Genomic DNA, 57,671 nt, shown 5'->3' on the forward strand with positions numbered 1-57,671 from the left:
TCAGCTTCAGGCGTTTTTATTGCCCGAGCACATCAACGCCGAACTCTGCCAGTGACTTGGTCAGTTCAATCAGAGGGAGCCCGATTAATGTATTGGGATCGTCTCCCTCAAGCTTATCGAACAGGCATATCCCCAGTCCTTCACTCTTAAAGCTGCCTGCACAATTGAGCGGCTGTTCTTTTGCCACATATTGCTCAATCTGAGCGTCTGTTAACTGACGAAAATGGACTTTAAACGGTACAATTTTAGTAACGGCCCGCTGTGTTTCAAGCTGATAGACGCATAATCCGGTGAGAAACGTGATGACCTGACCGCTGAATTGTTTTAGCTGTGCATGGGCATTTTCCACCGTATGAGGCTTGCCGAGTATCTTGCCGTCAAATAAAGCGACCTGATCTGAGCCAATCACCAATCCACTGCTATAATGTTGATGCGCAACACGCGCTTTGCTTTCACTTAACCTGGCAACCAGCTCATCAGGCGCTTCATCAGGCAAACCTGATTCATCAATGTCGGGAGAAAAGTTGTCAAATGGCAGGCACAATTTTGCTAAAATTTGCTGCCTAAATGGCGAGCTGGAGGCTAATATAAGTGGTGATTTCATAAGTACTGTCACTGCGTTGTAGAAAATTCTCCATAGGATAATCACAACGTGGTTAAAAACAATATGAAAGTTTAATTTTGCTTTGACTAAAGCACTAACTATCTATATGATGCAGCCCCTATGCAAAAGGTGAAAATTCCCATCACCATTGATCCTTGCAAAGCGGCACAGCGCCGGGCCAGTTATGACGGTGTTATTGCGCTTGAAGAACTTTCTCGTTTGCAGCAAGTTGTGCAAGATCAAGTAGGTGAAATAGCGGTAACTATTCGTTGCGAAACAGACCAGCAAGGTTTGGTTGTAGTACGTGGAAGCGTGCAAGCCAAAGTCACCGTGTTGTGTCAGCGTTGTAACGATGAATTAGGGTTGGATTTGGAACAAGACTTTGCGTATTCGCCAGTCGGATTAGGTGCAGAGTCGGAAGAACTCCCTGAGTGCTATGATGTTGTGGAGTTGGATGAAGAAGGTGAAATTAATCTGCGGCAAATTGTCGAAGATGAGTTGATACTGGCGATCCCCATCGTTCCTAAGCATACAGAAGCATCCTGTTCATTTTCTGATAAGCCAGTTAGCTTTGGTGATATAGAAGAACAAGAGAGCAAACCAAATCCATTTGAAATTTTAAAACAACTTAAGAAAGATTCTTAGGAGATAGGCTAATGGCGGTACAAAAAAGTAAAGTGTCACGTTCACGTCGTGGCATGCGTCGTTCACACGATGCTATTAACGGTCCTACACTAACTGTAGATCAAGTTTCTGGTGAGACTCACCGTCGTCACCACGTAACTGCTGACGGTTACTACAAAGGCGAAAAAGTAATTTCTAAGTAAGAGATTACTTATGCACGCTGATCTAACCATAGCGTTAGATATGATGGGGGGCGATTACGGCCCCCGTTCATCAATTCCTGCCGCAATCGCTGCAGTTGAAAAACATCCTCGCTTAATCCTACTCTTATGTGGCAATCGTTCCGTTTTGGAAGATGCGCTCGAAAAAGCCAATGCACTGTCTCATCCACGTCTTATTGTTAAGCACTGTGATGAAGTTGTGACCAATACCTGCGATCCTGCTCAGGCATTACGTAACAAGCGAAATTCTTCTATGCGCGTAGCATTGGATCTGGTCAAAGCCGGTCAGGCACAAGCTTGCGTGAGTTCGGGTAATACGGGCGCGTTGTTATCGATGGCGCATTATGTATTAAAAATGCTCCCAGGCATAAAACGCCCTGCATTGATCACTTCCGTACCCACTGAAAAAAAACAGCCCGTTTATCTACTGGATCTTGGCGCCAATGTGCAATGTGATCCGGAAACTCTGTTGCAGTTTGCCATTATGGGGTCGATTGTTGCAGGTGCTGCACTTAAACTCGACAAGCCCAAAGTCCACTTGCTTAACATCGGCCTGGAAGACATTAAAGGTCACGATGGTATCAAACAAGCAGCCAAGCTTATGCAAGATTGCAAAGTGATCAATTATCAGGGGTATTGCGAGGGCAGTGATATATTTTCAGGTAAATCAGACGTCATTGTATGTGAGGGGTTTGTTGGCAATGTTGCATTGAAAACTTGTGAAGGAATTGCCAAACTTATCATGTTTAAGTTCACAAAAGCGTTGAAAAAACACCTTTTTTACCGGTGTCTGGCGTTTTTACTCAGGCCCGTCATAAAAAAACTGTATAAACGTGTGAACCCCGACCAGTATAACGGCGCAAGTCTGGTAGGATTGCGCGGTATTGTAGTGAAAAGTCACGGAAATGCGTCGAAGAAGGCATTTATGGCTGCGATTGAAGAAGCGGCCAGAGAGATCGATAGACGTATTCCAGATAAAATCCGGGCGACCTTTGAAGAAATGGCGCCGGTTGAAGAGACGTCTGCCAGATCCTAGTTTCATCCAAATAGTGTGGCTAAGGAAAAGGCAGAATATAGAAATCAAAAGAGCACACTATGTCACAAAAGATTGCTTTACTATTCCCAGGCCAGGGCTCTCAGAGCGTAGGCATGCTGTCGGAATTATTAGAAACTTCTCAAGTTGTTCAGGATACGTTTGCAGAAGCTTCTGCAGCGTTAGGGTATGACCTGGCCAAGTTAGTATTAGACGGTCCTGAAAGCGAATTAAATGAAACACACCGCACTCAGCCTGCATTGCTCACCGCGAGTGTGGCAATTTTCCGTCAATGGCAGAGCGAGCAGGTCGATGCTGAATTGGTACTGGCTGGCCATAGCCTGGGCGAATACTCTGCCCTGGTATGTGCTGGTGTGTTAGATCTGTCTACAGCCGTTAAATTGGTTGAAAAACGCGGTCTGTATATGCAGCAAGCAGTACCGGCTGGTACGGGCTCAATGGCTGCAATTATCGGTCTGGATGACGATACAATTGCGAAGATCTGTGAGGAACAATCTGAGCAGCAAGTTGTGGCGCCAGTCAATTTCAACTCGCCGGGTCAGGTAGTCATTGCTGGTCACAAAGAAGCAGTAGAGCGTGCATCAGAAGCTTGTAAAGAGGCAGGTGCGAAGCGTGCGTTGCCGCTGGCTGTGAGCGTGCCTTCTCACTGTGCGTTAATGAAACCAGCTGCCGAGCAACTTGCAGCAGATCTTGCCGGGATCGAGTTTGCAACACCAAACTTTCCAGTGATCAATAATGTCGACGTTGTGGCGCAAGAAAGTGGCGAAGCGATTAAAGATGCGCTTATTCGCCAGTTATACAGCCCGGTCCGTTGGACAGAGACGGTTCAGCAATTAGCAAAAGAAGGGATCACTCAGGCTTATGAGTTTGGACCGGGTAAAGTACTGACCGGCCTGGCCAAGCGAATTGATAAATCTGTTGCATGTAGCGCGGTAAACGACGTTGCTTCTCTTACATCTGCAAAGTAAATAACGGAAATTAAGATGACAAACCTATTTGATTTAACAGGTAAAGTAGTACTTGTTACAGGCGCGAGCCGTGGTATTGGTAAAGCTATTGCAAATGCTATGGTTGTACAAGGTGCAAAGGTAGCGGGTACCGCGACAAGTGAATCAGGTGCAGAAAAAATTTCTGACTATCTGGGCGAAAATGGTAAAGGGTACAAGCTTAATGTAACCGACGCTGAGTCTATCGACGCAACCCTGCAGGCAATCAAGCAAGATCTGGGTGATGTGGATGTATTGGTTAACAATGCCGGTATTACCCGTGACAATCTGTTGATGCGAATGAAGGATCAGGAGTGGGACGATATCCTTGATACTAATCTGAGCTCAATTTTCCGTTTGTCTAAGGCGGTTTTGCGTCCTATGATGAAGAAAAAATCAGGCCGTATCATTAATATCGGCTCAGTAGTAGGTACAATGGGTAACGCTGGCCAAGCGAACTATGCAGCCGCTAAAGCTGGCGTGATTGGTTTTTCAAAGTCTATGGCGCGCGAAGTCGCATCACGTGGTATCACTGTGAATGTTATCGCACCTGGTTTTATCCAAACAGACATGACTGATGAGCTAACTGACGAGCAAAAGGCGGCAACGCTCGCGAACGTGCCGGCAGGACGTCTTGGTAAGCCTGAAGAGATCGCAGCAGCGGCGGTTTACCTTGCATCAGATGCCGGTGCCTATGTTTCAGGCGAAACTTTGCACGTAAATGGCGCCATGTACATGGTGTAACAATTGTGCGCGAGGTTGAAGTTTTTGTGATCTTGCGGCAATCTTACTTGAAATTGCTATTAAAATAGGCGATAAAAGTACAAAATATTTAGTAACAGGTTTGACCAGAAAAAAAAGTCATGGTCAATCCTTGAATCACAGTATGATGCGCCGTAAACTACGCCGCAATCTGAAATTAACGCGATAGCGTTTAAATAAAGGAAAGAAGAATGAGCGACATCCAAGAACGCGTAAAAAAAATCATCGTTGAGCAACTAGGTGTTAAAGAAGAAGAAGTAAAATCAGAAGCGTCTTTCGTAGACGATCTGGGTGCTGATTCTCTTGACACTGTTGAGCTGGTAATGGCTCTGGAAGAAGAGTTCGATACTGAAATCCCTGACGAAGAAGCTGAGAAAATCACTACTGTTCAGGCAGCGATCGACTACGTTACTGCTCACGCTGAGTAATTAACGACTTTAAATTAGGGCAGCGTTCGCTGCCCTGATTCTTTATCCCCCCATCATTTCGAAAATCCCTTTTGGAGGAAACCGTGGCTAAACGTCGAGTCGTAGTAACTGGCTTAGGTATGTTGACGCCGCTAGGTAATGACGTAGAGTCAACCTGGCAGGGCTTGTTAGAAGGCCGAAGTGGTATTCGTAATATCACACACTTTGACACTACTCAGTTCGGTACCAAATTTGCGGGTCTGGTCAATGATTTTGACGAGACTCAATACATGTCAAAGAAAGATGCCAAGAAAATGGACTTGTTCATTCAGTACGGTATCGCGGCGGGCGTACAGGCGCTTAAAGATTCCGGGTTGGAAATCACAGAAGAAAATGCCAAACGTGTTGGTGTCGCTGTGGGTTCTGGGATCGGGGGCCTGACACTGATTGAAGAAAACCACGTGAAGCTGCTCAACAGTGGTCCACGCAAGCTGTCTCCGTTTTATGTGCCCTCGACCATCATCAATATGATCTCGGGTCACTTGTCTATCATGCACGGTCTGCGAGGCCCGAATATCTCTATCGTTACTGCATGTACGACAGGCCTGCACAACATTGGCCATGCAGCACGTATGATTGCCTACGGCGATGCGGATGCTATGGTTGCAGGTGGTGCAGAGAAAGCGTCAACTCCAATCGGAATGGGTGGTTTTAGCGCGGCTCGTGCCTTGTCTACGCGCAATGATGATCCACAAGCGGCGTCGCGCCCTTGGGATAAAGATCGTGACGGCTTCGTACTGGCAGACGGCGCAGGTGTGATCGTACTGGAAGAGTACGAACATGCAAAAGCACGTGGTGCGAAAATTTATGCTGAGCTGGTCGGTTTTGGCATGAGTGGCGATGCATACCACATGACTTCACCGCCTGAAGATGGTGCAGGTGCTGCACTGGCGATGGAAAACGCTCTACAGGACGCAGGTGTAAATGCTGAGCAGGTCGGTTACATTAATGCTCATGGTACGTCTACATCGGCGGGTGACAAAGCAGAAACTTCTGCTGTGAAATCCATCTTCGGTGATGCAGCAAAAGATGTGATGGTCAGCTCATCCAAGTCAATGATGGGTCACTTGCTAGGGGCTGCGGGTTCTGTAGAGTCGATCATTAGTATCTTGTCTCTACAACATCAAAAGGTAACGCCGACTATCAACCTGGATAACCCGGACGAAGGGTGCGATCTGGATTACGTGCCGCATACCGCACGTGATGCAAAGTTAGATTATGCGCTGTGTAACTCATTTGGGTTTGGCGGCACAAATGGCTCTTTGCTGTTTAAAAAAGTCTAATCTCAGAAACATCATGAAAACCCGGCATTGCCGGGTTTTTTTATGTCCAAATGACACCGTCAGAACAGTAGTGATACCAATTTACTTAATTAAGTGTTTTATTTTGAGGCGAGAAAATAGGGTCGATAACACCGCTCTCGCGTCCTGCTATTGCTGAGGCACCTACATCCATGTAGGCGAGGCAAAAATTTTGCTGTTAAGTTATTCTAAATGAGAAATTTTTAATGCCGTTAGCGTCATATTTGCTCCTTCAAATTGAACAGGTATTAAGTGTAATTGGTATTATGATACAGTTGGTGCATTCAATTTGGTGTGGTAAAGACGAATGCAGCAGGTAAGTAGTCGGGATCGTGGCCTGAATTATGGCGATGGCTTTTTTACAACGGTCAAGATTTCAGCAGGTCAGCTGGAGCGCTGGGAAGGCCATTTAAAGCGCCTGGCGCAGTGCGCAAGTGCTTTGTATTTCCCTGAGTTAGACTTAAGGGCACTGACAGAGCAGTGCGAGAACGCGTCGAGGGATGTGGATGAAGGCGTGCTCAAAGTGCTGATCACCCGAGGAGAGGGCGGCAGAGGCTATAGCTTGCCCGACCAGGTTCAGGTTACAACGCTGGTGTCGCTATCGGCATTTCCGGATCATTATGCGCGCTGGCGCGAAGACGGGATTACGTTGGCAATATCTGATGTGCGTCTTGGTCACCAACCTATGTTAGCTGGGCTGAAAACACTGAACCGTCTGGAGCAGGTGCTGATCAAGCAAAATGCCGCCAACAAAGCTACGGATGATGTACTTGTGATGGACTTACAGGGCCTGGTCATAGAGAGCTCTGCAGCCAATATTCTGATCTGTAAAGATAGGCACTGGTACACGCCCGACTTGTCTCAATGTGGGATCCAGGGCGTTTACCTCTCAAGCTTACAACTGCATAATCCGATAACGGCGGTATCTTTGAATCTGGAGTCTGTGTATGCGGCTGATGCTGTGTATGTTTGTAACAGCCTGATGGGCCTCGTGCCTGTGCGTCAGATTGATAACCACCATTTCAGCCTGAATAAGGCACATGCTTTGGCTGAGGAGCTTGTTGCTACATTATGATCAAAAAACTGATTTTACTTGTGCTGTCGGGATTGTTCATTGGCATACTGGCAGGTGCGCATTTCATTTCAGAGTTTAATGAGGCACCACTTCGTAGCGATACCCGCTATTTTGAAGTTAAACGGGGAGACAGTTTTGTGGCAATCTGTCGGCGCTGGCAGCACCAGGGTTGGGTTGAAAATTGTTTACCCTATCAGATTTACGGTAAGTTATTCCCAGAGCGGGTAAAAGTTAAAGCCGGTGTCTACGAGTTGCAAGGGGTAAGTGTACTTGAGGCGTTGTCAAAGCTGAACACCGGGGTACAGGCCGACTTCATGTTTACTATAATCGAAGGGCAAACCTTTAAACAGGTGTTGGCAAACCTCAAAGAAGCACCATTTATCCATTTTGACCTGAGCGAAAAGGATATGGCGAAGCATATCAAGGTCGATGCAAGTGGCTTGTCCGAGGAGCAGAATTTTCACCCAGAAGGCTGGCTGTATCCCGAAACTTACCACTATCATGCGCACAGTCGAGCGTCATCCCTGATTAAACGTGCCAGCGAGCGTATGCATCAGCAACTGGCAGCTGCATGGCAGCAACGTGCAGCCGACTTACCCATCAGCTCAGCCTACGAGGCATTGATCCTGGCATCCATCATCGAAAAGGAAACGGGTAAAGCACAAGAGCGCCCGGTTATCGCCTCTGTATTTGTAAACCGCTTGAACCGCAAGATGCGATTGCAAACGGATCCGACGGTTATTTATGGTCTGGGTGAGCGTTTTGACGGGGATATCAAGCGTCGCGATTTGCGTGAACATACGCCCTACAATACCTATAGAATAAAGGGGTTACCACCTACACCTATTGCTATGCCGTCATTTGATGCTATACAGGCTGCAACTCAGCCAGCGCGAACAGACTATCTGTATTTTGTATCCAAAGGCGACGGCAGCCATTATTTCTCAAAATCCTTACGAGAGCACAACCAAGCGGTAAAACGTTATATCTTGAATAAACAAAGCGGTTGAGTAAGCAAAAATAACAGCGATTCTCAAAGAGTGGTCGCAAGCGGCTGTATATTGTAGACAAATATGATATACCAGCACCATAACACTACACAGAATAAAAAACTGGAGCTCTGTAATGAATAAGTTGAACGCGCTCACACTCGCAGTGGCGATTGCTCTGTCGGGCTGTGTTCAGGAAAGCCGAGTCAATCAGGCCAGCTCAGCAGCGACTGCTGCTGCGCCATTGTCACGCGCTGATATTGACAAGCAAGTTGACGCCTATACACAAACCTTTATTAATCATCAGCCTGCACAGGCAACCTCATTAAAGCTATCCGCAGATCAATATGGCAGTTATGCCGACAGGCTACCTGATTACTCAGCATCGGGTATGCAGGCGTTGCAAATTGATATGAATAATGCGGCAGAAAAACTAAAACGCCTGCAAGCGCACAAGATGAGTGAAGATGATCGTTTACACCTGCGTGTGAACGAAGTGCTGGCGCGTTATTATGCCGGTGATGCCCAATTTAGCGGTGGCTATATTGATACCTGGGGTGGGCATTTACCTTACATTGTTAATCAGCTTTCCGGGCCTTTGGTGGATATTCCAAATCTGCTTAAAGATCAGCACAATGTTGAGAATATGCAGGATGCGCAAAACTATCTGAGTCGGTTAGAGGCGTTTGCAACACTGACCGATCAGGTCCGCGGTAAGCTGGCGGATGATGCTGAAAAAGGCATCATCCTGCCCAAGGTCCTGTTCCCGAATACCTTTGGTTATCTGAATAACTTTACCGCGCATTCGAGCGCTAAACACCCATTGGTTACCTCATTTGAAACCAAATTATCAAACGTTGTATCTATCTCTGAAGCACAGCGCACCGAGCTCGTTAATGCAGCTGCAGCATTGGTTGATCAAAAGATCTATCCCGCATATCAGCGTGTGATTGTCGATCTTAAAGTGTTACAGGCAAAAGCTCCTGAAAAAGTCGGCATCTGGGCTCAGCCGGGTGGTGAAGCCTTTTACCAGCATGAAATTACCTATCTGGCCGATTCGGATCTCAGTGCACAGCAGATCCACGATATCGGGCTTGCTGAAGTCAAACGGATCACTGCACGAATGGACGAGATACTGCGCGAAAATGGTTACACCACGGGCTCAGTGGGCGATCGCATGAAGCAGCTAAACGATGAATCACGCTTTTTATACGAAGACAGTGACGCGGGCCGCGAAGCATTGCTGACCTTTTTGCGTGGAGAAATTGAGACCATCAATAAAAAAGCACCAGAGTACTTTTCAACTCTACCACCCCAAAAAGTAGAAGTGCGCCGCATTCCCAAGGAGGTAGAAGCGGGTGCACCGGGAGGCTATTATAGCGGACCTTCCCTGGATGGCAGTCGTCCCGGGGTATTTGCCATCAATCTCAAAGACATGAAGGCCGTACCAAGCTTTGGTATGAAAACACTGACTTATCACGAAGCAGTACCTGGGCATCACTTCCAGATTGCGCTGAACATGCTGCAGACAGACATAGGCCTGATGCGTCAGAATGCCTCGTTCAACGGTTATATTGAAGGCTGGGCGCTATATTCTGAGCTGGTTGCATACGAAATGGGCATGTACGAGAACGACCCGTTTGGTGATTTGGGTCGCTTACAGGCGGAAGCCTATCGTGCTGCTCGCCTGGTGGTCGACACTGGGCTTCACTATAAACAGTGGACGCGTCAGCAGGCGATTGAATACTTCGCTGAAGCGACGGGATCTGCTATGAGCGATGTGACTGCAGCTATTGACCGTTATATCGCCTGGCCAGGACAAGCGCTGGGCTATAAGCTGGGTATGATTAAACTCGTTGAGTTGCGTGATAAAGCGCGTAAGGCTTTAGGTGAGAAGTTTGATATCAAAGCGTTCCATGATGTGATCTTACTTAAAGGCGCAAGACCTTTGGCCATTGTAGAAGATGATGTCGATCGCTGGGTCGCCTCACAAAGTTAAATGTTAGAGGTGGTTATTTGCCACCTGATAGTTTGGTGAAGAAGGGAGTTTTCACCTTATTAATCTATTCATAAATTTACAGTCTTTTGGTTTTCTTTGTTTACCTAATTATTAACTTTACTTACTATGATTTCGAGTTAATTAAAAGGAGACTTAAAATGAAACTTAACTTAAAGAAAAAGCCAGTAAAGAACCTGTCTTACAACAACATAAATTTACAGAAAGATTTAACGCGAAATATTGGTGGTGGTGCAGCCGAGACTGGCAATAAAGCAAAATGCCACACAGCTGATTGGTATGAGCACTAATATATTCATCACAGTAAATCCGCATCAGTACTATTTCGTTTGAAGTAGTACTGAATTATGTAAGAGCTTTAAATCTATACATCCAGTTCATATATTTCCTCAAAGAAAAGTCAACAATCCCCTTATTTTTATTCTGAGTTCCTTTATTTAATCTTCAGCTTGGAAAGTTAGTCTAATTTTTCTACAGGCTATGCAGTACAAATACGGATGATATGCCGACGACGCTATCTTGATCACGCGAGAAGAAGCACCTACTCAAATCAACTCCCTGCCAGTTTGAATAAAAAATATTGTATACAATATAAATTCATTGTAAGGTGAATAGGTCTACGACAGACACTTTATCAATGGGAACTCAACAGGAATTAGAAATGCGTAACAATAAAAATAATACGCAGGTGATCCGCCAGACGCTGGCTGCGAGCGCAATCGCACTGGCATTAGGTGGCGCGGCGCCTGCATTTGCTGCAGATGGCAACAGTTTGATCAGAGGTAATATCGTCAGTGGCCAGGGCAATGACCTGAGCGGTGTGGAACTCATCTTCACACACAAAGCAAAAGGACTGACATTTAGCGTCAGAACCAATGCACAGGGTGAATACATTCTGCGTAATTTACCGGTCGGTCAATATCGGGTATCGATTAGCAAGGACGGGTTTGAAACTGTGCTCGAAGAGCAGGTTCAGGTGAGTATAGGTCAGTCAGTGTTACTGGATGCCCAACTTAATAGGATAGGTACATCAGATATCGAGCGCATTGCGGTATCGGGTACTGCCATTCGCCGTGTTGACATGGCATCTTCCACAGCGGGCGTTACATACACAGACGAAGAAATCAAAGCTATGCCTGTAAATACCGGCTTTGAAAGTATTGCGCTTTTGGCGCCCGGAACTGCTGAACCTGGTGGCTCAGAGTTCAAAGGGGCATCCAGCTTCGGAGGTTCATCCTCGGCAGAGAATGGTTACTACTTCAACGGGTTGAATGTCACCAGTATTCGTACCGGCCTGGGTTCTATTCGCCTTCCCTGGGAAGCAATTTCGCAGACTCAAATTAAAACCGGCGGGGTCAGTCCTGAATTTGGTGGTGCACTTGGCGGTATTGTTAATGCCGTTTCTAAGTCCGGCGACAATGATTTTAAATTGGGGGTTGAAATGCGTTATGACCCCAATAGCTTAAGAGACCAACACGACTCCATATATCAGAGTAATGGAATTGTGGGATATGACACCAACACAAAACAATCAGGCGAAACGTTTAAAGAGCTTCAGGTGTGGGCAAGTGGTGCACTGATTGAAGACTCCTTATTCTTTTATGGGTTGCTCGCACCGCGCAGGGAAAATCATACCTGGGCAAGGCAAACCGTCTATAACGATCGAGATCGTGAAGAAGATCGATGGTTTGCCAAACTGGACTGGTTCATCAATGAAAACCATTCCGTAGGTTTTTCTGCCATGAATAACAAGCGTACCTGGGAAAGACAATCCTATACCTATGACGGGGAAAGTAATGTGATTGGAGATCCTCGAGGCGTAGCCGCCCCAGGTGAGGACGGTGGTAAAGTCTACAGCCTGAATTACAATGGCTACCTCAGCGACTTCTTTTCTGTATCCGCTGTGCTAGGTCGGGTGTCGGAAAATGTCGAAAACGTTGTGGCTTCAACAGATCCGGGTGTTTGGGATGAGCGCGATGGTTTTGTGACTGTTTCATCACACACCGCCAGTGGTATCACAGAGGAAGAGTTTATCCGTGACCAGTTTAAGCTTGACTTTACCTGGGACCTGGAGGTGCACTCGATATCTTTTGGCCTGGACTATGCCAAGATCACGGTCGATTACTACGAAGGCCAGAATGGCATTGGCGAAGCACAAGGCTGGTGGACGGTTATGACAGCGTCTGAGGGCGATCTCTCTGGTGCACCTCAGGGCAGCGATTATATCGAGCATCGGGTACGTACCCGAGAAGTTGACTCAGATTCAACAGCTTTAGCGTTTTATATCAATGACAGCTGGCAGGCCACGGATAACTTAGTGCTGAATTTAGGGCTTAGATACAGTGAATTTGAAAACACCGTAACGGATGGTCGCCCCTATGTGGACATGAAAAATCAAATCGCGCCAAGATTACAGGCCATTTATGATCTGCACGGTGACGGCAGCGCTAAAATTTTTGCCACCTATGGCCGTTACTTTCAACCGGTATCGGCAAATATGAACGTGACGCTCGGTTCTGCTTCAGTTGAGTGGTATGACTATTATGCACTGGATCAGGTAGATGCCAATGGTTTACCTGTTCTCGAAGCTGATGGTTCGCCTAGCCGGGGGGCTAAGTTTCGTGACCGCTACTGGACTCAACGGGGGATCACAGAGCCGGGTCTTATCGCATCTTCCGATCTGAAGCCAATGTATTCTGATGAGTTTACGTTAGGCTATCAGCAGGAGGTATTCGACGATATGGCGCTGGGGATCCGCGCAATCTACCGGGATTTAGGGCGCAGCGTTGAAGATACTAATGTTGCACCGGTACTGGCTAAAAAACTGGCTGAGTTGGGGATCACGGATAACGTCGGACAAAGCTCCTACTATGTACTGAACAATCCTGGTGAAGCCATTGCCCTGAGCTATGACTTTGACGGTGACGGGCAGGTCGATGACATCACGCTCAGTGCTGAGGAACTTGCATTGCAGCAGGCTAAACGCAGATACCTGGCACTGGAGTTTACCTTGGAGGGGAACCTGACTGATCGCTTTAGGATCAATTCTTCTTACACTTGGTCACACAGCTATGGCAACACTGAGGGATTGGTAAAAACCGACAACAATCAGGCCGATCCAGGCTGGACGACGTCTTACGACTATGCCGATCTGATGGATCACGGTTACGGTGACTTACCCAATGATCACCGTCATGCCTTCAAGTTCTCAGGTGCTTACGAACTGACCGATGAGTTAACCTTAGGGTTAGTTGCCCGTGCTATTTCGGGTCGCCCTACAAACTATTTGTCATTACACCCGAGTGATGTTGATAGCTGTAAAAAGGGCAGTCCCTGGGATAAGTGCGTGAGTCGCGGTTATGGTCATGTCAGTCACTACGATGAAAACGGTAATCCGGCACCGCGAGGCAGTATCGATAACCTCCCATGGTTGACAAATCTGGATATGTCATTGACCTACAACACTGAGGTCTCAGGTCATGATCTGATGCTTAAAGCCACTGTCTACAACCTGCTTAATAATGATGCCGCTTTAGATATCACCGAAACCAGAACTCGCAGCAGCTCTGTAGAAGGGCAGGAACTCGAGCTTAACCCAGATTATGGGTTGGTGACACGCCGACAGGAGGAACGTTACGTTTCTTTGGTTGCGCGCTTTACTTTTTAATCGAATTTTTTCCCTGGTCAGTCGGGCTTTAAGCCCGGCTTTTCGTTATGGAGGTAAGATGAAATCTGACCTGACTCAGTGGCATATACCGCCACATTGGCAACAAGTTCAGGCATTGGATATGCACACGGCAGGTGAGCCACTTCGTATCATACTGACTGGCTGGCCTGAGCCAGAAGGCAAAAGCATGGTTGAGAAACGCTTATACTGCCAGGCCCACTTTGAAGAACTGCGCAGGGCATTGATGTTTGAGCCGCGCGGACATGCGGATATGTATGGCGCGTTACTAACTGAGCCCGAAAGGGATGATAGTGCATTTGGTGTGTTATTTATGCATAACGAGGGTTACTCGACAATGTGTGGTCATGCGGTGATTGCGCTAACTGAGTTGGCCAGATCGTTAGGGCCAGGAGTCGTCGAAGAGCAGTCCCTCAACATGGATACCCCAGCAGGGCAAATCAGTGCATTTTATTCCTCTGAGAGTCAGCGAGTGGGCTTTTATAACGTGCCATCATTTGTATGTCAGCTTAATGTGCCTGTGACGTTGTCACCACAATGCACTGTTCATTGCGATATTGCATTTGGTGGTGCCTATTACGCCTATGTAAATGCTGACCAACTAGATTTAGCACTCATTGAGCAAAACTATGAAGAAATCATAACTCTGGGTAGAAAAATAAAACGAACTCTGAGCGGAATCGTTGAGCTTACACATCCAGAAGACCCTTCTCTGGGTTTTCTATATGGTGTGGTGTTCTACTCCAATTCACAAGTCTGTGGTGTAGACAGTCATAGCCGTCATGTTTGTATATTTGCCGATGGCTCGCTGGATCGCAGCCCCACAGGTACTGGTGTGAGTGGCAGGGCGGCGTTGCTGGCTGTAAAGGGCAAACTGGATCCGGGCGAAGTTATTCATATTGAGGGGCTTCTGGGTTGTGGTTTTGACACCAGTATTGGTGAAACTTTTCAGTACTACGGACATCAGGCGGTTCGTCCAAAAGTGATGGGCGAGGCGTATCTGACCGGGAAACATATATTTTGTCTGGATCCCAGTGATCCGCTAAAACATGGATTTATTCTAAGATGAGTCAGTATTTGCAACGACAAACCAGATTGCGTAGTCAGCTTGTGACATCTGACTACGAAGGCATGCTGGTCTTTGGTTATGAGAACATTCGTTATTTGTGTGGATTCAGCGGTCATGCCGCCACATTATTAATCAGTCACGAACAGTGTTTACTGATCACTGATTATCGTTACTTTGAGCGCGCCAGCAAAGAAGCTGAGCAGACCGAAGTCGTGCTCAGGCACCGAGATAATGAGAGCCTGGGTCAGTGCTTGAGTCGTTTATCCGGTCAGTTAAAAGTCATCGCGTTTGACGCTGCCCATATTGATGTCGGTCAGTGGCAGCAGATCAGTGGCGAGCTCTCAGGCCGAGTTTTAATGCCAACGCTTGGACTGGTTGAGCAACTACGACAGGTTAAAACAACATATGAGATTACTCGTATTCGTCAGGCTGCACAGATAGCTGACCAGGCACTGGCAGATACGTTACCTTTAATAAAAGAGGGGGTCAGTGAGCGTGATTTAGCATTGGAACTAGATTACCGGATGCAAAAACTGGGGTCAGAAGGTGTCTCGTTTGACACGATACTCCTGTTTGGCGCGCGCAGTGCCTTACCGCACGGTAATCCTTCAACACAGAAACTTCGCCTTGGGGACCTTATCCTGATTGATTTTGGGGCGGTTGTCGACGGCTATCGCTCGGATATGACGCGCACCTATGTCTATGGCACCCCAAGCACCAAACAACGGGCAATGTTTGATACGGTACAATCAGCCCAGCGAGCAGCACTGGTACGGGCATGCTCTGGAGCAGATTGCCAGGAGTTGAATGAGGCTGCCCACTCAGTGCTGCTTAACAGTGAGTTTGCCCAGTATGCGGGTGAAGGGCTGGGCCATGGCCTGGGGCTTTTTTTACATGAGCAGCCTTTCATCAAACCGGGTGTCAATTATCAACTGGAACCGGGCAATGTGATCACCATTGAACCTGGCATTTACATTCCGGGCTATGGCGGGGTCAGGCTGGAAGAAGACATTGCTATCATTGAATCTGGCTATGAGCTGCTTACTCATTCTCCGCAACACTTCGAACTATAAAGGAAAGGATATGAAAATCATTGACCGAGAACAGGTGCAGAAGGCACTCTCATTTCCTATTCTGATCGCTGCGCTACAACGCGGGTTTGCCAGTGAACATGCCATGCCAAAACGCAGTGTTTTTGAACTGGACCCACGTGCCGATAATCATGATGCATTCGCTGTGCTACCTGCGTGGAATGACTCCGTCATTGGTGTCAAGGCTTTTACCTATTTCCCTGACAATGAAGCCCAAGGTAAAGCCAGCCTCTACTCAAAGATCATGTTATTTGATCGGGAGCATGGTGTACCGCTGGCACTGGTGGATGGTACTCAGGTGACACTATGGCGCACTGCTGCAGTTTCTGCATTGGCAGCATCCTACCTTGCCAGAGAAGATGCAAAACACTTGATTATGTTTGGTGCAGGTAAGCTTGCTCCTTATATGGTTCGCGCACACCTGGCGGTCAGAGACTATGATAAGGTCACGCTGATCGCCAGAAATCCAGACAAAGCAGCCAGCCTTCAGGCTTCTTTAGTGACTATGTTTCCTGAAGTTAGGTTCGAGCTGGGTCAAAGCCGTGCAGAGGTGATTGGCGCGGCAGACGTTATCTGTACTGCGACAGGGAGCCATAAGCCACTATTTGACGGACGTTGGTTGAAGGCTGGAACCCATATCGACTTGATTGGCAATCACCACAAAAATGCCAGGGAAATAGATACCGCGACCTTGCTAGCCAGCCGCGTGTTCGTTGACAGCAAAGCTAACGTCTTGAATGAAGCTGGAGAACTGCTTATCCCGATGGAACAAGGGGTATTTAAGGCTGAGCAGATTGAGGCGGAGTTGGCTGATATGGCTCGAGAAAATCGCTACTTGCGTAGCCATAACAGTGAAATTACTTTGTTTAAATCTGTGGGCACAGCACTGAGTGATCTAGTTGCTGCCAAACTGGTGATGGATCATCACTGATATGTGGCGCTTTTCAAGGAAAGAGAAACCGCATTATCGTCAGTGCCCGATTATTGATTTAGTCATTGTTAGCGATAAACGTCTGATAAATCCGCTAGTGTGTCATCAGGCGCATATGCTGGTGACCTATCAATATGCAGATCAGAGATTGAGTGATACGATTTTATTCGACCATGCATTGTATGAACGTTTCAAATCCGGGCAGTCATGTCAGATATTAGCGGCAAGCAACGGCGTGATGCAGAGATAACATTTTTCAACATTCTCTCACTGAATGCCACTGTGATACTCAATATACTCTGTCTTAATAATTACATATTAGTCAGGGTAAACATCATGAAAAACTGGATAGCATTCTCTTTGGTCGCCATCTTTGCAAGTGGCTGTGCACACCACAATAACGTACGTCCCTCTGCGGATGGCAAGCACTATGTAAACTTGACCGCAGAGACCAGAGAGGCAGCAGGCAAGGAAGCACTGGAGCAGGCCAATCATTATTGCGATGAGCAAGATCGTGGGCACGCCTACATTCAAAATGAAAACATTACCTATATGGGGTCGATGCCAGAGCAGGAGTACTTGCAAAAACGCAATATAGCGACGGCAGTCGAAGCGGCGGGCACCGCAATGTGGATCTTCGGTGAGAATGCGGTTGACGATGTGGGCGCTGCCATGAGTATTGGTGGTGGTATAGCCGAAGATTCTATGGGCGAGCCGTATCAAATCACTTTGGCATTTAGCTGTAAATAACCATGAAAGTGGCTCAAAGAGGGTGTCTGATGTGGAGGAAGCACCCAATCATTCAGCACTCTTTGAGCTGTTGGCAACTTCCCAATAATATTAAGGTGATTGTTTTTTAGAGTGATTTGGTTACACTGTTAACAAGTAGGCAGTTACGGGACCAGACACCTGCATGAACCATCGTGTTGCTCAGATATCATTCCTTTTTGTCACATTAATGTGCCCTCAGGCTTTGGCCTTTGGCGCCTATGACGCAGCCGTACCTATCAATATTGCCGTGGTCGGAAAGACCAAAAACGATAGTTTTTACCAGCAATCGCACAAAGGGTGTGTCTACTTTGCACGCGACTACCCTAATGTTAATTGTCTTTACGATGGAGCTGACGACTATCAGGATGTCAGAACACAGGTTCTGATAGTTAAAGAGCTAATCAAAAAAGACATCGACGGTTTGCTTATTTCAACCACAGATTCAGGGTATCTTGTCGAGGGGGCACTCAGGCTGGCTGCCGAGAAAGGTATCCCGGTCATTACCTTTGATTCAGATTTACTTAAAGAACATCAGGCGTATCGCTTGGCGTACGTCGGGACCAATAATTTTGACTTTGGGAAGGCGCTGGGAGAAGAGGCAAAACGTTTTAAAACAGAGTCTAAACAATACATCTGTCTGCAGTCGGGGCATCAGACAACTCCTAATCTGAATCAACGCATCGCGGGTGTGCGATTTGCATTGTCTGGTCAAAGCAAAAATAGAATGTCTGGTGAAAATGGCTGGATTGAGCATTACCGTTGTCCGCTTTTTACTATGGGAAGACGAGCTGATGCATTGGATCAGTTGATCACAATGATGAAATATCCCAATTCGCCCATATTTCTTGCCGTTGCCGGGTTTGCACAGTTTAACCCAGACTACATAACCCGCATGGCGCAGTTTAAAACGCTGATTACTAAGCAGGAGCGGGTGATAATCTCCGCTGATACAGAAAATACGCAACTCAAAGCACTGCAACGAGGCTTATCTGTGACAAACATTGGGCAGAAACCTTTTGAAATGGGACGTCTGGGGACTGAGTTACTGTACCAGTTTATTACTCAGAGTAAGAAGCCTGCACAAACACACTACTACCTAGACTATCATTATTGCAATAAGGGTAATATTGCAACTTGCACAGTCAATCATTGATATTTGCTCTTGTGATACTAAAATAATCGAATAAACATCATCTTAAAAGCTCGGTAGGCCGATGAAGAAGTCCCTGTTATTGTTGCTATTATGGTGCAACAACGTGTTTGCTGGGCCCTTGCACTTTGTATCAATTAACTATCTGATTGAGCAGGAAGTAGGGCGCTTGGTCTTGCCAGAGATTTACCGCCAACTTAATGTAACTATTGTGGTAACACCTTACCCAGGCAAGCGTGCACAACAGCTGGTGCGTAGCGGAAAGCGGCATGGGGAAATCATGCGAATTTACAGCTATGGCGATGAAAATCCGAATACTATTCGTGTTCCAACCCCTTATTACACGCTAGAGACCATGGCTTTTGTTCGCAGCGATAGTCATGTTGATATCCAGAATGAACAAGACTTGAGCAATTATAGAATTGCAAAAGTGCGCGGTGTAAAACACACCAATAACATCACCAAAGGGATGTCCGAAGTAGAGGACACGGATACCACCATACAGGCATTGAATCTGGTCTCTAAAGGACTGGCCGACATTGCTCTGACCAATCGTATCGACGGCCTGGTTATGCTGGCTAAGGCTGGAATTGAAAACGTCGTACCACATCAGCGTAGCTTTCGAGTGTTGAAGCTGTACCACTATATCCATAAGGATCAGCGGCATTGGGTGAAGAAAATCGACGACGTGTTACGTCGCATGACGCAAAGCGGTGAACTGACTGAACTGATAAAAAAAGCCGAAAATCAGGTAATTTCACAACACTGTCGGCAAAGTTCAGTGGCAACTGAACTATGCCGACTGCATCTGTCTCAGGAAGAGGACTGAGCTGTACGATTAGCACGCCACTGGCGTATTTTGTTACCAAGACTCAATTTTAAGCACCAATATACAATGACCAGCAAGATAAAGGGCTCAGGTATTGCTAACAAACCCGAGTCTATAAGTGCCTGTGGTACGACTTTTACTGCGCCTTGTGACAAGAATGAACCAACCGCTATAAATAGAGCAAAACACATTCTCCACAAATGGCGGATCAGGCGGGGTGTCGAGGTCAGGCCTCCTGAGTAAGCCAGACGCACGTCACCGATAAAAGACAAGCTGGCGAGTATTACAAAAAAGTAGTAATCATAAGCACTTATGCCGTGTTTCATTTCAGCGGGGCTGGTGCCCGCCTGATTGCTAAAATATAGACAGGCGAAAATGATCAACAGTGAACATACTGGGAATGCATAATCGAATCTTCCTCGCGTATTCGGTGCTGATTTCACTGCCTGCCACGCAGTCATTACCAGATAAGTCGTGTAGATGCCTGCAATAGCTGTGATGATCATGGGTTGTAATATCGCGATTAAGGTACCGCTGAGGGCCATTATGAGCATCGTATAGACAAACCCGGTGCCTGCCCTGGTGTGTAAAGACTTTCCTTTTGTAACTGCTATAGCAATAACGCCTGCAACTATGGCAACGGTTCCTGTGATTATATGTATCAGCATAGTCAATGTGATCTGTTCCATCTTGTTATTCCTCTTTATTGCGATGTGCTTGTGATGCACTTTATACTGGCAGTCAAAGGCTGTCGTCCAATACTAAAGGTTAGGACAGTATGAAAAACTATAAGTATAAAAATCATGAGGTTGTTTTGTTTTGGTTAGTGCTGAATTGACGTTTGTCTATACCTTTTTACTCGGTGCACTGGGGCTTGCATTGACAATACTCGCTGGCAGAGAGTGGCGTTGGCATTGTTACCGGGCACTGGCACTGTTTCTTTTATCTCTGTGTGTGATCTTATCTGGTCCACTTATCTTCGCTCAGTTTCCCGCAGCCCGTTATGCTTATATTGCAGCGATTGTTCCGGCCTGGTTGTTACTTTTTCCTTGTTTTTACCTCTATACGCGAGGGTTAACATCACAGGTCCCCTGGCGCTTTACCCGCCATAGCGTATGGCATTTTGTTCCGGCCTGTATCTCCTGTGTGTTGTCAGTCAGTCTGTTGCAGCTTTCAGAGAGCGCTTTATTTAATATCTTTTTCGCCGAAGGAAATGTGGAGTTAGCAGCTGACGCACGCCTTACGGTTTGGTTGATCATAACCGTTATGCTGTTCTGGCCTTTGCAAAGCCTGGTTTATGTGATTAAAACCTGGCGTCATTTGCTAGCTTACCGGCGTCAGTTGCATGCGGTATTTGCCAGTACCAAAGAGCGTGAACTGGGCTGGTTAGGTATTGTGTTAACCCTGATGGTATTTACCTGGGGCTGGCTGGCGCTCACCCTTGTTCAGGATTTGAGTGCACAACCTACGTTTTTGCGAGAGGGGGGAGTCGCGACATTGACTACTGTGACAACCTGGCTTTTGCTCTACTGGTCTCTAAGACAAAAGCCTGGATTCGACAAAGTATACCCTCTTACTGAGCAGTCAGATAAGTCACACGCGCTAAGTGACGAGGTGACAGAGCAACCAGCTTCAGCCAAATACCAGCATTCGGCGTTGAGCGATGAGCAGGCAAATCGCATTGCCAGGAAAATATACACTGCAGTGGTCACAGAGAAGCTTTACCTGGAGCCGGACCTGACCCTCTACAAACTGGCAGAATATTTAAAAGTATCAGCAAATTATGTGTCTCAAACTTTAAATCAGACATTGGGACAGTCATTTTTTGACTATGTTAATAAAGCTCGGATTGACGCTGCAGCGGAGCTACTGCGCGCGAACGATAAAACCGTGCTGGATATAGCGATGGCAGTGGGCTTTAACGCGCGATCTTCTTTTTATAAGGCATTTAAAACCCACACAGGCATGACGCCAGGGGAATATAAAAAGCATACACGTGCGAATACGTGATGTAACAAAAGTGTTATTTTATTGTTTTCGTGGAAGGGAGCTGCTAGCTTAAGAGGTGAGTGATAAATAAGGAAATAACATGAAACTGAAAATTAAGAAGTTGAAAAATCTGACTAACACAAAAAAGCTTGCCGATGCGCAAACACCTTTTATCGCAGGTGGTATGCCACCAGATATTACCAACTATGAACTATGTAATACGCTGACAGACAGGTGGAGTTGTACGCGTGCAGCCTGCCAGGTGTAATAGTTGGAGAAAAGGTCAGCTCAATCGCATTAACGTCATTTGTTGCGATTGAGCGCTACTGAGGCATTTTTCTCTGTAAACTCAGAAGTTGTAATTACTGATACAAATACCTGCTCAATAAAACTCTACCAGTGGTACTCTGATATTGCTGGTTTGCACCGATTTACCTGCTAAAAATGTTTTTATCACTTCCGTCACCTGTGGCGAGCGCATAAACAGATTATGTCCTGCATTTTCGATGATGACTTGCGTCACATCGCTCAAATTCTTGACGGCGTCCAGCTGACTGTGTGGGTAAGTGCGGCCATCCAATGAGCCCGACAGCACTAACGTAGGCACGTCGGATACAGGGGCTTTGCGAAATGCATCGCCTAGGTCCAATTCGGCAATGACCCCGTGCAATTGAGGCATAGGAAAGTTTAAATAGGCACCAAGCAACGCTGTTGTGCTTTGCTGATTAACCTGAGCCAGCCTTTGCTGTGTGATGCCGGAGGCTATGTCCATGGCGAATGGCATGAGTCTGAAGCTAATCTGAGTATCGCTAAAATAACCTCTGTTTGCGATGTGCTGAAGCGGTTCAGTAATCCCTATATCCAAATCCCGATAAAGTGCCAGCAAGCGCTTCATGCCTCGGTGCGGGTCGGCTATCATTGACGATGCCAGGCGCTGCATATGCCAGCGTTGAAACAGGAAATCTATTTTCTTTCCATTATTATCAATAGTTTGTATTTTTATTGGGGATGTTTCTAGGCGTTCATGTACGCGACGGATCAGTTCGGCAATATCGGGGTACAGCGCCTTTGCTTTAGGCTGAGTGTTAATGGCCTGCTGAACTCGGGTAAAGTAGGCGTCTGTCTGAGCGGGTAGTTTGACTGTCTGGTTCAGGCCCTCGACACTGGCCAGTACGAGTTTATCCAGCTTACCGGGCATCAGTTTGGTCGCAGCGAGCGCCAGGTGAGTGCCATAACTGATCCCCCAGAGGGTCAGCTTTTCGGCCTTGAGGTGACGTCTGAGGTCATCCAGGTCTGCTGCACTTTGTTTTGTTGTATATCCTTTGATATCAATTCCTTGTGCCTGCCAGGATGCGGCACACTTGAGTGCGGCATCCTGGTATAGACGCGCAATTTCCTGATCAGTTTGTGGCGTATCTGCGTCGGTGTAAAAGCCTGACTGACAGGAGGGAAGTTGATCGGATTTACCTGTGCCACGCTGGTCCAGTGCTATCACATCACCAAATTCGCGCAGGGCCATAAACAAAGGAAAACGAAAATTGGCATATTCGGCTGTTTTGATACCAGATCCTCCCGGGCCACCGGCCAGATAAACAATGGGGCTGCCGGGTTGTTTAGTGGTGGCTGGAAATCGTACATAATGAACACGAATAGTGCGGCTGTTTGCCAGTTTACGATTCTCTGGCACAGTAACAAAACCTGAAAAGGCAGCAACTTGTTGGTTATCCTGAGTCTTAAATGTGATTGCCTGTTCATTCTCATAAACTGATTGGGGTTGCTCCTGACTGAATGTACCAAAAGGCATGATAAAGGTGAGGAGCAGCAGTACGCGCAGCATAGAGTTGCCAAAATCGTAATAGCGGATGTTTTTCATAATGATGATCTAGTTGGTTGGAAGTGCACCCAGTTAAGCTTGTTCGAGACCAAATATCATGCGATATTCTATCGAATGCACTGATTTTAATAGTAATATCGACAAACGGTTGAATTCAGCCGACCAAAGGTCGACATAGGAGAAGGTGTGCGATTTCGTGACAGTAGATTATTGCGAACAGTGCTCTGTACACTGCTGTTGTTGTCTGGCAATGTGTTAGCACTAGATTGGACACACATAAATTATCATCAAGTGTGGGTGTGCCCTGGCGGTGGGCCGATACCAACTTTTGAAGAGCCAGCTTGTAAGACGCAGTCATTTTTCAGTGGCGATCCACAGGGGCAAGCTATCTGGTTAAAGGCACCATTACATTTATCTGAGCATTGGCAAGAGCGTGCAGGGCCATACGCATTTTATCTGTTCGCGAAAGCTTCCAGTGAGGTTTATCTGAATGGCAGGTTGCTTGGCACGAATGGCCGTGTTGCTCTCGATGGTAAGCAAGAGCTTGCCGGGCGCATGGACACTCGGTTTTATGTCCCTCCCGATGTCATCAAAGAAGGTGAAAACTGGGTGGTCATGCATCTGTCCTCTCATCAGAGCCTTTTGCGCTTATCTTCACCGTTACATCTTGCAGCTCTGGGTCAGTACCAGAACAGCACAGAGTACTTTGGCATAGAGCCACATATTCAACTGAGCGTATTATGCGTTCTGGTCCTCGGGGTGCTTTATTTGCTGATCCTGAGGTTAAGCCCTTTGCGGGCTCAGATCCCGGCAGGGCTGCTCTGGCTGTTTGGCATTGCTGCCGTTCAACTGGCGCTAGAGCAGTTGCGCGGTTGGATCAGTTATCCTTACCCTTTGCATGACGTCAGGCTTATTTTGATCTTACTGTGTGCGTTGGGCTTTGGCTGTGGAATACTGGCATACCTGCTGCGTTCTTGTCAGGTCCTTATTAATACCCGGCTGATGATCCTGGCTCTGAGTATGAGCCTCACCTTGCTTGTGGTATTTTTTAGTCCTGGGTTTGACCAGAAAACAACGCTGGCTGTGGCTTTTCCGGTACTCGTTGGGATACTGGTATCTGGCCGATATTATTATCAGTCCCGTACCAGTAAAGCTCTGGTATTCGTTGCGACGCTATGTGCGTTCCTTCTGGCGGCTATACTGAGCGTACAGTCATTTCACAGTCTGTTGTTCTACATCATGGTCACTGCATTGCTTGGGGCTTTTTTGGGATTGCATATTCGTCATCTGGGTGAGCTTCAGATCCAGAGCATAATAGACCAACAGGCCATAGCTAAATTGCAGGTAAAACTGGCGCAACTGGATAAAACAGACGCACAGCAGTTTCTCAATCTCACTTTTGGTAGCTCAACGGAGCGTATTGATGTAGGACAGTTGATATGGTGCCGCGCAGCTGGCGATTATGTTGAGCTACATTTGGAAGGCGGTGGTGAGCGATTGTATTCGGGCTCGCTGAAAAGTTTGATAGAAAAACTACCCGCCACATTTATGCAGGTACACAGATCTTATCTTGTTGATTTGGACAAAGTCAGAAAGGTCGCGTTGAATAAGGATAAAGCAGTCGCTGGATATGCGTTCTTACACCTCAGTGACGGTCAGAGAGTGCCGGTTAGTCGACGTTTAATTGGTCAGGTAAGGGAATCAATTGAATGAAACAAACTGTGCTACCAGCAAAGTTGCTCTGGTAGCACAGACGTCGATTTAGTCGATCAGATCTTCCACACCGACAATAACCCAAGGCGCATCGCCCTGTGTTTTTCTTTCCAGGTGCCAGATCTCGTGGATTGGTTCTTCCTGTTTATCGCCAAGGTCACGGTATTTACCCTTGAACATGACGCTCACTTCCCAGGCCACAGATGAGGTTTCTGCACGCACTAATTGCGCATCAACAAACATCACTTCTGTTGCGACATCGCCATGTTGTGCACGGTCTTGTTTAAACTCTTCGACCAGTTCAGGGCTCAGGTACTCAGCCAGAGTGGCAAAATCGCCCTGGTTCCAGGCAGTCTGTACGGTATGATAATGCTCTCGGGCGCCTTGTAAGAAGCCGTTCACATCAAAGTCAGCTGGCAAATTAAATGGTACTTGCTCCTGCTGCTGACCAAAGCCACCGCTCGTCGTGGTTGATTGAGCTTGCTGACGAAACTGAGCGCTCTGGTTTTGACCCTGACCAGCATTATTCTGGCCAAAGTTACCACCACCAAAGTTACCACCACCAAAGTTACCACCTTGAGGCATCCCCGCCATATGTGGTTGCTGGCGTTTAGTCATGAAGGATTTTATGACTTTGAATAGTACGAATGCCAGAATCGCAAACAAGATCATTTCCATAAACTGGAAACCTTCGAAGTCATCGCCCATCATTGCAGCGATAAGGCCACCTGCCAGCAGGCCGCCTAATACGCCAGCCATAATGCCTTTTTTGTTTGATTTAGGCTTTGCGGCAGTATTCGGTGCCAGTGTTTTGGTGTCCACTTGTTTTTTCTGTGCCGTGGTGCTCGTTGCGTGGGTTTTACCCGCACTTTTTTTGCTGCCGAACTTTTTCCGTGCTTCTGCACTGAAACTGGTTGATACCAAAACGGCAATTAATGTCATTAAAACAATAAATTGTTTCATGGTGTTCCTCTGAGTTTTAGATCTGAACGCATTGTAATTAATCAATGTGGTGAAGCGAAGCGATTTCAATAGCGGGTTCAGGTTACGTTGCACAAGATGGGTGCTAAGTGTTTGAAATAATTAAGTTTACATGTGTTTTTTGTTCAGGTCGAAATAATCTTTCTGGTTGTTCGTAAATAACTGATAGTTACTTCTTTTTCATCAGCTATTTGTTTTAAGTGTTGGGGCGGGTACACAGTAATACAACAACACCGGGTTAAAACCCGGTGTTGTTGTATATAAAGAGAGTAAAATTTACAACCAGCGTAATGATTCTGTCACAGCCGTTTCGTAACGCTCCAACGGGGTATTCAGATTAGCCACTAAAATGGTGTCTGCTCTTTCTCCTGGCTTGATGCTTCCGCTGAATCGTGCATCAGCAAACTGCTCGTCTGTGCCTGTGGCTTCATTTCTGTCGGTGGGCACAATAAACACAGTTACCGGGCCATGCTCCGACTGAAATATCAAATGCAGACTGCGCTGCCCTTTAAAGTTACAAAACGTTGCATAGGTCACTTTACCCGGCATGGATTCCAGCTTGCCACCAAACATAGCAAGCTTCTCGTTGACAACCTGCAACTGAACTTCATCTGTTAACGCCAGGGCTTCTGCTTCGTAATATACGTGTTCTAACGCGTGTTCACCTGCATGTAATGGCGCATGAACTGAGGTTGCAAAGTACAGGGAGACGGCCAATAAGGCTGAAGCAGCCGTGGCCAGCGGCGCTTTAAAGCGGCGGTACCAGGCCAGCTGTTTTACTTCGGCACTTTGTTTGCTGGAAGTCTCTGTATCTGCTTGCTGCTTTGCAAGGATTTTTTGTGCCAGGTCTTCAGGCACTGAAATATCCAGCGCACTGTGAAGCGTTGCATCAAAATCCTGCATCTCTTTTACGAGACGTTGTTTGGCCGGATCTGTGTCTGCCTGTGCAATTACATCCTTATCATTGGGATCGGCAAACAAGCGGCGGCGAAATTCAAGTTCATCCATCAGTTTGATGCCCCTTTTGCTGTTTCGGTCACTTGTGTTAAAGCCTCTTTCAATTGGTTTCTGGCACGATATAGCCTGGTCATCACGGTATTTTTGTTGAGTTCCAGGATCTGTGCTATTTCCTCGCCGGAGCAGCCCATCACAACCTGTAACAGCAGCGGCTCACGATATTCCGGTGACAATAAACTAATCTGTCTTTGGACCATCATTTGCTCTGTCTGCGAGTCGGGTGAGGCACTGGTCGAATCAACCAGCGTGTCCTGCTCTACGTCGGCATAATCAAATTGTTTGCGTTCAAAGCGGCGTGCATTTTCTCGCCGCAAAATGGTTAATAACCAGGATTTGGCTGCGCTATCATCCTGCAGGGCGTCCAGTGAGCGCCAGGCGCGTAAAAAAGTTTCCTGTACCAAATCTTCAGCAATGGTCGGGTCCTGGCACAACCAGTAAGCAAAGCGATAAAGCTCCTTGTTGTAAACCTGGACCAGACTTTCGTAACGTTTTTGTTTTGTGGTCATGCTAATAAGACCTTGTCTCTAGCAACATTATTTCATCTCACCGAAGAAAAATTAGTACAACGGCTCAAGTTGCTGTTTTTTCGCGTTTTTAACCTGCTTATGCTGTGCGGCAATCAGTTGATATAGCACACTCAGGTCAACGTTCTCTTGTTTGGCACTATAGAGCGCCCCTTGCAACTTTGCAATTTCGTTTTGCAACTCATGGCTGAGTTGGTGGCGCCAGGCATGGATATGGTCATAGCCTTGTGCGCGCGCAAGTGCTTTAAGAGCCTGATAGCATTGTCCCGGGTCTGAGTGTTGAGCGGCGTGTTTAATTTGTTTAATTGCTTGTGCTTCGTTTGGCGCCTGAGGTGTATGATCGCCCTGCGTTGGCGCTGCCCTGGTCGATTGGCGAGTCACAAACCACACTAACAAGGTAATGAACCACAGTACATAGCCAGATGCAATAAGTGCCCAGTCCAGCCAGGTTTTATCCGCTGGTTGGGTCACAATATGTGGTTCAGCCTGTGTTGTTGTTTGTTGTGGTGTGTTGGCGGCAGGCGCAGGGGCGACTGATACCTGATTCGGATCGGCTTTAACCTCAATGGTTCTGGATGGTAAGGTCGCATACTGTACTTTATTGATGACGGTATTGAACCAGGGCACTTTAATTTCTGGCAGAGTATAAGTGCCAGGTGTCTGAGGCAATAAGGCATAAGAGGCAATAAGCTGAGAAATTACCCGGCCGTCGCGCGTCATCTGTTTTCGCTCTGTTTCATCCGGATAAGTTCTGAAGCCGTCGACATCAGGCACTTGTATATCGGGCAGTTGCTCTTTGGTGATCCCCAGAGCCGTTAATGTCAGAGTACGGGTGATTGGTGTCCCAACAGTGACGGTCTGCTCATTTGGTTGCCACTCTTCGCTTAGGTTGACCAACTCACTGGGCAACCAGGCACCTGAATAGGTATCCGGAATGGGTTTCACCTCTACTTCAAGACTGTCACCTACCGCTGAGACTGCCATCCGACGGTAGCCCTCGCGGATCTGGCCATTAAAGATAGGTGGCTCCAATGTAAAGGCGCCGCTTTTTTGTGGCTGTACCAGATATTCTCGGGTCACGACCATATAACGACGACCATTGACTATCTCGTAGTCCTCACTTTGTTTTCCCAGCTGGGCAATTTGTGCATCCTGCATTTGTGGCGCGCTGAGTTGACCATCCAGCAGATCCTGGCCAAGATACAGCTTAACAGTGAAGAGCGCAGCCTGCTGAACATGTAATGTATCTGGTTTTAGCTCGGTTTTAATAAAGATATTTTGCTGCGCTTCACCATCTTGCTCGCGGGCAAGTACCTTGAGCTTGATAGGGCGAGACTGATGACCTGCAACCTCAAAGCTTGGGATGGTAAATTCCCCGGCTTTGCGAGACAGAAGTTGCATTTGCCAGCTGGTGGTACTGCTCATGCTGCCATTGATGATACTGGTGCGCGAGCTGGTACTGACAGGGCTGGTGACAAACTGAGCGCTCAGGGCACTGGTGTCTGGCATCTGTCCGGATACTTTGCCGTTAGCTTCTATGGTCAGGGTAAAATACTCTCCAACCAGCACCGGGTTTTTGTCGACACTGGCGCTGAGCTGGTCTATCGCCCAGGCAGGCATCATTGTAATAAGTAAGATCACGGATCCCAGTAATCGCGTTACCATGATTTTTCTACTCCTCGCGGGCGTCGCTGACGCACCCGTTGTTGTGATTCCAATAACATTTTGTTGCGCAGCAAGATGGCTGGATCGTCTGGTACTTTACGCAGTAACTGATCGAGTTGCTGAGCTTTTTCTTTTTCTTCTGGTGTCAGTGGGCGATTTTGCATCATTTGCTGTGTCCCCTCGGGCTGACTTTCATCTTCAGTAGCTTGTTGCTGTGCCTGCTGCATCTGCTGAGCAGTCTGTTCTGATTGTTGCTCCTGCTCGTTTTGTTGTTCCGATTGTGCAAGCTCGGGTGCGTTATCATTGTCTGATTCTGCCGCATCCTGAGACTCAGCGCTTTGCTGGTCATTTGCTTCACTTTGTGAAGAGTCAGATTGCGGTTCAGAATCAGAGTGCGAAGACTGTTGTTCGTCTTGTTGTTGCTGCCCACCTGATTGCTGCCCATCTGATTGCTGGCCGTTTTGTTGTTCACCGTCTTGCTGCTGGTCACTTTGCTGTTGATCTTGCTGATCACCGGACTGCTCCTGATCATCAGACTGATCGCCATTTTGTTGCTGAGACTGCTGCTGTTGCTCCTTGAGGCTTTCGACCAGCTGCTTATTGTCCTGCGCTTGCTTGAATTCGGGGTCCAGTTGCAAGGCTTGCTCATAGGCCGCAATCGCCTGGTCGAGTTGCCCTGACTTGGCCAGCGCATTGCCATAGTTATACTGCCCTGTGGCAGATGTGGTGTGTTTGAGTTGCTCTGCCGCCTGCTCGTACTCTCCGGCTTTGTATAGTGCGGTGCCTTTTAGTAGCGGATCCTGAGCACTCTTAGCCTGTTCAAAGTTGCCTTGTTGATAGGATTCCAGTGCCTGTTGATCCTGATTTTTAAACCAGCTGGTCCAGTCTGCAGTATATCCCGTCTGGGGTTGTAACAACGCCACAACGAATAAACCCAGAGTAAGTGGTTGGGAGCGCATCAACCACAACGCAAGCGGGACAATCACAAACAGCAGATACTTACCTGCGTCCAGGTGCCACAGGGTTTCGCTTGGTTGCTCAGTGCTGTCCAGATCGGTTACTTTGCTTGGCGCAAACGTTTTTATGTCGTTGTCGCTGGGTGTATAGGTTGCATAGCGACCACCCAGGCGAGAGGCGAGGGCAGCTAGTCGCTCCGGATACAGTTTTGGGACCACAATCTGACCGTAACGGTCTTTCAAGAACCCACCTTCTGGCAGCCCAATTGGCGCACCGTCTGGTGTGCCGATACCGTAGACATGAAGGCGATAACCTGTTCCATTTAATAGCTCGGCGATATCAGACAGTTCATTTTGTTCTACTTCGTCACTGATGAGGATGATTTCTCCTTCATTATATCCAGCCTGATCCAGCAAAGTTTTGGCCTGATCCAGCCCTGCTAACACGTTTGCGCCTTTACTGGGCATGATTTCAGGGCTCAGGCTGGGCACCAGGTTTTCCAGCGTTTTGACATCATCAGTCAAAGGCGAGACGACAAATGCGTCCCCGGCATAGGCAACCAGCGCTGTGTCGCCTTCCGTAAACTGGTCAATCATATCCAGGGTTTTAAAGCGCGCCTGGGTCAGCCGGTTAGGCTGAATGTCAGTGGCATACATAGAGTATGACATATCCATGACCAGCACCCGGGCTTGTTTACTTTTGAACACCGGCACCGTGTGCTTTTCAAAGCTGGGCCCGGCTGCGGCCAGTATGCTTAGCAGCAGGAGCAGGCTAACCAGCCAGGGCGTGCTTTTGCGCTGCTTCCGGGGGCCGTTCTCTAGTACGACTTGTGCAAGGTGAGGTGCGATAAGCGCTTCGTCTGTACTACGATGGCGCTTTAGCCATTGCAAACCGGTTAGCAGAAACCAGGGTATAAGTAACCATAACAAAGTAGGGCGAATAAATATAAACTCGGTCATAGTGGTTTAACTCGCAATTGTTTGATGGCTTTACTCAGTAGCGTCAGGCTCCACAACGCCAGTGCGATCAGTAGCGGCAAATAAAAGAGTGACAGGCGGGGCCTGAAAGTCTGGTTTTCATCAGCAATGGGTTCCAGTTTATCCAGTTCAGCGTAGATTTGTTGCAAGCCTTTCACATCTTTGGCACGGAAATACGCGCCACCGGTTTCAGAGGCGATGTGCTTGAGGGTATTCTCATCTATGCTGCTGCCAGTCATACCGCCCATGCCAAACAGACTGAAACCACCTCGGCCATCAGAGCCGACGCCGACGGTATAGATTTTGATGCCTTCTTCGCGAGCCAGGATCAGGGCTTCTTTGGGTTCCAGGTTACCAGCCGTGTTCTGACCGTCGGTGAGCAGGATCAGAATACGGCTACTTTGATCTTTCTGGTTGAAGCGTTTAACCGATAAACCAATGGCATCGCCAATCGCAGTCGCCCGACCAACCAGGCCAATTTGCGCTTCGCTCAGCATCTGGCTGACGGTTTGTAAGTCACGTGTCAGCGGGGTTTGCAGGAATGCTGTGTCGCCGAACAGGATCAGTCCCAGTCGGTCGCCTTGTCGCTCAACAATGAAATCGGACAAAACAGCTTTTACCACTGACAGACGGTCAACATATTTGCCCTGATAAGCCATGTCCTGTTCAGTCATAGAGCCGGACAAGTCTACGGCCAGCATTATATCACGTCCTTCATTGGGCAAAGTGATCGGGTCATCAAGCCAGCTCGGTCCGCTCAGTGCCACAACGAGACAAAGCCAGATCAACGCTTCGATCACATTCACGCCACGTTTTGGCGCAGCTAACGTTTGTCCTGCACCGACTTGTTGCTGATACCCAGGCATACGCAAGCGCACCTGAGTCTGCGCCATAGCTGGTTTAAAACGTGCAATCAGCCAGGGCAGGGGGAGTAGCAAGAGGGCCAGGGGCCAGTCAAGTTCAAACATGCACGGCCTCTTTGGTTTTAAAGGTTTTTATTGCCGCTAACAGTTTACTGCACTCCACAGTTGGTGTGCTGCTGTACAGCGAGTTCAGATCTTGCTCACTAAACTGTTGACGCGTCAGTTGATTGAGCATCTTATGCCATTGTGCCGTTGGTTTTGCGGCTTGTTCGCTGCCATAGTAATGTCGGGTCAGGCGTTTGAGTATGCCATGCAGCGCCAGCGCATCCTGAGCATGCTGCTGACTCAGTTTAATAGCTTCTCGTTTGGCCCCATTATGCTGCCAGTGTCTGACAGCAAACCAGATACCGATTACGACTATCAATACTAAGGCGATGATTACGGCCCAACTGGCAGGGGCCAGTGGCCACCAGCTCACCTGCTCGGGCGGGATCACATCATGGAGTGCGTCTAATGGGCTTTGCATCATCACTTACCTGCAGATCTGTGTTTCTATTGGCGCTGAGGCGCAAAACGTTTGCATTGTCATACCGGCACGTTGCAAACGCGCCAGCCGGGTCTGAAAAGCCTGTTCAGCCTGTTCGGCAAATTGGGCTCTGAATTGTTTATCCGCCAGTGGCAATGTCCAGTTACCAGAGGCTGAACTGACTTCAATCGCATCTTTATAAGCAGGCAGGGTATGCTCGAACGGATCGCTGATTTGGCAGCCAATCAGTTCACAGTGCCGACTAAGATGCTCAAGCTGTTTAAAACTGGCCTCGTTAAGCTGGCTGAAGTCGGAGATCAGGTAGATAAGGCTGCCGGGTTTGGCCAGGTGCGATAAACGTTTCAGATTATTGTCAAAAGTCGAGGCCTGATTGTCGCCGCGCTGAGCCAGGCTCTGCGCGTGGATGTCGCACAATTGGTGGCAAAATGCCAGCACGCCTTTATCACGCGCAGTGGGCTTGAGCTCATGGTGGCCTTGTTCACTGAACACTACACCACCGAGCCGGTCACCACGAGCACATGCAGACCAGGCAACCAGGGCACTCAGATGTGCAGCCTGAACAGACTTTAGCAACAGGCGGCTGCCGAACAGCAAAGAACTGGAAAGGTCGCAGAAGATAAAAACCGGACGTTCTTTTTCTTCCTGATACAGCTTGGTATGGGCCTCACCTGTACGTGCCGTTACTCGCCAGTCGATAGCGCGAATATCGTCTCCGTATTGATACTGACGGACCTCGGCAAACTCCATACCCCGGCCTTTATGTGGTGCCAGATATTGCCCTGCCTGATCACTGCGTATAGCGCGTTTAGGCTTTAAATCCAGCAAACGCGCTTTGCTTTTATAATAAAGCAGCTCTTTGAGTGTCAGTTCAACGCCATTACTGTGGCTTTGTGTCAGCCAGCCGGTATGATCGGCATGTTGCATTGAATGCTTCATCATTGCGACCACTTATGGAACGGGAACCAGTTCCAGAATACGGCTGATCACCTGATCTTTGCTGATCCCGTCTGCCTGCGCTTCATAACTCAAAATAATGCGATGACGCAGCACATTATGCAGCACCGCCTGAATATCATCCGGTGTCACAAAATCCTGACCCTGCAACCAGGCATGCGCACGTGCGCACTTGTCCAGTGCAATGGTCGCTCGCGGACTGGCACCATATTCAATCCAGGCACCCAGTTGCTGATCCAGCTCGGCGGCTTCACGGGTAGCAATGATTAACTGTACCAGATAGTGCTCAAGCGGTTCGGCCAGATGCAGTGACAGCACCTTTTTGCGTGCTTCAAATAAGGTCTGTTGTGAAATCGGCGTAAATTGCGCGGTTTGTTCCGACAACGCTTCGCCACGGGTTAAACGCAGGATCTCCAGCTCAGTGTTGGCCTGCGGATAATCAATGTTTAAGTGCAACAGGAAACGGTCTAGCTGTGCTTCCGGCAGTGGATAGGTCCCTTCCTGTTCAAGCGGGTTTTGCGTAGCCATTACCATAAACAGCTCTGGCAGCGGGTACGTTGTTTTGCCTACCGTGATCTGCCGCTCTGCCATGGCTTCCAATAAGGCTGACTGAACCTTAGCCGGCGCACGGTTAATTTCGTCCGCCAAAATCAGGTGATGGAATAAAGGGCCTTTTTCAAATACAAACTCGCTGGTTTGCTGGCGATAGATGTCGGTGCCGGTAATATCGGCGGGCAACAAGTCCGGGGTAAACTGAACACGCTGAAAGCTGCCTTCTATGCCTTTGGCCAGTGCGTTCACGGCACGGGTTTTTGCCAGTCCTGGCGGGCCTTCAACCAGCAAGTGGCCATCTGCTAGCAAGGCAATGAGCAGCGCTTCTGTCAGTGCGCTTTGACCTAAAATTTGAGAGTCGAGGTAGTTTTTCAGTTCACTAAATGCGTTTACTGCCATGGTGCTTTGTCCTTGTTGTGACAAATTTTTTGCTTATTTATAAGGATTGAGGCGCAAAACTCAAGGTTTTGCGGGCGATTTTTTGTAACTTGATTAGACACTGAAGCAGGCGAAAGTTCCCAAATCTTCATTTATTTTTCAGTGACTTTTTGAATTGAGCAAAAATCAGGCTAGATTTAATAGCGGCGTTTAGAAGGACCATCTCAATCGCACTCGAATGATAAGATTTTCCAATTTGCTATTGGCATTAAGGATTCGGTTGTTTAGAATCAAACGACAATAACAGGTCAGACCTGTCAGCGGGAGAGCAAAATTCATGTCTGAACAACACATTCTAAAAACAACAAAAGGGGACCGCATTGCCATTGTTTCTGGTCTGCGTACGCCCTTTGCGAAACAGGCTACGGCCTATCACCACGTACCGGCACTGGACCTGGGTAAGGTCGTTGTCAATGAAATGCTGGAACGCCTCAATATAGATAAGAACGAAATCGACCAGTTGGTCTTCGGCCAGGTGGTGCAAATGCCGGAAGCGCCAAACATTGCGCGTGAAATCGTACTGGGCACCGGCATGCCGGTATCCGTCGATGCTTATTCCGTATCTCGAGCCTGTGCCACCAGCTTCCAGGCGGTCGCCAATGTTGCCGAGTCTATTATTGCCGGTCACACGGCGGTCGGTATCGCCGGTGGTGCGGATTCATCATCCGTGCTACCCATTGGTGTGAGCAAAAAGCTGGCTGGTAGCCTGGTTGATTTAAACAAGGCGCGCACTTTGTCGCAACGCCTGAAGATTTTCTCAAAGCTCAGACTGAAAGATTTGATGCCGGTACCGCCGGCCGTTGCTGAATACTCAACGGGCCTGTCTATGGGTCAGACGGCAGAGCAAATGGCCAAAACTCATGCGATCAGTCGTGCTGATCAGGATGCGCTGGCGCATCGTTCTCACACCCTGGCCGCCAAGGCGTGGGATGCAGGTCTGCTAAAAGACGAAGTCATGACGGCACATGTAGAGCCATACAAAGGTTTTATCGACAAAGATAACAACATTCGTGCTAACTCAACACTGGAAGGCTACGCGAAATTACGTCCGGTCTTTGATCGCAAGCATGGCTCGGTCACTGCGGCAAACGCAACGCCGCTTACTGATGGTGCCGCTGCAGTATTGATGATGAGCGAAAGCAAAGCCAAAGCACTGGGTTACGAAATCCTGGGCTATGTGCGCAACTATGCATTTACCGCTATCGGCGTGCACGAAGACATGCTGATGGGTCCGGCTCACTCCACGCCACTGGCGCTGGAACGCGCTGGTCTGACTCTGCAAGACTTAGATTTAATTGAAATGCACGAAGCGTTTGCGGCGCAAACTCTGGCCAACATGAAGATGTTTGCCTCTGATAAGTTTGCTCAGGAGAAGCAGGGTCGCAGCAAAGCGCTGGGTGAAATCGATATGGATAAATTCAACGTAAACGGTGGCTCTTTGGCCTATGGACACCCGTTTGCGGCAACAGGTGCGCGTTTGATCACGCAAACCCTGAATGAACTGAAACGTCGCGGTGGTGGACTAGCGCTGACTACAGCTTGTGCGGCTGGTGGTCTGGGTGCAGCCTTTGTATTGGAGAGTGCATAATGTCAGTATTTAGTTATGAATTAAACAGCCACCGCGTGGCCATCGTCACCATCGATGTGCCGGGCGAGAAGATGAACACGCTGCGCGACAGCTTTGCCGATGAACTGCTGACTATCCTGGAGCAGGGTCGCAGTGATGATGTAACTGGCATGGTGTTTGTGAGCGGTAAAGACGATAACTTTATCGCCGGTGCCGACATCAAAATGCTGGATCAGGCAAAAACCCGCGAAGATGCGTTGCGCTTATCTGAAATGTGCCAGCAGGCATTTTTCAAAATGCAGAAGCTGCCATTCCCAACGGTTGCGGCCATTCACGGTGCAGCACTGGGTGGCGGTCTGGAATTCGCCCTGGCGTGTGATTATCGCGTATGTAGTGATGACGATAAAACCAAATTAGGTTTGCCAGAAGTACAACTGGGCCTGTTACCTGGCGGTGGCGGCACACAACGTCTGCCAAAACTGGTGGGTATTCAAAAAGCATTAGAATGGATGCTGACGGGCAAGCAAGTGCGTGCCAAGCAAGCTAAAAAAGCCGGTCTGGTTGACGACAGCGTGCCGCACAGTATTTTACTGGATGTGGCCATCAAACTGGCTCGTGGCAGCAAGCCTAAAGCACGTAAACCTAAGCTGGATAAGCTTAGCCAGCTGCTGGAATCAAATCCGTTTGGCCGCAACATCATCTTCAAAAAAGCGCAGGAAAACGTTGAGAAGAAAACCGGTGGCCACTATCCGGCGCCACTGGCTATTATCAAGGCCGTGCGTGCTTCAGTTGAATTAGGTGAACTGAAAGCCTACAAAACAGAAGCCGAAGGGTTTGCTGACTTGGTCATGACCGAAGTGTCACAGTCACTGCGTGGCATTTTCTTCGCGACCACAGAGATGAAAAAAGAGTGGCAAAGCGACGACGCGCCTAAGATTAACCGCGCGGCGGTACTGGGTGGCGGCCTGATGGGCGGCGGTATTGCCCACGTGAGTGCGGTAAAAGCCGGTGTACCTGTGCGCATTAAAGATGTGGCACATCAGGGGATCAGCAATGCACTAAGCTACAGCTACAAGATCCTGTCTAAAAAACAGAAAAAACGTATTCTGTCTAAAGCCGATCTGCAACTGGCAATGAACCGTATCACAGGTACCACTGACTACACCGGCATGCGTCATACTGATATCGTGATTGAAGCGGTATTTGAAGATCTGGCACTGAAGCAAAGCATGGTGGCCGACATCGAGCGTGAATGTACAGAGCAAACCATTTTTGCCAGTAACACATCGTCCTTACCGATTGCGCAGATCGCTGAAAAAGCAGCGCGTCCTGAGAACGTGATTGGCCTGCATTATTTCTCGCCGGTCGAGAAAATGCCACTGGTTGAGATCATCCCGCACGAGGGCACATCACAAGAGACCATCGCTCGTACCGTTAATTTTGCGCGCAAGCAGGGCAAGACGCCTATCGTGGTAAAAGACAAAGCGGGCTTCTATGTCAACCGTATTCTGGCGCCTTACGTGAACGAAGCGGCCAATCTGCTGCTAGCGGGCGAGCCAATCGAAAAGATTGATCAGGCTCTGGTTGAGTTTGGCTTCCCGGTTGGTCCTTTGGCACTGCTGGACGAAGTGGGTGTGGACATCGGCTCAAAAATCGCGCCTATTCTTGAAAAAGAACTGGGTGAGCGCTTTAAAGCACCGGATGCCTTTGCCCGCATGATCGACAGCAAGCGTCTGGGTCGTAAGACCGGCAAGGGCTTCTACAAGTATGAAGCCAAAGGCAAGAAAGTGGACGAGTCTGTTTATGAGTTGCTGGGTATTACACCAGCACCACGTCTGAACAAGCAAGAAATTGCCAGCCGCTGTGTGGCGCAAATGCTGAATGAAGCTGCGCGCTGTCTGGACGAAGGTATCATCGACAGTGCCCGCGATGGTGACATTGGTGCCATCTTTGGTATTGGCTTCCCGCCATTCTTAGGTGGGCCGTTCAGTTACATGGACAAGCGTGGCCTGAACAAAGTGTGTTCAGAGCTGTCTACCTATGCCACCGACAACGCGGTGTTTACACCAGCGGAGCCGCTGCTGGCTAAGGCTGAAGCGGGTGAAGCTTACTACAGCTAAGCATTTGTCTGAACATTAAAAAAGCCGCATTTATGCGGCTTTTTTATTTTCGGCTAAAATAAAGGGAATAATTGTCGGCACACTGTTTGCTATCGGTAACAAAGGTGATAGCGCTCGTCATTTGCCCGGGGATATGGCATGCACAACAGGTACTTTTTTACGTTTATTGCCACGCTGGCTGGCGTAACTGTGCTGGCGAATGTTGTGATGTTCTATATCAGTGATGATGCCAACGAGGTGATAGCAAGATTTGAGCAGCACTGGCAGGAACAGGCCGATATTATTTTACGCGAGGCTGAGCTGCTCGATGACCTGGAACATCAACTCAGTAACGCAAACACCGCGCATCAGGTTAAGGATTATTTACCAGCACAACCACGGCATGAAGTCGACGCGCAAACTACGGTTGCCCTGCAGATAGTGGCGATGATTGCGGCGCTTGACCTGAGTGAGATGGAAAGGCAAGCCCTTGAGCAAATTAAGCACTATCTTGAACACAACCCCACTCGCAGTGACAGCACCATAACATCGACCTCTGAGACGCATCCATCTGAGCAGCTGTATTCGCACCAACATCAGCAATTAGACAGTGCGCTGCAAGCTTTACGTTCAGGCATGGAGGCTCGCATTCAGACAACCCGGCATCAGCACCAGGTGGCGCTTGAAAGCGTGATCAACAAAGGCTCAATAGAAGCCTGGTTGCTGTTGTCATTGATAGCGATCCTGGCTTGTGCTGGTGCTGTGGTGATACGTGGGCAGCTCAGAACCATAGAAGAGCGAGCCTGTTTGTTTAATGCAATCCCGGATGCACTGTTGTATTGCGAGTATAACGGCAGGATCACGCGTGTTAATCAATCCTGCACAGAACTGTTTGGCTATGGCACTCATGAACTACTCAAAATGACAGTAGAAGACCTCATCCCTGTACGCTTTCGCGAGCTGCACCGTAAAGACCGGCGTAATTTTAGCGGACGTGCGCAAATGCGTCGAAAAGGAGAGAACGGGCTGAATATCGTTGGCCTACATAAATCGGGTGATGAGATCCCATTGGATATTGCAATTGCCAGGACGGCACTGGGACAGGAAACTTACTTTGTGGCAGTGATCCGTGATATTCGCCCGGAATTACAGTTACAACAAAAAGCTGAGCTGGACTTTTTAACTCAGGTTTATAATCGTGGTCAGATAGAGCAGCTCCTCAAAGACGAGTTAAGTCGTGCACATCGTTATCAGAGGTCCCTGTCGGTCATGATGGTAGACATAGACAAGTTTAAGACCCTAAACGACACTCTTGGGCATCAGGTTGGTGATGCAGCATTGGCTGAACTCAGTGGATTCCTGATGACTTCTATTCGCCCAAGTGACCGCCTCGGTCGCTGGGGCGGCGATGAGTTTGTGCTGGTATGTCCTGAAATCGGTGCCGAAAAAGCCTTACAAATGGCGGAGCGTCTGGTAATAACTTATAACGAACAGAACCAGTATGATCTGAGTTTGAGTATCGGCGTCACCAGCCGGGCTCAGGTTAGTTCACAGACAGATGTAGAGACACTGATTGGAGAGGCCGACGATGCATTATACCAGGCCAAAGCCGCGGGTCGGGGCAGAGCCGTACTGTTCAGTAGCCATTAGCGCGGGTTTTTACTTTCCCCCTAAAAATCCGTACAATCTGCGGCCATAAACCGATTAGAGGGCCGCCTGCGAGTAGTATGCACCACATTGACGATCTGATCTCGATATTTAACGCCTTGTTTTATCCAACGCACAATACCAAACTGGTCGCAGGGACCGATGAACCCATTTATCTGCCTGCGGATACACAGTGCGATTATCATCGCATTGTTTTTGCACACGGTTTTTATGCCAGTGCGATGCACGAAATTGCGCACTGGCTGGTGGCTGGCAAAGCGCGGCGGGAGTACGAAGACTATGGCTATTGGTACTGCCCGGACGGGCGCAGCAAAGATCAGCAACTGGCCTTTGAGCAGGTGGAAGTGAAGCCTCAGGCCATTGAGTGGGCACTGAGCGCAGCAGCCGGGTTTGCCTTTAATGTCTCTGTCGACAATCTAAATGGCGAGCCGACCTGCCGCTTTGCGTTTCAGCGTCGTGTTCATGCACAGGTGCTGGAAATGTTAACCTGCGGGTTTAATGCCCGAACCTTAGCTTTGTTAGAAGCGTTATCTCAATTTTACTCGACTTCCTGGCCACTCAATGCTGGCCAGTTTGAATGGCATTGTCCACAGGAGTTTGCAGATGCAGTTTAAACTTGGATTAATCGTGAACCCGGTTGCCGGGTTAGGCGGTGCTGTGGCACTAAAGGGCAGTGATGGCAGTGAAACCGCCGAGCTTGCCCGCTCGCTGGGTGCTGAGCCCAAGGCACACAGCCGCACGGCACAGGCCCTGGCGCTGTTACAGCCTTACCGGGACATCATTGAAGTCTATACCGTGAGCGGTGAAATGGGAGAAAACCTGGCCGTTGAGCACGGTTTTTCTACTCAGGTTGTGATGACTTGTGGCACGCCCAGCAGCCCGGAAGATACCGAGCAGGCAGCCAAACTGTTGGCCGATGCCAAAGTCGACCTGCTGCTGTTTGCAGGTGGTGACGGTACCGCGCGCAACATCTGCGGAGCCATTGGCAGCCAAGCCCCGGTGCTGGGTGTACCAGCCGGTTGTAAGATCCACAGTGGCGTGTATGCAATTACCCCCAAAGCGGCTGGTCGGGTAGTAGAGATGCTCATTAAAGGGGAGCTGGTTACCATAGACGACGCAGATGTGATGGACATAGATGAAAGTGCTTTTCGTGCGGGAACCGTGCGCGCCAAGCGCTATGGTGAAATGCAGGTACCCAGTGAATTGCGTTACGTACAAAGCGTAAAAAATGGCGGAAAAGAAAGTGATGAACTGGTACTGGCGGATATCGCTGCGTATGTGATTTCAGAAATGGAAGAAGATGAGCAGTATATTATGGGCTCGGGCTCAACGGTGGCCGCCATAATGGAAGAGCTGGGCCTTGATAACACCTTACTGGGGGTTGATTTGATCCGCGACCATACTCTGCTGGGCAGTGACCTGACGGCGCAACAGCTGCTGGATGCTGCCTCACAGGCATCCACAAAGTTGGTGATCACCCTGATTGGTGGACAGGGCCATATATTTGGCCGCGGCAATCAGCAGCTCAGTCCGGCTTTGATCCGCCAGATTGGCAAAGACAATATCATCGTGGTTGCAACTAAGACCAAGTTGCAGGCACTCAATGGTCGCCCTTTAATAGCAGATACGGGCGATCAGGATCTGGACAACGAACTGAGTGGCTACATCAAAGTAGTGACAGGGTATAATGACCATGTAATGTATGCCGTCGGGCATCAGGATTTAATTTAGGAGACAGAATGTCACTTCAAGCGTATATAGAAGCTGCGCAGCAGTTTTTTGATGAATTAGTAGATAGAGCAAGCGATGACGAGCTGTTTGCTGGTGGCTACTTACGCGGTCATTTCGACCTGGCGGTTGGCTATGCCCAGGTTGAGGAACTGGCGCTGTCAGTGGATGAGCTGAATGCTAAAGTCGAGGCGAGCCTGGTAAAAGCGTACCGTGATGGCGAGCTTAACGAAGAAGACAAGCATCATGTAGTGACCATCTGGGAGCGTCTTAAGCTGTTAGGGGTTTAGCCAGGGCTAATACCAATTTCATTTAATACCTGTTCAATTTGAAGGAGCAAATATGACGCTAACGGCGTTAAAAATTTCTCATTTAGAGTAACTAAATAGCAAAATTTTTGCCTTGTTATCGACCCTATTTTCTCGCCTCAAAATGGAACACTTAATTAAGCAAATTGGTATAACTTTCCTTCGAAAAAGGCGGTTTAGCATCGCCTTTTGGCATTTACAGTATCCAGCGCCACACCACAAATAACGCCGCAAAAGCAATCAGGTAAGTCAGGCCTGCCCAGGTAAGCAGTTGTACTGGTTTACTTTGCTGTGCAAACAGCTCTTTCGAGATCAAAGAGAAATTCAGCCAGGCGAAAAATGGCGTGGTCAGAAATGCTAGTGTCATAGCAAACATCAGCATGTCTTTCAGGTTGGCTTTAAAGAACAACACCAGCACCATGCCGAAGATGGCCTGCACGGTAATGAAAATCGACAAGCTGGCCTTGTTTTGGTGCGGTTTGATCAGCTTAACCGCATCGTCCAGGGTTCTGGCGTAGCCGTCCAGTACCGTGATTGTGGTACCAAACATACACAAAAAGGCGATGGTGGCGATTAACCAGCGAGCCCACTCACCTAAAGTCAGCGCATACATATCGATCAGCTGTTTAGAAAAGGCTACGCCGGCAAGTTCTATTTTCTGGCTTTGCCCGTATTGCAGCAACACTCCCAGGGAAAAGAACACCACTGCCAGAAACAAAGTCAGAAAGTAACCCAGATTAAAGTCAAATAAGCCCTGCGCTTTGCTGAGCGATTGAGTGCGGGTTTTGGCTTTTAACCACAGTGAGTTGATGGCCGATATTTCAATAGGAGCAGGCATCCATCCCATCAGAGCCACCATAAAGCCGAGTAATGCAAGTGAGTAAGGGGACGGTGCCGGTTGCGGCGATGGGTGCACCTGACCTTGTGACACCGCGACCAATAAGGCGGCCAGAGTCGTGGCACATAGCACTGCCATAATCCCTTTACTGGCTCTGTCGAGCAATTTGTAATGACCAAACAATAAAATTCCCAGACACACAAACAGCAGGGCATAGCACAAGGTTGTCAGCGGCAGGTTCCATGGCAGGGCGTATTGTAGTAAGGCGGCCGTCAGTAAGAGTACACCCGCGGTATTCACTACTGCAGCGATGATATTCAGGGCGACAAAAAGATAGAACAGGGCCCGGTTTTTATTGTGATAACCAGTGACCAGGCTATTGCCGCTGTGTAGCGTATATTCCACACCAAAGCGGAAGAAAGGATACTTAAGCAAGTTAACCGCCACGACTAACCACAGTAGCTGCCAGCCGAACAGGGCACCGGCCTGCGTAGCGGCGACCAGATGCGAGCCGCCGACTGCGGCAGTGGCCATCAGGATCCCAGGTCCCAGGTTCTGGAGTTTAGCAAACATTGATTCCAACACGACTTTCCTATTTTTTGCCACTCATGTTAACGATTTGAAAGCGTTTGCCAAGTGGAAAATGACTGGGCTAATGAGGTTGGGTGTTCAAAAGCCCTGTCAGGACGTGAAGTCGGTTAGCTGGTGAAGTACTCTTCGGTGTCGTCTTTGAGGTCCTGATAATCGTCCTCATCCAGATTCAGGGCATCCAGTACGCTTTGCTTCATCACGGGCCAGTCCGGTGCAGCCACAAAACGTTTGTTGGTATGGACCAGATTTTCGGCCATTTTCAGTGTGGAAAATGTGAGCATTTCTTCGTCGGTCCGTTTTTCCTGCAGATAAGTGACATCATGATGACGAAGAATGAGCTGGCAAATTGGTTTGGGCAAGTTCCAGCTATTGGCCAGGTAATAACCAATGACGGCATGGTTGGTCTGATAGTGCTCTTCTTCGAACTCAATCAGCATTTTATCGTAATTACTGTTTGCGGCGCCCAGTACTTCGACATAATCCGCATAGTTAAAAGCCATGGCTGGAATACCGGCATCGTGAAACAGGCCCAGCATATAGAGGTTCTCGACCGGGACTTTGCTTTTGATTTTATTACCAATCAAAGTTGCAACATCGGCAATTTCCTGGGCACTGTCCCAAAATCGCTCTAACTTAATACAACACTTTGACTGGTCAAAAGCCTGCTTAAGCAAGTAGCCGGTTACCAGCATAGTGATGCTGTTTAGCCCCAGAAACATGACGGCCTGACGGATGTCAGTAATGGTGCGCGAAAAACCATAGCTGGAGGAGTTAATGACTTTGAGTACAGCAGCAGAAGTTGCTACGTCTGTCGCTATCAGGGCGGCGATTTCGCTAAGCTCGGGCTCTGGTTGTTGTAATACCTGATGCAAGCTTTGCAACAGTTCTGGCTTTGCTGGCAGGCAAAAGCCATGATTCATATCCTTAAGCACGGCGTTGTCTATTTCGATCATAGCGGTCTCATTGAGAAAATACTAAAAAACACAATTAGCCCGTTGAGGGTCAGGCTATTTTGCCAAGTATAGTAGCTGAGTCGGATTACGCATTCTTTGCGTCAACGCAAAATAACGCATAAATAATACCCACGTAATGGATAAAGGAACAAATGAATTGGCATTGTTACGGTTGTTAAGTTAAAGTTGGCTAATTTTCTTTTTAGGGATTAACTATGGAACAAGCGAAAAACGCAAATAACGACGCCAGCTTCGTTATGCGATTCCTCAATAATATAGAAAGGGTGGGGAACAAGCTGCCCGATCCGGCCATGATTTTCCTCGGTGCTATGCTGCTTATCTGGCTGTTATCCTGGATGTTTTCAGGTGTTAGCTTTGATGCTATCGATCCGCGCACCGGCGAGGCGATTGTTGTCCACAACTTACTCAGTGGTGACGCTCTGGCGGGCTTTCTAGCATCAATGGTTAAAACTTTTACCGGCTTTGCTCCCTTGGGCGTAGTGCTGGTTGCTATGTTGGGTGTTGGTGTTGCTGAACATTCGGGTTTCATTAATGCAGGTCTTAAGCTCATGCTTAAACGCACACCTCAGGCACTGCTTACTCCCTCTATTATTTTGATTGCGATTGTCAGCCACACAGCTACTGATGCTGGCTACGTTCTGGTTATCCCGCTTGCTGGCGTTATATTCTACGCCATGGGTCGTCACCCGCTCGCGGGTATCGCGGCTGCGTTTGCGGGTGTAAGTGGAGGTTTTAGTGCCAACTTTATCCCGTCTGGTATAGACCCGTTGCTACAGAGCTTTACGCAAAGTGCAGCACAAATTATTGACCCGGATATCGCGGTCAACCCTCTGAATAACTGGTTCTTTACCTCAGCATCAAGCGTCTTTATTATTCTGCTGGGCTGGTACATTACTGATAAAATCATTGAACCACGCCTGGCTTCTACTAAAGTCGATGGCGACACCGACGACCTGCCAGAGTTCAATGAAGTGACCAGCAAAGAGCGTTCGGCTTTTTACACCGCCTCTGCGGTTATGCTGGCGGGTATTGGCCTGCTTATCTTCGCCGCCAGTGGTGAAGACTCGGCACTGCGCAGTAAAAGTGGTGCATTGACGGACTTTAGCGCTCCTCTCATGCAGTCGATTGTACCGCTGATCTTCTTATTGTTTTGGATCCCGGGGGCCGTATTTGGCTTTATGGTGGGTACCTTTAAGTCTTCAAAAGACATGATAGATGCAATGAGTAAATCGATGAACTCGATGTCTTATTACATTGTGATGGCGTTTTTCTGTGCACTGTTTATTGCAGCATTCAGCCAGTCAAATCTGGGTGCGTTGCTGGCCATCGAAGGGGCTGAGATCTTAAAAGCAATGGCACTGCCAAGCTCTGTGACCGTGATTGGTATTATTTTCCTGACTGCCTTTGTAAACTTATTTGTCGGTTCCAGCTCGGCAAAATGGGCACTGCTAGGCCCAATTTTTGTGCCTATGCTAATGCAGCTGGGTATTTCACCTGACTTGTCTCAGGCGGCATACCGGGTTGGTGATTCCAGTTCAAACATCATTACCCCGCTGATGCCTTATTTTCCGCTGGTGGTGGTGTACTGCCAGAAGTACGTTAAAGACACGGGTATTGGCACGTTACTGGCGCTGATGCTGCCATACTCTATCGCCTTTTTGATAGGCTGGAGCTTATTCCTGTTGGCATACTGGGGTTTGAGTATTCCTCTGGGCCTGCAATCTAGCTACATCTACCCTGCGGGTTAATTACCTCTCAGGTAAAACCTACTCGCCGCTGGATGGGGCCGCAGAGCCTCATCCTTCTCTCACTTCCTGCTTTGTATTAATTCAAACTCATATTTTGTTTGGCAGTCGCAAAGAAAAAAGCCGGCGTCCGCCGGCTACGTGGATTTGCTATTGGTTGGGCCAAAAGCACCAAGGGAAATTGTACTGCCTCCGTGCAGTAAATATTCAAGGGAGGCTCAAAAATCAAAGTAACCAAAAAGAGCACACATTGGTTAAGAGCGAGCGCATCATACCCATATTAAATGACTAAATTATGACAATTGATCTATGTTCAGGGGTTTAATTTTGCGTGGTCTATTCAGCTGTATGCTAACTGCGCAGAAGCCGCACGCAGTGTGTGTTAATAGAGAAAAGTACTTGAATAGATTAGAATAGTTGCAGGCAAAGGGCCGGTACGGTCAACTAACGAGGAAGGTGAAATGTTACGAGTCACGCTTGAGCAGTGGCGTATGCTTCGCGCTGTGGTAGAACATGGTGGTTTTAACCAGGCTGCCAAGGCTATCCATAAGAGCCAGTCGAGCATTCATACGGCTGTTCAGAAAATAGAAATGGCCCTGTCAGTTAAGTTGTTCCAGGTCGAAGGGCGTAAAACCCGGCTGACTGAGGCGGGCGAAATGATGCTGCGCCGTGCCAGTTATTTGCTGGATGAAGCCGAGAAAGTTGAAGCGGTCGGTCAGACTCTGTCTAAAGGGGTAGAAAGCCACCTGCGCATAGCGGTAGATGAAATATTTCCTCAGACATTGCTTTATAAAGTGCTGGAGGCGACTTCTCAGGCCTATCCTTTGCTGCGCATTGAACTGGTTGAATCTATCCTCTCAGGCTCCTTTGAGGCACTGCAGCACGCCAAGGTCGATATTGCTATTTCACCTATGGTACTGACCGATGGATTCAGCGAGCAGCTGTGTCAGGTTGAGTTTGTGGCCGTTGCTCACCCCAAGCATGCCTTGCATCAGCTGGACCGTGAACTGACGTTGGAAGATCTTAAGTCTTTCAGGCAGATAGTGGTCAGAGATTCTGCGCTGGGTAAAGGCACAGACAGTGGCTGGCTGGGGGCTGATCAGCGTTGGACGGTTAGCCACTTGCGCACTATGGTGGATATGGTAACACAGGGGCTGGGCTTTGCCTGGCTGCCCAGAAGCGCGATAACACAGCAACTCAGTAGCGGGGCACTGCTACCATTAAAACTGACGCACAATCGTACGCGTCTGGCGCAGCTTAATCTGATCTTTAGAGACGGAGATACACTGGGACCAGCAGCCCGGGCGTTTATCGGTGAGCTCAGATACCAGTGTATGGCGCTTGAAGCGCAGGAAAAGACTTAAAGTTCCTGCATTTGATGTGTTTTGACGAGTACCTGTTCAACCGCAACCGGACGGCTAAACCAGTAGCCCTGAAACTCTTTAACGCCCAGTTCAAGCAGCTTATTTAGCTGCTGCTGGGTTTCAACCCCTTCCGCCAGCGCAGCAATCCCCAGGTTATCACACATAGTGAGGATCCCCAGCAACAGAGCTTGTTGCTTTTGATCTGAGGTGATCTGAGTCACCAGAGAGCGATCCAGTTTGAGGCGTTTAATGGGCGAAGCCAAAACCCGGGCGATGTTAGAATATCCAATCCCAAAGTCATCGATACTGAGGCTGAACCCCATTTTATCCAGCGCTTCCATGATCTGATTGTGATCGTCCGCAAAACTGTATTCTGTCAGTTCAAATTCAAACATGCGCGGGCTCAGGCCGTAACTGTGCACAATGGCGAGGGTTTTACGGGCAAATTGCTCACAGGCAATATCCCGGGAGCTGATATTGATGGCAATTGGCACGTGAATATCCGGGTGGCTCTGAAGTGTATAACAAACCTTGTGCAAAATACGTTGCGTCAGCTGATTGACCAGGCCAAACTCTTCGGCAATAGGCACAAACTCACCGGGAGACACCCATCCCAGCAGTGGGCTGTGCCAGCGCGCGAGTGCCTCATAGCCAATCACCGAGTGGGTATTGTCGTGCTTACTTTGCAGCACAATTTGTAATTCGTCATGTTCCAGCGCTTTTTCCAGCAACAGGGCCATTTCATGGCGGGCAAGTGTCTGGCGTCGGGTGCCGTGATCAAAAATGGCCAGGTCATCGCCCGGACTGCGCAGTTCGCACGCCTGCTGCGCATTTTTCAATAAGCGCTCAGGAATGTAGCCATGCTCTGGGTAGGTTGCAATGCCCACGGCGTAGCGCGCATGAAATTGATGCTGACCCAGCTTAAGCCAGAAATCCAGGTGTTGATGCCAGCGCTGCGCGACTTCCAGCACAGGCGCGTCGGGTTCAATGATAATCGCCAGCCGGCCCGCACCAATATAAGCTATCTGGTCGAGCAGGCTGGGGTCGTGTTCTGCAACCTGGTTAATATGGCCATACAAATGTTTATGGAGTTCACCATCAATCAGGTAGTCCAGTACGTGTTTGTTGAGGTTTTCGGCGATCAGCAGAGCAAATGGCCGCCCACGGTCAATATGCACTTGTAACTGCTCAGTGAGCCAGGTTTTATTGGGCAAATTGGTTCTGGCATCAAAATACTTAGCTTGCTGATGCGCAACATCCAAAGCCAGCAGATCCTGCTGAAGTTGGTGCTGATCGGAGACATCGTTAAGGTACCAGGCACATAGCTGCTCGGAGTGATACTCCCGCGAGGCCAGTTCAATGGTCCGCTCGCCCACACGAAAGACATTCACATCTGCATCAAACAAATCGTTGTTAATAAGCAGGTAGCTCAGGTCGTCCTGTGTGACACGGGCAAAATTACAGGGCAGGGGCTGAGTCTGGATCCCCAGTAAACTGCGCGCCTTCTCATTGGCTTCTACAATATTCAAGTCTTGGTCAACTAAAGCGATGGCGTGGAAAGATTTTTGAAAGAAGCGTTGGTAGATTTGTTTTTGAGAGGCAAGCAGTTCGTTGTTACTGGCCATGTGCAGGTTGAGTCGGCTGGCCGCCAAACTGGTGCGCCACACAGCCAGTGGCACGGTACAGTTAAAAAAGAAAAACAGCAAAAAGTGAATATAGATATCGCCATCGACCAGCATGCGCTCACCCGGCGGGATCAGCGAAACATTTACCTGTTGCACTATCATCAGAAACGGCGCGATATTCAATATGGCATAAAAAATCGCAGTGCGCTTACCCAGTAACAACAAAGCCAGAATAGGCGTAATATAAACAAAAATAGACCCTAATTGAGCAAGGGGGAGCAGTGGAATAAATAACTTGATGGCCACCCCTGCGGCCACAATGGCAATCATCAGCAGGTGCGCGCACAGTTGATAGGCACTACGGCTTAGTGTAAGCAGTACACCTATGGTGAGCGTAAAGCCAGATGTCAGCGCCAGCACATAGTCAAGTTCAAATGCCAACGCAGCAGGCAAGCTGTTGACGAAGATCCCCAGACACAATAACAGTCCTGTCACCAAAATGATACGCAGCGCACTAACACGCCAGTTAGGCACCTGACCTGGTGATTGGGTTTCTTCTTCTAGTAAGAAAAAGCGGCTTAAAGAACTCAAAACGTTACAGTTATTATTATTGTTTTTCCCGATACTAAGGCCATAAGAGCTGCAATTCAATGGGTAGAGGTAGTAAAACCTGCGCTAAATCAGCTTAACTGCGGTTTTTTTCAACATAGTGGAGGGGAATTAGGCAAACAACCTCGTAATTTCATTAACAATCTTGTCATCTGGGACGCATGTGAGCTGAGATCTACCCAAGTACATGGCAGCAGACTCTTGTTGCAGTGAACGTGATATACGCACTCGTTGTATCATGCACAGTTCCAACTAATCACGTACCCTTGCGAGCCGGGATCCATCACAACACGGTGCGAAAGTGCCACCAGACTATTGAAGCATGTCAGAGAAGCATGAAATACGTCTACTTTTTGTGTCGAGGGAGTAAACCCGCGACACGTAGTTTCTGGTATTAGTTTGAACCTTGGAAATACGTTTATAAAGTAACGTAACTTGATGGACTTACTATTTTCCCCTGGGATTGCCGATATTAGTAAATCAAGTTGCTTAGCATCCATTTGAGCACACCTTTTTGTTTATATCAGTTAGGATAGAGGGGGTGTGTATTAAAACGGAAAATGACACACAAAACTCAAATTTTGCTAGGCGCATGGTTTAGTTTCAATAGAGTCGCTTTGGCTTGAGCAAAGCATACAGTGGTGGTAGTTTATTGTTATTTAAAGTAATAAATGCTCGAAATGATGGTTTTTTTGAGTAAGGCGTTGAGTGGCTTTTGTATGTTTAGATTCAGTTTTTTAATCTTGGTTCTAATAAGTTTTAGCAGTATGGCGCTTCCGTATGGAGGGTACTGGAAGCCTGAATTTAAAAAGTCTGTGTGTATTCTATGGCAAAACTCAAGTGTTGAAATTTCACCGGAATTAAATGTAAGTATCTATTCCAGCTTCACTTTTAAAGGGGAAGGGTACGAGTTGTCTGAATTACAAAAAAGCAATGGTTTCCAAAAGGGGCAACATACTTTAGATTTCATTATTTCTGGGGTGGATAACACTGCATTCGTTAAAGGTGACTATCCATTTGAGCTCTATGTTGATGGAAACGAGCTCAACAAGGTAGAGAGCAAAGATGCTCAGTACTTTTATTTAACAGGGATAAAAGTGTCTGATATCCTAGCGCGAGCTGAGAGAGGTGATGATTTTGTTGTGGCGCTGAAGTCAGCCTCCGATGAAGTTTTTACAGTAAAATTTAATAGTGAGCAAATTTCTCTGGGTACAAAAATGTATTTTACTTGTTCTGAAAACATCACATAGAAAGGGTGAAAATTTGCTTGGGGGAGCTTTCATAATTGAGGTCTCCCAGCAAATGTATCTAGCATATAAATTAGTACTTGCTTCGTTGCCAGTACTAATGAGTTGAAGCGTTTTTAGTATGATTTTGAAGACACCCCAGAGGTGGGCGTTGGTAATCTTTGGTATGAGCAAAATGGTAGCGATCTCTATATTCCTACTGAGCTTTTCGGCAAATGCTGAAACTTGGCTTCAATACGATGAAAAAATTGAATGTCCCGATGTGTTAGAGTTAAGTGGTAATAACTTTATCATTTTTAATGACTGCTACGGTTTGGACCCAAAAGAACCAATAATCGAAACTGGGAAAGTTGAAATAGGTAACAACTATTTCTTTTTCTTGGATCGAAAGATTAAGCAGCAATCTTTTTTGCAAGAGAATGCCAACCGGCAGAAGCTAAAGGTTTTACTAAAAACTAAAGATGAGCTGAAGCTTCAAAGTGGTACAAAAGTATTCATGTTTAAACGTATCAAATTGCCAAACTAAACAACTAGCATGGCAACGTAAGCGCTTCCTTTGATTGCGGCACTGGTGCAGCCCCCATATAAAAAGTCCCTCAAGCATGTGTTATTATGGGGGACAATACGAATGCTTCTTTAGCTTGGAACAAATCGACGTAAAATTGTTGGCTAACACGTTTGTTATCTATAGCGGCAATCTCCGATATCCCTTTGTCAGTTAGATAAGTGAAAGTCGGTAGGCAAAATTAATGTCTATCAGGCAAAACTTCAGTTGTCTGCACCAATGAATTAAGGCGTCTGGCATAAATCTGTCGGCAGCCTCTACTAAGCATAGCGTATAGGATTGTGGCTTCTCGCATAGTATTGTAATTTGGTCAGTATTTGGCATATTAAATGGTGTTAAACGATACTATGCGCTTATCACGCTGACTTGAAATATTGATATGATAGGACGCCCAGAAGCAAGCGATGTATGCCATTTTAGATATGAGAAAAATTTTATTACTCTTTATTGTATTAAGCTTCAATACGTTTTCTGGCACAGTGCCGAACTGTTCTGAAAATGAACTGTTCGGTGGTAAACTGTTCGAGCTGGAAGTCGTAACCTCTTTTCATGGCAGCTATAACTTTAAGTTTTGCTTTGATGAAACGAGTTACGTTGTGTCAGAATATATAGAGCCGGTATCAACTCGTGGCCCTTTAAAAACTACGATAACACATGAGTCATTGGCCAGGTTAGACGTCAAGACCTCCCAGTATATCAAGGATCTTTACAGAGCCGTTCAAGCTACATTAGTAACCGATAGTGTGCATGGCATGGACGGGTCTACATGGTGCTTTAAGCCGAAAAGTGGAAGCTCATATTCTGAAACCTGTCTTTGGGCACCCAACGCAGCTTGGGAAAGAAGGAATCTCGGTAAGCTAGTTGAGCTTGGTGATAAACTTTTTGAAATATCAAATTTTGCTAGTCTAGAACATAGCGATTAGGAATATAACAAGACACTATGGCGTTAACAGCTAGGCTCCTGTATTTGCCGCTTCTTCTCTTTTTATCAGGTTTATGTATGGCTACAGATAATAGCTCCCCACCAGAGGGGGTGTCACAAGAGGATTGGACTGCTTACCTTAATCACAAAAAAGAGTGGGCTGCAATGCTCAGACAGAGATATGACGATGAGTTAAAAAATTCGCCACCAATACCGCCTTGGGAGAAGTATCCTGAGCATGAGCCGGGTAGTCTTTTTTGGCGGATGGGTATTGGAGAGGAGTACTTAACGGACTATATCGGAGTGTATTTTGAGCACTCATCGCAAGCAGAAATTAACGCCTATAAATTAAAATACCCTGAGCCACCAGATTGGGCTGGCTGGTATAAAGACCAATAAGTTAACTTAAATAGTAAATGTAACACACCAGACAAGAGCGGCAGTGACACTCAATTGAGCCCGGTAGTTTGCGTTTCTCATGGCGGTGGTGGCAATTTTCTCATTTAAAGGCGTTTTGGGTGGAAGAAGTACTAATTAGTTTGTGTTTGGTTGGAAATAAGGTGAGATACAATGCCAGTTACACTGAATCTGTTACAGGGTCCCAATCAGTTGAGTAAAAAGAGGTCAATAGTTGCCTTGTTGGCCGTGGTGAGTTGATAGCTGCTGGCATCAATATTTACCTCCTGACTAGCTTTTACAATATTTTCAAATGCTCCCAAGTTAAAACTTGCCCAAACGTTTTCTCTGCCTGGATGGTACTAGACTCATGAAAAAGCTACTGCTTTATTTAATTCTTCTCTCAATAATTATTACAGTACTCTTTAAGACTATTTCTTATTGGCCTGAAACTAAGGTGAAACATTTAGTCTATGTTTACATTTACTCAGAACAATATATTGATGCAATGAAGGAAGTTGAGAAAAAAGGATATGTTTCCATACAATGGTTGGGTAAATCGTCACTAAGAGAAGAGAGTTCGCTAGCTTGGGTAGCCGGCGAACCTAAATATAAAAAAGTGGACAAGCCGGACTTAAGCAGAATAGTCAAGCCATTTGAAGATTCAGCTATTCATGCTCTCTGGCTACAAAATTATGGGGGGGCGTGGTTAGTTAGGAAAGCTTTTTCATACAAAGGTGAAAACGGTATAGGTGAAGGTATGTATGCGTTTGGTAACGTAAACCCCAAAGATGTTTGTTTACCCAATACTCACTGTGTAGAGCACCTTTTTGGTCAGTGGTACGTTATAAAAAATTAGTACGAAAAAACTCAATATATAAGGCACAGTGTGTGCTTAAAAGAGCATAATCGTTATTTCTAACTGAGAAGGCTGTGGGATGCTTGATGAAAAAGTTATGATCCATGGGCAGGTATGGCTATTCTGATATTGAGAAAGAAGTATCTTGGTGTAAAGCCTTGGTTTGGGATTACCAACAATATCGAAAAGAAAATGACCATGAACACTGTGCAATTTGTTATTGGACTATTTTTAAAACTCACGATGTGGCTTCAGGCTTCGCATATAGTGCAAACGGTCATTGGATCTGCCAAGAGTGCTTTGATTATTTTATAAAGTAAGGCAACCAGAGAAGGGTTAAAGTCTGTGTCGAACCCATTTGCTCTAAAACCATGGATACTTGATAAGTAGGAAATAGCCAGGCCTAATAATGTGCAATATAACGGTTGTGTGGGTAAGCCAGCTGAACGTGTTTTCAGGTAAGAGCCGATATGGCTAGAGGCATACGTAGGTTCGATGCAGCGAGGCTATAAAAAAGGAAATATGGACGGAATATTCAAACATAATGTCGTTAATCTAGTAATTTCAACATTGGCTATCTTATGCGCTTACTGCATCGAACTGGGTGGTGTTTTGTTTTGGTTTGGGGGGCTGCTAGTTATTCCTGCAATCGCCGTTTGGTTTCAGTTTAAGTTTGCGCTCGGTTGTTTCAAGCTTCGCCTTAGTGTTGCGGTTGCACCCTGGTTAGTGCTTTGTCTGTCTGGGTTACTTTGGGCTTCAAAAGCGAGTCATGAAGGTCAACGAGCAATGAATATGCTCTTTTTTGAGATGCCCTTGTATTCTATTTTGATTGGAGCTTTGGTCGTAACAACCAGGTTTATTTATAAGAAATTCAGAGAAAGAAGTTAGCTTCTTTATAAGGCTCAGAGACACCCACCCCAAACTGGCGTACAGTGTGTTTCTGATAAAGGAAACCTTGTGGTGGGTGTCGTCTTTGTTGGCGAGGTGCTGCTCGAGTTCAGCGTTTAAAGCCGCTTCTGTGATCTGCTTAATCAACGGCGTTAAAATACCATCTTTGCCAGTCAGATCCTGACCAGCCTGTAGCGCCTTAACGGCTTTGTCGATATCGAAGTTTTGAGTCATGTGTCACTCCTGTTTTAATCATAATAGTGAAATGACACAGAATTTTGAACACTACCCCTCCCGCAGATCAAGGCGTTATGAGGAAGAGTCTAACTAACCTTCGTTTGCAAATATGCCATAAAAGCATTTGTTTTTGCTGGTATGAAAGTTCGAGTTGGATAGATCAGCCAAATAGCGTTGTTAAAATTTTTTCCGCTGATATGCCAATCATCTAAGATACTCACTAATTTTTTGTTTTTTAATTCTTCTCTAATGATCCAATCTGGTAGTAAAGAGATGCCAAAACCACTTTTTATACACTCCTTAATGGCTGATGCTGAGGTAATTGTTAGCATTGGGCTGATAGAGACCGTTTCGGTATTTTGATCCTGCCTAAAATTCCATTCTTTATTAAAGCTATTATAACTGAAACTAATTAGTCGATGCTTTTGAATATCTTGCGGGGCTTGAATTGAACAAGATGCCTCTAAATATTCTTTACTGGCCACCAATAGGTATCGAACGTCGATTAGCTTTCTTGCAATAAAGCTACTATCACTCAAATTACCATGACGAATTGCTAAATCAAATTGCTCGTCGATGATGTTTGATTGACTATCTGAAAGCGTCAGCTCTACTCGAATCTTGGGATATTGAGCGTGAAACCCCTTCATCAGAGGGGCTAAAACAGTTTGACCGAATGATGTCGAAGCAGTCACTCTCAGCGTACCGAATGGTTCGGAGGTTTGAGTAAGAATTTCTTGCTCTGCAAGTTCTAACTCTTCAATTAGGATTTCTACCCGTTGGTAGTAGTGTTCTCCTGATTGAGTGGGGGCAAGGCGACGAGTTGTACGTTGAAATAATCGTGTTTGAAGTTTTTCTTCAAGTGAAGCAATCGCTCGGGACACAGATGAAGGCGCCATATTCAACTCCTTAGCAACCGCAGCGAAGCTTCGCGCTCTGTAAACTGAAATGAAAAGTCGTATTTGCTCAATATCCATTAGTGCATCATACGCACGAATGATTTGCGTTTCATCTGGTTTTTTGATTTTTTTTGATGAGTATGATGCTTCTATCGCTTAACACTCAGTAAGAGAGCACACAATGCCAACAATATTACGATTGGATTCTAGCCCAAGAGACAATTCGTCTCATTCACGAGCGGTTGCTGATGCAGTAGAGCAATCGCTCATTTCTAATAGCGAAGATTGGAGCGTCATTAGACGAGACCTATCGACCCAGCATATTGATGTTATTAGCCAAGAAACGATAGAAGGTTTTTACGCGGCAAAAGAAAGCCTGCCTCAAAACCTTAAAAAAGCCATCGCCTTATCGGATGAATTGATTGCTGAGCTTGCAGAGGCCGAAACGCTGATAATTAGCGCGCCTATCTATAACTTTAGTATTCCTTCATCACTTAAAGCATGGATTGATCAAATTGTAAGGGTGAATGAAACATTTGCATTTGATGGTGATTCCTTTAACGGTTTGGCTAAAACGAAGCGAGCGATACTGGCATTATCTTATGGTGCAACAGGTTATACCCAAGGTGGCGAACTGTCTGATATGAATTTTTTCGAACCGTATTTGGTGTCTCTGCTTAAGTTTATAGGCATTAACGAACTTGAAGTATTTAGAATTGAAGGCACGTCGATACTAGATTCAGATCAACTGGCAGTAGCAAAAGCAGAGCTTTATTCGCAAATAAACAAAACATTGAAAGGAGGAAATAAAAATGTCTAATGCTTTAAATTTCTCGGGAAAAACTGCGCTCATTATGGGTGCAAGCAGAGGAATAGGTCTGGCAACAGCGGAACTGTTTGCTGAGCTCGGGGCTACGGTTGTGCTTGTTGGGAGAACGACTGATAGCTTAAAAAAAGCAGCGCAGAAGATAACGAATCAAGGCGGTACTGCCTTTGCATTTCACTGCGACGTTAGCAATTATTCGTCTGTAAATGCTGCTGTTGAGTACTGTATCAGTCAAACAGGACAAATAGACTTCTTAATCAATAATGCTGGAGTCATTGAGCCACTCGCGCATTTAATCGATAGTGACCCTGAAGAGTGGGCACTGGCCGCGGATATCAACTTTAAAGGTGTATATTACGGTATGCGTGCTGCACTTCCTCATATGGTTGAGGCGGGTCATGGCGTTGTGGTAAATATGAGTTCAGGTGCTGCTAATAGTGCGTTACCCGGATGGAGTCACTACTGTTCAACTAAAGTCGCGGCGAAGAAACTAACCGAAGTTGCACATCGCGAGCTTCAAGGCACTAATATTCGAGTTGTAGGCCTCTCGCCAGGCACGGTAGCCACTGATATGATGTCGAAAATTCGTGATGCTAAGATTAATGTGGTAAGCGATTTGGAGTGGTCGGCACATATCCCAGCTGAATGGGCGGCCAAAGCAGTCTCATTTTTATGTGGTCCAGAGGGAGAAGAGTTTGCAGGCACTGACTTTTCAATTAAAACACCCGAAGGAAGGGAGCGTGTGGGTCTTCCTGTGAAGTAACTCATACCAAGTCAAACCAGCCGACCGCTAAAGTGTTGGCTGATTGAAGCGTTATGCGTGTCGGATCAATTTGGGTTTAGGAGTGCAGTTTGGCTAAAAAACATTATGTGGTTTGGAAAGGTCGAGAGACAGGCATTTTTACAACGTGGGCGAAGTGTAAGTCATTAGTTGACGGCTTTGCGGGAGCGAGATTTAAATCGTTTCCAACTTTAGAGGAAGCGGAGTCTGCGTTCGGTAAAAAAGCAAAATCAACAGCACCAAAGGCGAAAGCCAATGTTGTTAAAACATCCAGCAAATTGAAATCCGCGCCCTTATC

The 57,671-nt window shown here is 47.3% G+C and carries 55 protein-coding genes and 1 pseudogene (2 of these 56 only partly in view); 39 read left to right on the forward strand and 17 right to left on the reverse strand.

Translation table 11 applies throughout. The features are described 5' to 3' along the window. Positions 1–55 carry the 3' portion of an HAD-IA family hydrolase gene (locus tag NH568_RS01810; RefSeq protein ID WP_253044248.1) on the forward strand. Its footprint begins 614 nt before the window's first position, so only the last 55 of its 669 coding nucleotides appear in the window; the start codon falls outside the window, past its left edge; the stop codon is at positions 53–55. Here the strand turns inward: NH568_RS01810 and NH568_RS01815 are convergent. After that, positions 17–604: a nucleoside triphosphate pyrophosphatase gene (locus NH568_RS01815; protein ID WP_253044251.1), complete on the reverse strand. Its 588-nt coding sequence runs from the start codon at positions 602–604 to the stop codon at positions 17–19. The two genes, NH568_RS01810 and NH568_RS01815, sit on opposite strands and share 39 nt — an antisense overlap. 120 nt (positions 605–724) lie before the next feature. Between NH568_RS01815 and yceD the strand changes: the two genes are divergently transcribed. From yceD to NH568_RS01910, 19 genes are all read left to right on the forward strand, one after another. Next, positions 725–1,249: a 23S rRNA accumulation protein YceD gene (gene yceD / locus NH568_RS01820; RefSeq protein ID WP_138543851.1), complete on the forward strand. Its 525-nt coding sequence runs from the start codon at positions 725–727 to the stop codon at positions 1,247–1,249. Between the two features lie 11 nt (positions 1,250–1,260). Then, the gene (gene rpmF, locus NH568_RS01825) at positions 1,261–1,431 is read left to right on the forward strand and encodes a 50S ribosomal protein L32 (protein WP_010382129.1); all 171 of its coding nucleotides are present in this window, start codon (positions 1,261–1,263) and stop codon (positions 1,429–1,431) included. Between the two features lie 10 nt (positions 1,432–1,441). Next, a complete protein-coding gene (plsX, locus tag NH568_RS01830; RefSeq protein ID WP_253044253.1) occupies positions 1,442–2,485 on the forward strand; it encodes a phosphate acyltransferase PlsX in 1,044 nt (347 codons plus the stop codon). Positions 2,486–2,544: 59 nt separating this feature from the next. After that, positions 2,545–3,471 carry an ACP S-malonyltransferase gene (gene fabD / locus NH568_RS01835; RefSeq protein ID WP_253044256.1) on the forward strand — a complete coding sequence of 309 codons (927 nt, stop codon included), beginning with the start codon at positions 2,545–2,547 and terminating at the stop codon, positions 3,469–3,471. A gap of 15 nt (positions 3,472–3,486) precedes the next feature. Further along, positions 3,487–4,233, forward strand: coding sequence for a 3-oxoacyl-ACP reductase FabG (gene fabG, locus NH568_RS01840; RefSeq protein WP_253044258.1), 747 nt, complete (start codon positions 3,487–3,489; stop codon positions 4,231–4,233). 209 nt (positions 4,234–4,442) lie between these two features. Further along, the gene (gene acpP, locus NH568_RS01845; RefSeq protein WP_010374019.1) at positions 4,443–4,679 is read left to right on the forward strand and encodes an acyl carrier protein; all 237 of its coding nucleotides are present in this window, start codon (positions 4,443–4,445) and stop codon (positions 4,677–4,679) included. Positions 4,680–4,762: 83 nt separating this feature from the next. Beyond that, a complete protein-coding gene (gene fabF / locus NH568_RS01850) occupies positions 4,763–6,001 on the forward strand; it encodes a beta-ketoacyl-ACP synthase II (protein ID WP_138553504.1) in 1,239 nt (412 codons plus the stop codon). Positions 6,002–6,326: 325 nt separating this feature from the next. Then, positions 6,327–7,094 carry an aminodeoxychorismate lyase gene (gene pabC, locus NH568_RS01855; RefSeq protein ID WP_253044261.1) on the forward strand — a complete coding sequence of 256 codons (768 nt, stop codon included), beginning with the start codon at positions 6,327–6,329 and terminating at the stop codon, positions 7,092–7,094. Then, on the forward strand, positions 7,091–8,104 hold the full coding sequence (gene mltG / locus NH568_RS01860; RefSeq protein ID WP_253044264.1) for an endolytic transglycosylase MltG: 1,014 nt from the start codon (positions 7,091–7,093) through the stop codon (positions 8,102–8,104). Before pabC ends, mltG begins: the two co-directional genes overlap by 4 nt. Before the next feature lie 115 nt (positions 8,105–8,219). Next, positions 8,220–10,082 (forward strand): DUF885 domain-containing protein, encoded by a 1,863-nt coding sequence (locus NH568_RS01865; RefSeq protein WP_253044266.1) that lies wholly within the window; start codon positions 8,220–8,222, stop codon positions 10,080–10,082. A 158-nt stretch (positions 10,083–10,240) separates the two neighbouring features. Then, positions 10,241–10,390: a hypothetical protein gene (locus NH568_RS01870; RefSeq protein WP_253044270.1), complete on the forward strand. Its 150-nt coding sequence runs from the start codon at positions 10,241–10,243 to the stop codon at positions 10,388–10,390. Positions 10,391–10,761: 371 nt separating this feature from the next. Next, positions 10,762–13,767, forward strand: coding sequence for a TonB-dependent receptor (locus tag NH568_RS01875; protein ID WP_253044272.1), 3,006 nt, complete (start codon positions 10,762–10,764; stop codon positions 13,765–13,767). A 58-nt stretch (positions 13,768–13,825) separates the two neighbouring features. Beyond that, positions 13,826–14,854, forward strand: a complete 1,029-nt coding sequence (locus tag NH568_RS01880; RefSeq protein WP_253044274.1) for a proline racemase family protein — start codon at positions 13,826–13,828, stop codon at positions 14,852–14,854. After that, positions 14,851–15,927, forward strand: coding sequence for a Xaa-Pro peptidase family protein (locus tag NH568_RS01885; protein ID WP_253044276.1), 1,077 nt, complete (start codon positions 14,851–14,853; stop codon positions 15,925–15,927). The genes NH568_RS01880 and NH568_RS01885 overlap by 4 nt, the downstream gene beginning before the upstream one ends. A 10-nt stretch (positions 15,928–15,937) precedes the next feature. Beyond that, entirely contained in the window at positions 15,938–16,876 is a 939-nt protein-coding gene (locus NH568_RS01890) for an ornithine cyclodeaminase family protein (protein WP_253044278.1), read from the forward strand. 1 nt (position 16,877) lies between these two features. Further along, positions 16,878–17,126, forward strand: a complete 249-nt coding sequence (locus NH568_RS01895) for a hypothetical protein (protein WP_253044282.1) — start codon at positions 16,878–16,880, stop codon at positions 17,124–17,126. Positions 17,127–17,212: 86 nt separating this feature from the next. Beyond that, positions 17,213–17,626 (forward strand): hypothetical protein, encoded by a 414-nt coding sequence (locus tag NH568_RS01900; protein WP_253044285.1) that lies wholly within the window; start codon positions 17,213–17,215, stop codon positions 17,624–17,626. Positions 17,627–17,789: 163 nt separating this feature from the next. Then, positions 17,790–18,800, forward strand: a complete 1,011-nt coding sequence (locus NH568_RS01905) for a substrate-binding domain-containing protein (protein WP_253044288.1) — start codon at positions 17,790–17,792, stop codon at positions 18,798–18,800. 61 nt (positions 18,801–18,861) lie between these two features. Beyond that, a complete protein-coding gene (locus tag NH568_RS01910; protein WP_253044292.1) occupies positions 18,862–19,626 on the forward strand; it encodes a transporter substrate-binding domain-containing protein in 765 nt (254 codons plus the stop codon). Here the strand turns inward: NH568_RS01910 and NH568_RS01915 are convergent. After that, complete coding sequence (locus NH568_RS01915) at positions 19,611–20,315, reverse strand: hypothetical protein (RefSeq protein ID WP_253044295.1); 705 nt, start codon at positions 20,313–20,315, stop codon at positions 19,611–19,613. The genes NH568_RS01910 and NH568_RS01915 overlap by 16 nt on opposite strands. A gap of 130 nt (positions 20,316–20,445) precedes the next feature. Between NH568_RS01915 and NH568_RS01920 the strand changes: the two genes are divergently transcribed. Then, positions 20,446–21,636 (forward strand): helix-turn-helix transcriptional regulator, encoded by a 1,191-nt coding sequence (locus NH568_RS01920; protein WP_253044297.1) that lies wholly within the window; start codon positions 20,446–20,448, stop codon positions 21,634–21,636. Between the two features lie 79 nt (positions 21,637–21,715). Next, positions 21,716–21,883: a hypothetical protein gene (locus tag NH568_RS01925; protein WP_171045583.1), complete on the forward strand. Its 168-nt coding sequence runs from the start codon at positions 21,716–21,718 to the stop codon at positions 21,881–21,883. Between the two features lie 114 nt (positions 21,884–21,997). Here NH568_RS01925 and NH568_RS01930 read toward each other — a convergent pair whose 3' ends face one another. Further along, positions 21,998–23,488: an alpha/beta hydrolase gene (locus NH568_RS01930; protein ID WP_253044299.1), complete on the reverse strand. Its 1,491-nt coding sequence runs from the start codon at positions 23,486–23,488 to the stop codon at positions 21,998–22,000. A gap of 147 nt (positions 23,489–23,635) precedes the next feature. On the opposite strand from NH568_RS01930, the gene NH568_RS24150 reads away from it, so the two are divergent. Further along, positions 23,636–25,162: a LytTR family DNA-binding domain-containing protein gene (locus tag NH568_RS24150; RefSeq protein ID WP_253044301.1), complete on the forward strand. Its 1,527-nt coding sequence runs from the start codon at positions 23,636–23,638 to the stop codon at positions 25,160–25,162. Between the two features lie 48 nt (positions 25,163–25,210). Here the strand turns inward: NH568_RS24150 and NH568_RS01940 are convergent, their stop codons facing one another. The 9 genes from NH568_RS01940 to NH568_RS01980 form a co-directional block, all read right to left on the reverse strand. Beyond that, entirely contained in the window at positions 25,211–26,125 is a 915-nt protein-coding gene (locus NH568_RS01940; RefSeq protein ID WP_253044304.1) for a TIM44-like domain-containing protein, read from the reverse strand. Between the two features lie 294 nt (positions 26,126–26,419). Beyond that, positions 26,420–27,151: a DUF3379 family protein gene (locus NH568_RS01945; RefSeq protein ID WP_253044308.1), complete on the reverse strand. Its 732-nt coding sequence runs from the start codon at positions 27,149–27,151 to the stop codon at positions 26,420–26,422. Continuing rightward, the gene (locus tag NH568_RS01950; protein ID WP_138553476.1) at positions 27,151–27,666 is read right to left on the reverse strand and encodes a sigma-70 family RNA polymerase sigma factor; all 516 of its coding nucleotides are present in this window, start codon (positions 27,664–27,666) and stop codon (positions 27,151–27,153) included. The genes NH568_RS01945 and NH568_RS01950 overlap by 1 nt, the downstream gene beginning before the upstream one ends. A 51-nt stretch (positions 27,667–27,717) precedes the next feature. Continuing rightward, complete coding sequence (locus tag NH568_RS01955; RefSeq protein WP_253044312.1) at positions 27,718–29,349, reverse strand: BatD family protein; 1,632 nt, start codon at positions 29,347–29,349, stop codon at positions 27,718–27,720. After that, positions 29,343–31,265, reverse strand: coding sequence for a VWA domain-containing protein (locus NH568_RS01960; RefSeq protein WP_253044313.1), 1,923 nt, complete (start codon positions 31,263–31,265; stop codon positions 29,343–29,345). The genes NH568_RS01955 and NH568_RS01960 overlap by 7 nt, the downstream gene beginning before the upstream one ends. After that, the gene (locus NH568_RS01965) at positions 31,262–32,251 is read right to left on the reverse strand and encodes a VWA domain-containing protein (protein WP_253044314.1); all 990 of its coding nucleotides are present in this window, start codon (positions 32,249–32,251) and stop codon (positions 31,262–31,264) included. The genes NH568_RS01960 and NH568_RS01965 overlap by 4 nt, the downstream gene beginning before the upstream one ends. Further along, on the reverse strand, positions 32,244–32,672 hold the full coding sequence (locus NH568_RS01970) for a DUF4381 domain-containing protein (protein WP_253044315.1): 429 nt from the start codon (positions 32,670–32,672) through the stop codon (positions 32,244–32,246). Before NH568_RS01970 ends, NH568_RS01965 begins: the two co-directional genes overlap by 8 nt. Before the next feature lie 6 nt (positions 32,673–32,678). Next, positions 32,679–33,617: a DUF58 domain-containing protein gene (locus tag NH568_RS01975; protein ID WP_253044509.1), complete on the reverse strand. Its 939-nt coding sequence runs from the start codon at positions 33,615–33,617 to the stop codon at positions 32,679–32,681. Positions 33,618–33,641: 24 nt separating this feature from the next. Beyond that, entirely contained in the window at positions 33,642–34,598 is a 957-nt protein-coding gene (locus NH568_RS01980; protein ID WP_253044316.1) for a MoxR family ATPase, read from the reverse strand. A gap of 316 nt (positions 34,599–34,914) precedes the next feature. Here NH568_RS01980 and fadI point away from each other — a divergent pair, with 316 nt between their 5' ends. The 6 genes from fadI to NH568_RS02010 all read left to right on the forward strand — a co-directional run bounded on the left by fadI (position 34,915) and on the right by NH568_RS02010 (position 41,989). Next, a complete protein-coding gene (fadI, locus tag NH568_RS01985; RefSeq protein ID WP_253044317.1) occupies positions 34,915–36,225 on the forward strand; it encodes an acetyl-CoA C-acyltransferase FadI in 1,311 nt (436 codons plus the stop codon). Beyond that, positions 36,225–38,324 carry a fatty acid oxidation complex subunit alpha FadJ gene (gene fadJ, locus NH568_RS01990; protein ID WP_138543827.1) on the forward strand — a complete coding sequence of 700 codons (2,100 nt, stop codon included), beginning with the start codon at positions 36,225–36,227 and terminating at the stop codon, positions 38,322–38,324. The genes fadI and fadJ overlap by 1 nt, the downstream gene beginning before the upstream one ends. Positions 38,325–38,462: 138 nt before the next feature. Beyond that, positions 38,463–39,953, forward strand: a complete 1,491-nt coding sequence (locus NH568_RS01995) for a sensor domain-containing diguanylate cyclase (protein WP_253044318.1) — start codon at positions 38,463–38,465, stop codon at positions 39,951–39,953. Between the two features lie 77 nt (positions 39,954–40,030). Next, a complete protein-coding gene (locus NH568_RS02000; RefSeq protein WP_253044319.1) occupies positions 40,031–40,585 on the forward strand; it encodes an elongation factor P hydroxylase in 555 nt (184 codons plus the stop codon). Continuing rightward, positions 40,575–41,702 carry an ATP-NAD kinase family protein gene (locus NH568_RS02005; RefSeq protein WP_253044320.1) on the forward strand — a complete coding sequence of 376 codons (1,128 nt, stop codon included), beginning with the start codon at positions 40,575–40,577 and terminating at the stop codon, positions 41,700–41,702. The genes NH568_RS02000 and NH568_RS02005 overlap by 11 nt, the downstream gene beginning before the upstream one ends. Before the next feature lie 8 nt (positions 41,703–41,710). Then, positions 41,711–41,989, forward strand: a complete 279-nt coding sequence (locus NH568_RS02010; protein WP_253044321.1) for a YfcL family protein — start codon at positions 41,711–41,713, stop codon at positions 41,987–41,989. A gap of 214 nt (positions 41,990–42,203) precedes the next feature. Here the strand turns inward: NH568_RS02010 and NH568_RS02015 are convergent, their stop codons facing one another. Both NH568_RS02015 and NH568_RS02020 read right to left on the reverse strand, forming a co-directional pair. Then, on the reverse strand, positions 42,204–43,418 hold the full coding sequence (locus NH568_RS02015) for a divalent metal cation transporter (RefSeq protein WP_253044322.1): 1,215 nt from the start codon (positions 43,416–43,418) through the stop codon (positions 42,204–42,206). Positions 43,419–43,543: 125 nt separating this feature from the next. Further along, entirely contained in the window at positions 43,544–44,389 is an 846-nt protein-coding gene (locus tag NH568_RS02020; RefSeq protein ID WP_253044323.1) for an HDOD domain-containing protein, read from the reverse strand. 215 nt (positions 44,390–44,604) lie between these two features. Between NH568_RS02020 and NH568_RS02025 the strand changes: the two genes are divergently transcribed. After that, positions 44,605–46,158 (forward strand): AbgT family transporter, encoded by a 1,554-nt coding sequence (locus NH568_RS02025; protein ID WP_253044324.1) that lies wholly within the window; start codon positions 44,605–44,607, stop codon positions 46,156–46,158. Positions 46,159–46,616: 458 nt separating this feature from the next. Next, positions 46,617–47,519 (forward strand): LysR family transcriptional regulator, encoded by a 903-nt coding sequence (locus NH568_RS02030; RefSeq protein WP_253044325.1) that lies wholly within the window; start codon positions 46,617–46,619, stop codon positions 47,517–47,519. On the opposite strand, the gene NH568_RS02035 is transcribed toward NH568_RS02030, so the two are convergent. Next, positions 47,516–49,735, reverse strand: a complete 2,220-nt coding sequence (locus NH568_RS02035) for a GGDEF domain-containing phosphodiesterase (RefSeq protein ID WP_253044326.1) — start codon at positions 49,733–49,735, stop codon at positions 47,516–47,518. The genes NH568_RS02030 and NH568_RS02035 overlap by 4 nt on opposite strands. A gap of 785 nt (positions 49,736–50,520) precedes the next feature. Here NH568_RS02035 and NH568_RS02040 point away from each other — a divergent pair. From NH568_RS02040 to NH568_RS02060, 5 genes are all read left to right on the forward strand, one after another. Beyond that, positions 50,521–51,003 carry a hypothetical protein gene (locus tag NH568_RS02040; RefSeq protein ID WP_253044327.1) on the forward strand — a complete coding sequence of 161 codons (483 nt, stop codon included), beginning with the start codon at positions 50,521–50,523 and terminating at the stop codon, positions 51,001–51,003. Between the two features lie 163 nt (positions 51,004–51,166). Next, complete coding sequence (locus tag NH568_RS02045; protein ID WP_253044328.1) at positions 51,167–51,526, forward strand: hypothetical protein; 360 nt, start codon at positions 51,167–51,169, stop codon at positions 51,524–51,526. A 443-nt stretch (positions 51,527–51,969) separates the two neighbouring features. Continuing rightward, positions 51,970–52,488, forward strand: coding sequence for a hypothetical protein (locus NH568_RS02050; RefSeq protein WP_253044329.1), 519 nt, complete (start codon positions 51,970–51,972; stop codon positions 52,486–52,488). A 77-nt stretch (positions 52,489–52,565) separates the two neighbouring features. Continuing rightward, positions 52,566–52,886, forward strand: coding sequence for a hypothetical protein (locus NH568_RS02055; protein WP_253044330.1), 321 nt, complete (start codon positions 52,566–52,568; stop codon positions 52,884–52,886). A gap of 367 nt (positions 52,887–53,253) precedes the next feature. Further along, positions 53,254–53,742: a hypothetical protein gene (locus NH568_RS02060; protein ID WP_253044331.1), complete on the forward strand. Its 489-nt coding sequence runs from the start codon at positions 53,254–53,256 to the stop codon at positions 53,740–53,742. Between the two features lie 969 nt (positions 53,743–54,711). Here NH568_RS02060 and NH568_RS02065 read toward each other — a convergent pair. Next, positions 54,712–54,864, reverse strand: a pseudogene (locus tag NH568_RS02065) (IS256 family transposase); the annotation flags it as partial. Positions 54,865–54,953: 89 nt separating this feature from the next. Next, positions 54,954–55,844 carry a LysR family transcriptional regulator gene (locus tag NH568_RS02070; protein ID WP_253044332.1) on the reverse strand — a complete coding sequence of 297 codons (891 nt, stop codon included), beginning with the start codon at positions 55,842–55,844 and terminating at the stop codon, positions 54,954–54,956. A gap of 103 nt (positions 55,845–55,947) precedes the next feature. Here NH568_RS02070 and NH568_RS02075 point away from each other — a divergent pair, with 103 nt between their 5' ends. From NH568_RS02075 to NH568_RS02085, 3 genes are all read left to right on the forward strand, one after another. Then, the gene (locus tag NH568_RS02075; protein WP_253044333.1) at positions 55,948–56,586 is read left to right on the forward strand and encodes an NAD(P)H-dependent oxidoreductase; all 639 of its coding nucleotides are present in this window, start codon (positions 55,948–55,950) and stop codon (positions 56,584–56,586) included. Continuing rightward, positions 56,579–57,355, forward strand: a complete 777-nt coding sequence (locus NH568_RS02080) for an SDR family oxidoreductase (protein ID WP_253044334.1) — start codon at positions 56,579–56,581, stop codon at positions 57,353–57,355. Before NH568_RS02075 ends, NH568_RS02080 begins: the two co-directional genes overlap by 8 nt. Positions 57,356–57,444: 89 nt before the next feature. Next, on the forward strand, positions 57,445–57,671 hold the beginning of the coding sequence (locus NH568_RS02085; RefSeq protein ID WP_235411572.1) for a ribonuclease H family protein. It continues 541 nt past the right edge of the window; the window shows 227 of its 768 coding nt (coding positions 1–227); its start codon is at positions 57,445–57,447; its stop codon lies off the right edge, out of view.

Source organism: Pseudoalteromonas sp. XMcav2-N (genome assembly GCF_024124545.1).
GTDB lineage: Bacteria > Pseudomonadota > Gammaproteobacteria > Enterobacterales > Alteromonadaceae > Pseudoalteromonas.

Bases quoted from the DNA above. Each gene is read 5' to 3' on its own strand.
- NH568_RS01815 (WP_253044251.1), bottom strand. From the start codon at position 604: ATGAAATCACCACTTATATTAGCCTCCAGCTCGCCATTTAGGCAGCAA.
- yceD (WP_138543851.1), top strand. From the start codon at position 725: ATGCAAAAGGTGAAAATTCCCATCACCATTGATCCTTGCAAAGCGGCA.
- rpmF (WP_010382129.1), top strand. From the start codon at position 1,261: ATGGCGGTACAAAAAAGTAAAGTGTCACGTTCACGTCGTGGCATGCGT.
- plsX (WP_253044253.1), top strand. From the start codon at position 1,442: ATGCACGCTGATCTAACCATAGCGTTAGATATGATGGGGGGCGATTAC.
- fabD (WP_253044256.1), top strand. From the start codon at position 2,545: ATGTCACAAAAGATTGCTTTACTATTCCCAGGCCAGGGCTCTCAGAGC.
- fabG (WP_253044258.1), top strand. From the start codon at position 3,487: ATGACAAACCTATTTGATTTAACAGGTAAAGTAGTACTTGTTACAGGC.
- acpP (WP_010374019.1), top strand. From the start codon at position 4,443: ATGAGCGACATCCAAGAACGCGTAAAAAAAATCATCGTTGAGCAACTA.
- pabC (WP_253044261.1), top strand. From the start codon at position 6,327: ATGCAGCAGGTAAGTAGTCGGGATCGTGGCCTGAATTATGGCGATGGC.
- mltG (WP_253044264.1), top strand. From the start codon at position 7,091: ATGATCAAAAAACTGATTTTACTTGTGCTGTCGGGATTGTTCATTGGC.
- NH568_RS01865 (WP_253044266.1), top strand. From the start codon at position 8,220: ATGAATAAGTTGAACGCGCTCACACTCGCAGTGGCGATTGCTCTGTCG.
- NH568_RS01870 (WP_253044270.1), top strand. From the start codon at position 10,241: ATGAAACTTAACTTAAAGAAAAAGCCAGTAAAGAACCTGTCTTACAAC.
- NH568_RS01875 (WP_253044272.1), top strand. From the start codon at position 10,762: ATGCGTAACAATAAAAATAATACGCAGGTGATCCGCCAGACGCTGGCT.
- NH568_RS01880 (WP_253044274.1), top strand. From the start codon at position 13,826: ATGAAATCTGACCTGACTCAGTGGCATATACCGCCACATTGGCAACAA.
- NH568_RS01885 (WP_253044276.1), top strand. From the start codon at position 14,851: ATGAGTCAGTATTTGCAACGACAAACCAGATTGCGTAGTCAGCTTGTG.
- NH568_RS01890 (WP_253044278.1), top strand. From the start codon at position 15,938: ATGAAAATCATTGACCGAGAACAGGTGCAGAAGGCACTCTCATTTCCT.
- NH568_RS01895 (WP_253044282.1), top strand. From the start codon at position 16,878: ATGTGGCGCTTTTCAAGGAAAGAGAAACCGCATTATCGTCAGTGCCCG.
- NH568_RS01900 (WP_253044285.1), top strand. From the start codon at position 17,213: ATGAAAAACTGGATAGCATTCTCTTTGGTCGCCATCTTTGCAAGTGGC.
- NH568_RS01905 (WP_253044288.1), top strand. From the start codon at position 17,790: ATGAACCATCGTGTTGCTCAGATATCATTCCTTTTTGTCACATTAATG.
- NH568_RS01910 (WP_253044292.1), top strand. From the start codon at position 18,862: ATGAAGAAGTCCCTGTTATTGTTGCTATTATGGTGCAACAACGTGTTT.
- NH568_RS01915 (WP_253044295.1), bottom strand. From the start codon at position 20,315: ATGGAACAGATCACATTGACTATGCTGATACATATAATCACAGGAACC.
- NH568_RS01925 (WP_171045583.1), top strand. From the start codon at position 21,716: ATGAAACTGAAAATTAAGAAGTTGAAAAATCTGACTAACACAAAAAAG.
- NH568_RS01930 (WP_253044299.1), bottom strand. From the start codon at position 23,488: ATGAAAAACATCCGCTATTACGATTTTGGCAACTCTATGCTGCGCGTA.
- NH568_RS01940 (WP_253044304.1), bottom strand. From the start codon at position 26,125: ATGAAACAATTTATTGTTTTAATGACATTAATTGCCGTTTTGGTATCA.
- NH568_RS01945 (WP_253044308.1), bottom strand. From the start codon at position 27,151: ATGGATGAACTTGAATTTCGCCGCCGCTTGTTTGCCGATCCCAATGAT.
- NH568_RS01950 (WP_138553476.1), bottom strand. From the start codon at position 27,666: ATGACCACAAAACAAAAACGTTACGAAAGTCTGGTCCAGGTTTACAAC.
- NH568_RS01955 (WP_253044312.1), bottom strand. From the start codon at position 29,349: ATGGTAACGCGATTACTGGGATCCGTGATCTTACTTATTACAATGATG.
- NH568_RS01960 (WP_253044313.1), bottom strand. From the start codon at position 31,265: ATGACCGAGTTTATATTTATTCGCCCTACTTTGTTATGGTTACTTATA.
- NH568_RS01965 (WP_253044314.1), bottom strand. From the start codon at position 32,251: ATGTTTGAACTTGACTGGCCCCTGGCCCTCTTGCTACTCCCCCTGCCC.
- NH568_RS01970 (WP_253044315.1), bottom strand. From the start codon at position 32,672: ATGCAAAGCCCATTAGACGCACTCCATGATGTGATCCCGCCCGAGCAG.
- NH568_RS01975 (WP_253044509.1), bottom strand. From the start codon at position 33,617: ATGCAACATGCCGATCATACCGGCTGGCTGACACAAAGCCACAGTAAT.
- NH568_RS01980 (WP_253044316.1), bottom strand. From the start codon at position 34,598: ATGGCAGTAAACGCATTTAGTGAACTGAAAAACTACCTCGACTCTCAA.
- fadI (WP_253044317.1), top strand. From the start codon at position 34,915: ATGTCTGAACAACACATTCTAAAAACAACAAAAGGGGACCGCATTGCC.
- fadJ (WP_138543827.1), top strand. From the start codon at position 36,225: ATGTCAGTATTTAGTTATGAATTAAACAGCCACCGCGTGGCCATCGTC.
- NH568_RS01995 (WP_253044318.1), top strand. From the start codon at position 38,463: ATGCACAACAGGTACTTTTTTACGTTTATTGCCACGCTGGCTGGCGTA.
- NH568_RS02000 (WP_253044319.1), top strand. From the start codon at position 40,031: ATGCACCACATTGACGATCTGATCTCGATATTTAACGCCTTGTTTTAT.
- NH568_RS02005 (WP_253044320.1), top strand. From the start codon at position 40,575: ATGCAGTTTAAACTTGGATTAATCGTGAACCCGGTTGCCGGGTTAGGC.
- NH568_RS02010 (WP_253044321.1), top strand. From the start codon at position 41,711: ATGTCACTTCAAGCGTATATAGAAGCTGCGCAGCAGTTTTTTGATGAA.
- NH568_RS02015 (WP_253044322.1), bottom strand. From the start codon at position 43,418: ATGTTTGCTAAACTCCAGAACCTGGGACCTGGGATCCTGATGGCCACT.
- NH568_RS02020 (WP_253044323.1), bottom strand. From the start codon at position 44,389: ATGATCGAAATAGACAACGCCGTGCTTAAGGATATGAATCATGGCTTT.
- NH568_RS02025 (WP_253044324.1), top strand. From the start codon at position 44,605: ATGGAACAAGCGAAAAACGCAAATAACGACGCCAGCTTCGTTATGCGA.
- NH568_RS02030 (WP_253044325.1), top strand. From the start codon at position 46,617: ATGTTACGAGTCACGCTTGAGCAGTGGCGTATGCTTCGCGCTGTGGTA.
- NH568_RS02040 (WP_253044327.1), top strand. From the start codon at position 50,521: ATGGCGCTTCCGTATGGAGGGTACTGGAAGCCTGAATTTAAAAAGTCT.
- NH568_RS02045 (WP_253044328.1), top strand. From the start codon at position 51,167: ATGAGCAAAATGGTAGCGATCTCTATATTCCTACTGAGCTTTTCGGCA.
- NH568_RS02050 (WP_253044329.1), top strand. From the start codon at position 51,970: ATGTATGCCATTTTAGATATGAGAAAAATTTTATTACTCTTTATTGTA.
- NH568_RS02055 (WP_253044330.1), top strand. From the start codon at position 52,566: ATGGCTACAGATAATAGCTCCCCACCAGAGGGGGTGTCACAAGAGGAT.
- NH568_RS02060 (WP_253044331.1), top strand. From the start codon at position 53,254: ATGAAAAAGCTACTGCTTTATTTAATTCTTCTCTCAATAATTATTACA.
- NH568_RS02070 (WP_253044332.1), bottom strand. From the start codon at position 55,844: ATGGATATTGAGCAAATACGACTTTTCATTTCAGTTTACAGAGCGCGA.
- NH568_RS02075 (WP_253044333.1), top strand. From the start codon at position 55,948: ATGCCAACAATATTACGATTGGATTCTAGCCCAAGAGACAATTCGTCT.
- NH568_RS02080 (WP_253044334.1), top strand. From the start codon at position 56,579: ATGTCTAATGCTTTAAATTTCTCGGGAAAAACTGCGCTCATTATGGGT.